Origin of the sequence: Parvibaculum indicum (genome assembly GCF_011762095.1) — a bacterium.
Taxonomy (GTDB): Bacteria; Pseudomonadota; Alphaproteobacteria; order Parvibaculales; family Parvibaculaceae; genus Parvibaculum; species Parvibaculum indicum.
The window spans coordinates 1-56,784 of record NZ_JAASQO010000018.1 but is presented as its reverse complement, the minus strand read 5'-3'; the positions used below and the strand labels follow the sequence as shown (position 1 = coordinate 56,784).

55 protein-coding genes and 1 pseudogene (1 of these 56 only partly in view) are annotated in these 56,784 nt (G+C 64.3%); 40 read left to right on the top strand and 16 right to left on the bottom strand.

Going from position 1 to position 56,784, the window contains the following annotated elements; genetic code table 11:
- From FHS78_RS17455 to FHS78_RS17335, 23 genes are all read left to right on the top strand, one after another.
- Positions 1 to 121: the 3' portion of a DUF6117 family protein gene (locus FHS78_RS17455; RefSeq protein ID WP_167095654.1), read on the top strand. 98 nt of this gene lie to the left of the window's left edge; 121 of the gene's 219 nt are visible here — the last part of the coding sequence; the start codon falls outside the window, past its left edge; its stop codon occupies positions 119 to 121.
- Positions 122 to 215: 94 nt separating this feature from the next.
- On the top strand, positions 216 to 4,541 hold the full coding sequence (locus FHS78_RS17450; RefSeq protein WP_425500311.1) for a strawberry notch-like NTP hydrolase domain-containing protein: 4,326 nt from the start codon (positions 216 to 218) through the stop codon (positions 4,539 to 4,541).
- The gene (locus FHS78_RS17445; protein ID WP_167095653.1) at positions 4,538 to 5,581 is read left to right on the top strand and encodes a DUF7146 domain-containing protein; all 1,044 of its coding nucleotides are present in this window, start codon (positions 4,538 to 4,540) and stop codon (positions 5,579 to 5,581) included. The genes FHS78_RS17450 and FHS78_RS17445 overlap by 4 nt, the downstream gene beginning before the upstream one ends.
- Before the next feature lie 322 nt (positions 5,582 to 5,903).
- Entirely contained in the window at positions 5,904 to 6,839 is a 936-nt protein-coding gene (locus FHS78_RS17440; protein WP_167095652.1) for a DUF2493 domain-containing protein, read from the top strand.
- 72 nt (positions 6,840 to 6,911) lie between these two features.
- Positions 6,912 to 8,126: a hypothetical protein gene (locus FHS78_RS17435; RefSeq protein WP_167095651.1), complete on the top strand. Its 1,215-nt coding sequence runs from the start codon at positions 6,912 to 6,914 to the stop codon at positions 8,124 to 8,126.
- 201 nt (positions 8,127 to 8,327) lie between these two features.
- Positions 8,328 to 8,495, top strand: coding sequence for a hypothetical protein (locus tag FHS78_RS17430; RefSeq protein ID WP_167095650.1), 168 nt, complete (start codon positions 8,328 to 8,330; stop codon positions 8,493 to 8,495).
- A gap of 144 nt (positions 8,496 to 8,639) precedes the next feature.
- Positions 8,640 to 9,080: a DUF4175 domain-containing protein gene (locus FHS78_RS17425; protein WP_167095649.1), complete on the top strand. Its 441-nt coding sequence runs from the start codon at positions 8,640 to 8,642 to the stop codon at positions 9,078 to 9,080.
- A gap of 596 nt (positions 9,081 to 9,676) precedes the next feature.
- Complete coding sequence (locus tag FHS78_RS17420) at positions 9,677 to 9,997, top strand: DUF736 domain-containing protein (RefSeq protein ID WP_167095648.1); 321 nt, start codon at positions 9,677 to 9,679, stop codon at positions 9,995 to 9,997.
- 191 nt (positions 9,998 to 10,188) lie between these two features.
- Positions 10,189 to 10,437: a helix-turn-helix domain-containing protein gene (locus tag FHS78_RS17415; RefSeq protein ID WP_019400666.1), complete on the top strand. Its 249-nt coding sequence runs from the start codon at positions 10,189 to 10,191 to the stop codon at positions 10,435 to 10,437.
- A 135-nt stretch (positions 10,438 to 10,572) separates the two neighbouring features.
- Positions 10,573 to 10,839, top strand: coding sequence for a DNA -binding domain-containing protein (locus tag FHS78_RS17410; RefSeq protein ID WP_167095647.1), 267 nt, complete (start codon positions 10,573 to 10,575; stop codon positions 10,837 to 10,839).
- A gap of 111 nt (positions 10,840 to 10,950) precedes the next feature.
- Positions 10,951 to 11,175 carry a transcriptional regulator domain-containing protein gene (locus FHS78_RS17405; RefSeq protein WP_167095646.1) on the top strand — a complete coding sequence of 75 codons (225 nt, stop codon included), beginning with the start codon at positions 10,951 to 10,953 and terminating at the stop codon, positions 11,173 to 11,175.
- Positions 11,176 to 11,215: 40 nt separating this feature from the next.
- Positions 11,216 to 11,725 (top strand): DNA -binding domain-containing protein, encoded by a 510-nt coding sequence (locus FHS78_RS17400; RefSeq protein WP_167095645.1) that lies wholly within the window; start codon positions 11,216 to 11,218, stop codon positions 11,723 to 11,725.
- A gap of 135 nt (positions 11,726 to 11,860) precedes the next feature.
- Positions 11,861 to 12,142 carry a helix-turn-helix transcriptional regulator gene (locus FHS78_RS17395; protein WP_167095644.1) on the top strand — a complete coding sequence of 94 codons (282 nt, stop codon included), beginning with the start codon at positions 11,861 to 11,863 and terminating at the stop codon, positions 12,140 to 12,142.
- An 11-nt stretch (positions 12,143 to 12,153) separates the two neighbouring features.
- Entirely contained in the window at positions 12,154 to 13,299 is a 1,146-nt protein-coding gene (locus FHS78_RS17390) for a replication initiator protein A (protein WP_167095643.1), read from the top strand.
- Entirely contained in the window at positions 13,296 to 13,934 is a 639-nt protein-coding gene (parA, locus tag FHS78_RS17385; RefSeq protein WP_019400672.1) for a ParA family partition ATPase, read from the top strand. The genes FHS78_RS17390 and parA overlap by 4 nt, the downstream gene beginning before the upstream one ends.
- Positions 13,935 to 14,182: 248 nt before the next feature.
- Positions 14,183 to 14,704 (top strand): DUF2840 domain-containing protein, encoded by a 522-nt coding sequence (locus tag FHS78_RS17375; protein WP_167095662.1) that lies wholly within the window; start codon positions 14,183 to 14,185, stop codon positions 14,702 to 14,704.
- Positions 14,701 to 15,246 carry a S26 family signal peptidase gene (locus tag FHS78_RS17370; RefSeq protein ID WP_167095642.1) on the top strand — a complete coding sequence of 182 codons (546 nt, stop codon included), beginning with the start codon at positions 14,701 to 14,703 and terminating at the stop codon, positions 15,244 to 15,246. The genes FHS78_RS17375 and FHS78_RS17370 overlap by 4 nt, the downstream gene beginning before the upstream one ends.
- Positions 15,247 to 15,294: 48 nt before the next feature.
- The gene (locus tag FHS78_RS17365) at positions 15,295 to 15,630 is read left to right on the top strand and encodes a DUF736 domain-containing protein (RefSeq protein WP_167095641.1); all 336 of its coding nucleotides are present in this window, start codon (positions 15,295 to 15,297) and stop codon (positions 15,628 to 15,630) included.
- Between the two features lie 3 nt (positions 15,631 to 15,633).
- Complete coding sequence (locus FHS78_RS17360; RefSeq protein ID WP_167095640.1) at positions 15,634 to 16,401, top strand: lytic transglycosylase domain-containing protein; 768 nt, start codon at positions 15,634 to 15,636, stop codon at positions 16,399 to 16,401.
- A 243-nt stretch (positions 16,402 to 16,644) separates the two neighbouring features.
- Positions 16,645 to 18,384 carry a relaxase/mobilization nuclease domain-containing protein gene (locus FHS78_RS17355; protein WP_167095639.1) on the top strand — a complete coding sequence of 580 codons (1,740 nt, stop codon included), beginning with the start codon at positions 16,645 to 16,647 and terminating at the stop codon, positions 18,382 to 18,384.
- A gap of 123 nt (positions 18,385 to 18,507) precedes the next feature.
- A complete protein-coding gene (locus FHS78_RS17350) occupies positions 18,508 to 20,493 on the top strand; it encodes a conjugal transfer protein TraG (protein WP_167095638.1) in 1,986 nt (661 codons plus the stop codon).
- A gap of 3 nt (positions 20,494 to 20,496) precedes the next feature.
- Complete coding sequence (locus FHS78_RS17345) at positions 20,497 to 20,928, top strand: hypothetical protein (protein WP_019400680.1); 432 nt, start codon at positions 20,497 to 20,499, stop codon at positions 20,926 to 20,928.
- 535 nt (positions 20,929 to 21,463) lie between these two features.
- Positions 21,464 to 21,679: a hypothetical protein gene (locus tag FHS78_RS17335; protein WP_167095637.1), complete on the top strand. Its 216-nt coding sequence runs from the start codon at positions 21,464 to 21,466 to the stop codon at positions 21,677 to 21,679.
- Positions 21,680 to 21,926: 247 nt separating this feature from the next.
- Here the strand turns inward: FHS78_RS17335 and FHS78_RS17330 are convergent, their stop codons facing one another.
- The 13 genes from FHS78_RS17330 to FHS78_RS17270 form a co-directional block, all read right to left on the bottom strand.
- On the bottom strand, positions 21,927 to 23,459 hold the full coding sequence (locus FHS78_RS17330) for a thymidine phosphorylase family protein (RefSeq protein WP_167095636.1): 1,533 nt from the start codon (positions 23,457 to 23,459) through the stop codon (positions 21,927 to 21,929).
- Positions 23,456 to 24,814, bottom strand: a complete 1,359-nt coding sequence (locus FHS78_RS17325) for an MBL fold metallo-hydrolase RNA specificity domain-containing protein (protein WP_019400684.1) — start codon at positions 24,812 to 24,814, stop codon at positions 23,456 to 23,458. The genes FHS78_RS17330 and FHS78_RS17325 overlap by 4 nt, the downstream gene beginning before the upstream one ends.
- Before the next feature lie 55 nt (positions 24,815 to 24,869).
- Positions 24,870 to 25,868 (bottom strand): ribose-phosphate pyrophosphokinase, encoded by a 999-nt coding sequence (locus FHS78_RS17320; RefSeq protein ID WP_019400685.1) that lies wholly within the window; start codon positions 25,866 to 25,868, stop codon positions 24,870 to 24,872.
- Between the two features lie 125 nt (positions 25,869 to 25,993).
- Positions 25,994 to 27,304 (bottom strand): glucoamylase family protein, encoded by a 1,311-nt coding sequence (locus FHS78_RS17315; RefSeq protein ID WP_167095661.1) that lies wholly within the window; start codon positions 27,302 to 27,304, stop codon positions 25,994 to 25,996.
- Positions 27,305 to 27,412: 108 nt separating this feature from the next.
- Positions 27,413 to 28,198 carry a hypothetical protein gene (locus tag FHS78_RS17310; protein WP_035521314.1) on the bottom strand — a complete coding sequence of 262 codons (786 nt, stop codon included), beginning with the start codon at positions 28,196 to 28,198 and terminating at the stop codon, positions 27,413 to 27,415.
- A 32-nt stretch (positions 28,199 to 28,230) separates the two neighbouring features.
- Positions 28,231 to 30,615 (bottom strand): phosphoketolase family protein, encoded by a 2,385-nt coding sequence (locus tag FHS78_RS17305; RefSeq protein WP_167095635.1) that lies wholly within the window; start codon positions 30,613 to 30,615, stop codon positions 28,231 to 28,233.
- 4 nt (positions 30,616 to 30,619) lie between these two features.
- Positions 30,620 to 31,843 carry an acetate/propionate family kinase gene (locus FHS78_RS17300; protein WP_167095634.1) on the bottom strand — a complete coding sequence of 408 codons (1,224 nt, stop codon included), beginning with the start codon at positions 31,841 to 31,843 and terminating at the stop codon, positions 30,620 to 30,622.
- A gap of 64 nt (positions 31,844 to 31,907) precedes the next feature.
- Positions 31,908 to 33,239 carry an APC family permease gene (locus tag FHS78_RS17295; protein ID WP_167095633.1) on the bottom strand — a complete coding sequence of 444 codons (1,332 nt, stop codon included), beginning with the start codon at positions 33,237 to 33,239 and terminating at the stop codon, positions 31,908 to 31,910.
- 23 nt (positions 33,240 to 33,262) lie between these two features.
- Entirely contained in the window at positions 33,263 to 35,542 is a 2,280-nt protein-coding gene (locus tag FHS78_RS17290) for a heavy metal translocating P-type ATPase (RefSeq protein WP_167095632.1), read from the bottom strand.
- A gap of 46 nt (positions 35,543 to 35,588) precedes the next feature.
- The gene (locus tag FHS78_RS17285) at positions 35,589 to 36,053 is read right to left on the bottom strand and encodes a hypothetical protein (protein WP_167095631.1); all 465 of its coding nucleotides are present in this window, start codon (positions 36,051 to 36,053) and stop codon (positions 35,589 to 35,591) included.
- Between the two features lie 234 nt (positions 36,054 to 36,287).
- Positions 36,288 to 36,944 carry a methyltransferase family protein gene (locus FHS78_RS17280; protein WP_167095630.1) on the bottom strand — a complete coding sequence of 219 codons (657 nt, stop codon included), beginning with the start codon at positions 36,942 to 36,944 and terminating at the stop codon, positions 36,288 to 36,290.
- Positions 36,934 to 37,173, bottom strand: a complete 240-nt coding sequence (locus tag FHS78_RS17275) for a DUF2933 domain-containing protein (RefSeq protein ID WP_167095629.1) — start codon at positions 37,171 to 37,173, stop codon at positions 36,934 to 36,936. Before FHS78_RS17275 ends, FHS78_RS17280 begins: the two co-directional genes overlap by 11 nt.
- Before the next feature lie 197 nt (positions 37,174 to 37,370).
- On the bottom strand, positions 37,371 to 37,796 hold the full coding sequence (locus tag FHS78_RS17270) for a hypothetical protein (RefSeq protein WP_167095628.1): 426 nt from the start codon (positions 37,794 to 37,796) through the stop codon (positions 37,371 to 37,373).
- A gap of 138 nt (positions 37,797 to 37,934) precedes the next feature.
- Between FHS78_RS17270 and FHS78_RS17265 the strand changes: the two genes are divergently transcribed.
- The 4 genes from FHS78_RS17265 to FHS78_RS17250 all read left to right on the top strand — a co-directional run bounded on the left by FHS78_RS17265 (position 37,935) and on the right by FHS78_RS17250 (position 42,526).
- Positions 37,935 to 38,813 carry a DMT family transporter gene (locus FHS78_RS17265; RefSeq protein ID WP_167095627.1) on the top strand — a complete coding sequence of 293 codons (879 nt, stop codon included), beginning with the start codon at positions 37,935 to 37,937 and terminating at the stop codon, positions 38,811 to 38,813.
- A gap of 185 nt (positions 38,814 to 38,998) precedes the next feature.
- Positions 38,999 to 40,054: a type II glyceraldehyde-3-phosphate dehydrogenase gene (locus tag FHS78_RS17260; RefSeq protein WP_167095626.1), complete on the top strand. Its 1,056-nt coding sequence runs from the start codon at positions 38,999 to 39,001 to the stop codon at positions 40,052 to 40,054.
- Positions 40,055 to 40,127: 73 nt separating this feature from the next.
- Complete coding sequence (locus FHS78_RS17255) at positions 40,128 to 41,405, top strand: ATP-grasp domain-containing protein (RefSeq protein ID WP_167095625.1); 1,278 nt, start codon at positions 40,128 to 40,130, stop codon at positions 41,403 to 41,405.
- 44 nt (positions 41,406 to 41,449) lie between these two features.
- Positions 41,450 to 42,526, top strand: coding sequence for an NAD(P)-dependent alcohol dehydrogenase (locus FHS78_RS17250; protein ID WP_167095624.1), 1,077 nt, complete (start codon positions 41,450 to 41,452; stop codon positions 42,524 to 42,526).
- Between the two features lie 218 nt (positions 42,527 to 42,744).
- On the opposite strand, the gene FHS78_RS17245 is transcribed toward FHS78_RS17250, so the two are convergent.
- Positions 42,745 to 43,131, bottom strand: a complete 387-nt coding sequence (locus FHS78_RS17245) for a DUF302 domain-containing protein (RefSeq protein ID WP_167095623.1) — start codon at positions 43,129 to 43,131, stop codon at positions 42,745 to 42,747.
- A 231-nt stretch (positions 43,132 to 43,362) separates the two neighbouring features.
- On the opposite strand from FHS78_RS17245, the gene FHS78_RS17240 reads away from it, so the two are divergent.
- From FHS78_RS17240 to FHS78_RS17180, 13 genes are all read left to right on the top strand, one after another.
- Complete coding sequence (locus FHS78_RS17240) at positions 43,363 to 43,734, top strand: SHOCT domain-containing protein (protein ID WP_205305362.1); 372 nt, start codon at positions 43,363 to 43,365, stop codon at positions 43,732 to 43,734.
- Between the two features lie 274 nt (positions 43,735 to 44,008).
- Positions 44,009 to 45,313 carry a multicopper oxidase family protein gene (locus tag FHS78_RS17235; protein ID WP_246220572.1) on the top strand — a complete coding sequence of 435 codons (1,305 nt, stop codon included), beginning with the start codon at positions 44,009 to 44,011 and terminating at the stop codon, positions 45,311 to 45,313.
- A gap of 212 nt (positions 45,314 to 45,525) precedes the next feature.
- Complete coding sequence (gene trbB, locus FHS78_RS17230; protein ID WP_167095621.1) at positions 45,526 to 46,551, top strand: P-type conjugative transfer ATPase TrbB; 1,026 nt, start codon at positions 45,526 to 45,528, stop codon at positions 46,549 to 46,551.
- Positions 46,552 to 46,591: 40 nt separating this feature from the next.
- A complete protein-coding gene (locus tag FHS78_RS17225) occupies positions 46,592 to 46,864 on the top strand; it encodes a TrbC/VirB2 family type IV secretion system protein (RefSeq protein ID WP_484555877.1) in 273 nt (90 codons plus the stop codon).
- Positions 46,864 to 47,145 (top strand): VirB3 family type IV secretion system protein, encoded by a 282-nt coding sequence (locus FHS78_RS17220; protein ID WP_167095619.1) that lies wholly within the window; start codon positions 46,864 to 46,866, stop codon positions 47,143 to 47,145. Before FHS78_RS17225 ends, FHS78_RS17220 begins: the two co-directional genes overlap by 1 nt.
- A 16-nt stretch (positions 47,146 to 47,161) precedes the next feature.
- Positions 47,162 to 49,618 carry a conjugal transfer protein TrbE gene (gene trbE / locus FHS78_RS17215; protein WP_167095618.1) on the top strand — a complete coding sequence of 819 codons (2,457 nt, stop codon included), beginning with the start codon at positions 47,162 to 47,164 and terminating at the stop codon, positions 49,616 to 49,618.
- Entirely contained in the window at positions 49,615 to 50,385 is a 771-nt protein-coding gene (gene trbJ / locus FHS78_RS17210) for a P-type conjugative transfer protein TrbJ (RefSeq protein WP_167095617.1), read from the top strand. The genes trbE and trbJ overlap by 4 nt, the downstream gene beginning before the upstream one ends.
- Positions 50,386 to 50,414: 29 nt before the next feature.
- A complete protein-coding gene (gene trbK-alt / locus FHS78_RS17205) occupies positions 50,415 to 50,699 on the top strand; it encodes a putative entry exclusion protein TrbK-alt (RefSeq protein ID WP_167095616.1) in 285 nt (94 codons plus the stop codon).
- A gap of 6 nt (positions 50,700 to 50,705) precedes the next feature.
- A complete protein-coding gene (gene trbL, locus FHS78_RS17200) occupies positions 50,706 to 52,064 on the top strand; it encodes a P-type conjugative transfer protein TrbL (protein WP_167095615.1) in 1,359 nt (452 codons plus the stop codon).
- Positions 52,061 to 52,750 carry a conjugal transfer protein TrbF gene (trbF, locus tag FHS78_RS17195; RefSeq protein ID WP_167095614.1) on the top strand — a complete coding sequence of 230 codons (690 nt, stop codon included), beginning with the start codon at positions 52,061 to 52,063 and terminating at the stop codon, positions 52,748 to 52,750. Before trbL ends, trbF begins: the two co-directional genes overlap by 4 nt.
- Positions 52,747 to 53,724, top strand: coding sequence for a P-type conjugative transfer protein TrbG (trbG, locus tag FHS78_RS17190; RefSeq protein ID WP_167095613.1), 978 nt, complete (start codon positions 52,747 to 52,749; stop codon positions 53,722 to 53,724). The genes trbF and trbG overlap by 4 nt, the downstream gene beginning before the upstream one ends.
- Entirely contained in the window at positions 53,721 to 54,890 is a 1,170-nt protein-coding gene (locus FHS78_RS17185) for a TraB/TrbI/VirB10 family type IV secretion system protein (protein WP_167095612.1), read from the top strand. Before trbG ends, FHS78_RS17185 begins: the two co-directional genes overlap by 4 nt.
- A 3-nt stretch (positions 54,891 to 54,893) precedes the next feature.
- Positions 54,894 to 55,157 carry a DUF2274 domain-containing protein gene (locus tag FHS78_RS17180; RefSeq protein WP_167095611.1) on the top strand — a complete coding sequence of 88 codons (264 nt, stop codon included), beginning with the start codon at positions 54,894 to 54,896 and terminating at the stop codon, positions 55,155 to 55,157.
- On the opposite strand, the gene FHS78_RS17175 is transcribed toward FHS78_RS17180, so the two are convergent.
- Both FHS78_RS17175 and FHS78_RS19490 read right to left on the bottom strand, forming a co-directional pair.
- Positions 55,066 to 56,040 carry a LysR family transcriptional regulator gene (locus tag FHS78_RS17175; RefSeq protein WP_343042008.1) on the bottom strand — a complete coding sequence of 325 codons (975 nt, stop codon included), beginning with the start codon at positions 56,038 to 56,040 and terminating at the stop codon, positions 55,066 to 55,068. The genes FHS78_RS17180 and FHS78_RS17175 overlap by 92 nt on opposite strands.
- 336 nt (positions 56,041 to 56,376) lie before the next feature.
- Positions 56,377 to 56,784 (bottom strand): annotated as a pseudogene (locus FHS78_RS19490) (hypothetical protein); the annotation flags it as partial.

Here is a 56,784-nt window from a genome sequence, read left to right as displayed (position 1 = left end):
GGGCACACCGCGCTACGTCATCTTCGCCGTCGGTCGCGACGGCGAAGACTTCGTCTTCACACCCTTCGGCCACCTCGCCGAGGGCAATCCCTACGAGGCCTATGTGCCGCCGGAGCCGTGAGAGGGAGAGGATGGCCGGGACGGGTTTGAGCCGGGACGTCAAAGAGAGAGCGCCGCCTGGTTCGACCCTTTCCCGCTCTCCCGAGGTCTCCTCCATGACGCAAATGTTCCCCGCCGCGGCGCACGCCGCCGCCACACATCCGCTCGCCGATATCGAACCGATCCCGCATGCCGCCGATGCGGCCAGGACGCTTCTCGTTCATCTCGAACAGGGCCGCAAAATCGATGCACCAATCCTGAGGGACGCCATGGAGATCGCCTATGGCGGCTCCGACGCCGACGGCGCCTGGGACTGGAAGCTGGCCTATGACGCCTGCGAGGCGGCGACCATCCTGTTCCTGCGCAAATACGGCAAAGTGCTTTTGCGCAAAGCCGGATCTCCAGCCGCTGCGTTGCCGCTGCTCGCGAAGATCACCGATCTTCTCCCGACCCATACCCGCCGCTCCGAAGAAAGTCAGGCCTTCCAGCAATTCTCGACGCCGATCCCGCTCGGGTTTATCGCCGCCACCGCGGCCGTGATCACGCCGCAGGACGCCGTGCTGGAACCCTCGGCAGGCTCCGGGCTACTCGCCATCCTCGCCGAGATCGCCGGCGGCAGGCTCATTCTCAACGAACTTGCCGAGGCGCGCGCGGATCTTCTCTCCTCCCTTTTTCCGGCCATCCCGGTCGCCCGCTTCGATGCGGCGCAGATCGACGACTATCTGGACGCCAACCTTGTGCCCAGCGTCGTCGTCATGAACCCGCCGTTCTCGGCGATGGCGAATGTCTCGGGGCGCATGGCCGACGCCGCCTATCGCCATGTCGCCTCGGCGCTGGCGCGCCTGGCGCCCGGCGGGCGTCTCGTCGCCATCACCGGCGCGGGCTTTGCCCCCGATGCCCCGAAATGGCGCGACGCCTTCGTCCGGCTGCAGGAGCACGGCCGCGTCGTCTTTGCCGCCGCCATCGACGGCCGTGTCTATGCGCGGCACGGGACGACCATCGACACGCGGCTCACCGTCATCGACAAGGTGCCAGCCGATGATCCGACCGCGTTTCCCGCATCACCGGGTGTCGCGCCTGATCCGGCGACGCTGCTTGGCTGGATCGAGGACAACCTTCCGCCGAGGGCGTCTGTCTCGCTTCCGACCATCGCGCCGCTTCGCCCTGCGGCCCCCGATCCGAACAATCGTTCGTCATGTCACGCGGGCGCGGTCGAACCGGCCTTCACCATCGCCACACCGGCGGGCGAAGAACTCGCCTATGAGACCATCGAATGGAGCCCACCCCAGAACGCGCGGCTCACCGATGCGCTTTATGAGGAATACGCGCTTCAGTCGATCCGTATTTCCGGCTCTAAGGTCCATCCGACCAAGCTGGTGCAGTCGGCAGCCATGGCCTCGGTGGCACCGCCGACACCGAGCTATCGCCCGCATCTGCCGGCAAATTTCGTCGGGACCGGCATCCTGTCGGACGCCCAGCTCGAAAGCGTCATCTATGCCGGCGAAGCTCATAGCCAACATCTGCCCGGCGCGTGGACCGTTGATGAGACCTTCGATGTCGTCACCGCGGCGGCGGACGACCAGGACGGCGCGGTGGGTTTCCGGTGCGGCTGGTTCCTGGGCGACGGCACCGGCGCGGGCAAGGGGCGCCAGGTCGCCGGCATCCTGCTCGACAACTGGCTCAAGGGCCGCCGCCGTGCGGTCTGGGTTTCCAAATCCGACAAGCTGATCGAGGACGCGCAGCGCGACTGGTCGGCGCTCGGACAGGAACGACTCCTCGTCACGCCGCTCTCGCGTTTTCGCCAGGGCACGCCGATCCGTCTGGAGCAGGGCATCCTTTTTACCACCTACGCCACGCTGCGCTCCGACGAGCGCGGATCGAAGGTTTCGCGGGTCCAGCAGATCGTCGATTGGTTGGGAGCAGACTTCGATGGAGTAATCATCTTCGACGAAAGCCACGCCATGCAGAACGCCGCTGGATCGAAGGGCGAACGCGGCGACCAGGCCGCTTCGCAGCAGGGCCGCGCCGGGCTTCGCCTGCAGCACGCGCTGCCCGATGCGCGCGTGGTCTATGTCTCGGCGACCGGTGCCACCACGGTGCACAATCTCGCCTATGCCCAGCGGCTCGGCCTGTGGGGCAGCGAGGACTTCCCCTTCGCCACCCGCGCCGAGTTTGTTGAGGCGATCGAGGATGGCGGGGTCGCGGCGATGGAAGTGCTGGCGCGCGACCTCAAGGCGCTCGGCCTCTATCAGGCCCGCTCGCTCTCCTATGAGGGCGTCGAATATGAGATGGTCGAGCACCAGCTCACCGACGAACAGCGGCGCATCTATGACGCCTATGCTGGCGCCTTCGCGATCATTCACAACAATCTCGACGCAGCCATGCAGGCGACCAACGTCACCGGCAGTGAAGGCACGCTGAATCGGCAGGCCAAGTCCGCTGCCCGCTCGGCCTTCGAGAGCGCCAAGCAGCGTTTCTTCAATCATCTCATCACGGCGATGAAGACGCCGTCGCTGATCCGATCGATCGAATCCGATCTCGACGCCGGGCACGCAGCCGTTATCCAGATCGTCTCGACCGGCGAAGCGCTGATGGAGCGGCGTCTGGCCGAGATTCCGATCGAGGACTGGAACGACATCCAGGTCGACATCACGCCGCGCGAATATGTGCTCGACTATCTGGCGCATTCCTTCCCGGTGCAGCTCTACGAGCCCTTCACCGACAGCGAGGGCAATCTCTGCTCACGGCCGGTATTCCGGGACGGCCAGCCCGTAGAAAGCCGCGAGGCCGTCGCCCGGCGCGACCGGCTGATCGAGAAGCTTGCCTCGCTGCCGCCGGTCCCCGGCGCGCTCGACCAGATCGTCCAGCGCTTCGGCACGGACGTGGTGGCCGAGGTGACGGGCCGTTCGCGCCGCATCGTCCGCAAGGGGGATCGCCTCGCCGTGGAAAGCCGGGCCGCCGCCGCCAATCTCGCCGAGACCGCAGCCTTCATGGACGACGCCAAGCGCATCCTGATCTTCTCGGAGGCGGGTGGCACCGGACGCTCCTATCATGCCGACCTCGCGGCGAAGAACCGGCGGCTCCGCGTCCACTACCTGCTGGAGCCGGGCTGGAAAGCCGATGCCGCGATCCAGGGCCTTGGGCGCACCAACCGCACCAACCAGGTGCAACCACCGCTCTTCCGGCCGGTGGCGACCGATGTGAAGGCGGAAAAGCGCTTCCTCTCTACCATCGCGCGGCGGCTCGACACGCTCGGCGCCATCACGCGCGGCCAGCGCCAGACCGGAGGCCAGGGCCTGTTCCGCGCGGAGGACAATCTCGAAAGCGCCTATGCGCGCGATGCGCTGCGCCGGCTCTATCTCCTGATCGTCGCCGGCAAGGTCGAGGGCTGCCCGCTCCAGACCTTCGACCAATCGACCGGCCTCAAGCTCACCGACGCCAATGGCATCAAGGACGAACTGCCGCCGATTACCACATTCCTCAACCGGCTGCTGGCGCTCACCATCGATCTGCAGAACATTCTGTTCGCGAGCTTCGAGCAAATCCTATCGGCCCGGATCGAAGGCGCGATCGCCAGCGGCACTTATGATGGCGGGCTGGAAACCTTGCGGGCCGAGCGCTTCACCGTCACGGACCGGCAGGCCATCCACACGCATCCCGCGACCAGCGCGGTGACGACGTTGCTCACCATTGCCCAGCGCGAACGCAACCGGCCGGTGATGCTCGACGCGGCGCTCGACCATCTCACCGATCCCCGCGCGGCGCTCCTCGTCAACGAGCGCTCCCGACGAGCCGCGGTGCGCATCCCGACCACCAGCGTGATCGACGATGACGGCGCGGTCGAACGCCGCGTGCGGCTGATCCGGCCGATGGAGGCGACCAATGTACCCGTAGCCATGATGGGCGACACCCATTGGGTGGAAGCCGACCGGGCGGCATTTACGAAGGCCTGGGAGGCGGAAGTCGCGTCCGTGCCGGAGTTTACCGACAGCACCATTCACATCGTCGCCGGGCTCCTGCTGCCGATCTGGAAGCGCCTGCCGAATGAGTCGACGCGGGTCTATCGGCTCCAGACCGATACGGGCGAGCGCGTCATCGGCCGCAAGGTCTCGCCGGCCTGGGCAGCAAACGCAACGGCAACCGGCACGACGGCGCTCTCGCCGGAGGAAGCGTTTGCGGCGCTGATGGACGGGCGGACGATTCTCGATCTCGCCGAAGGCCTGCGGCTTCGCCGCGCGCGCGTCATGGGCGTCAACCGGATCGAACTCACCGGCTTCACCGACACCATGCGCGACCGTCTCAAGACCTATGGGCTGTTCGGCGAGATCATCTCCTGGAAGTTCCGCCTGTTCGTTCCGACCGACACATCCGGTCCTGCGACCCTCGCCAAACTGCTGGAGCGGTTTCCGATCGAGCGCATCGCCGAGCGGGAGGCTGCATGATGACCCGCGACGCTTCAGACCTGGCACACCGTCTCGGCCGTCAGGCCGAGGCCGTCTGCCGCGAATATCTCTCCAGCGGACGGCGCGAGGGCCGCTACTGGATGGTGGGCGATGTCCGCAATACGCCGGGCCGCTCCATGTTCGTCCGCTTGATCGGACCCGAATCCGGCAAGGGCGCGGCCGGCAAGTGGGCCGACGCGGCCACCGGCGAGCATGGCGACCTGCTCGACGTCATTCGCGAGAGTTGCGGGCTGGTCGACTTCAGGGATGTCGCCGATGAGGCCCGGACCTTCCTGAGCTTGCCGCGTCCCGAACCCGAACCGGACCGCCAACGGCGGCCGACGCCGGCGCCCACCGGATCGTCGGAGGCTGCGCGACGGCTTTTCGCCATGTCGCAGCCGATTACCGGCACCGTCGCAGAAGCGTACTTACGGAAACGCGGCATCACGAATTTGCACGGAGCCGGATCGCTCCGCTTCCACCCGCGCTGCTATTATCGGCCCGACGAGCATTCGCCGACCGAGACCTGGCCGGCGATGATCGCTTCCGTCACGGACCTCGACGGCCGGATCACCGGAGCGCACCGCACCTGGCTTTCCCCCGATGGCGACGGCAAGGCGCCGATCGACACGCCGAGGCGGGCAATGGGCGACCTTCTCGGCCATGCGGTCCGGTTCGGCGTGGCGCACGACGTGATAGCGGCGGGAGAAGGCATCGAGACGATCCTGTCATTGCGTTGTGTCCTGCCCCACATGCCGATGGTCGCCGCGCTGTCGGCCGCCCACCTTGCCGCTATCCTGTTCCCGGCGGCACTGCGCAGACTCTACATCGTCCGCGATGACGATCCGGCCGGCGATGGGGCGCGCGACAGCCTGATCGAGCGGGCGAACGGCGCCGGGATCGAGGCGATCGTATTGTCGCCGGTGCTCGGGGACTTCAACGAGGATCTCCGCACCTTCGGCATCGACGCTCTGCGGGCAGCGGTCCACCAGCAGCTCGCCCTGGAGGATGTCGCCCGTTTTCTCGCCCTGGCGGCATAGCCGGAAGGGACAAGCGCGGGGGAGCGGCAGCCGTCGCCGTATCGCACGAGGCTGCTCCCTTTGCATCGGAGGGGACCGCGACCCGGCCTTCGAGAGGGCGATCGGCCGTCAAGCGGACCGGACCGGCAATGGCTGCGCCCAGCTATTTTCCGGCGCGCTCCAAGAGGAGCGCTTTCCATCGCGAAACAAAATAGCCGGCCTTCGCCATCCGGCGCGATGCTTGGCCCTGCGCTGACGCTCCGGGTGCAGGTCCGGCCCGCCCGACAGCTTTCGTCGCCAGAAGGCCGCGAGGGTCGCGGTCAAACCGACGAAGGAGCATCCCATGGCGAGCGAACACGACGACGGCTTCGAGCCTCACCACGCCTCATCCTCCACCGACCACGTTCTCACCGAACTCCAGCTCTACGGCTACCGCCCATTCCACGACGAACCCGATCCGAGACCGCTCCCGGAGGGAAACATCGTCGCCGGGGCCATCGCAGATATATTCGATGCCCTGATCGCGACCCTCGGCGACACCCGCCTCGAGCCCGACCTCGACGACCTTCTCTGGTCGGCCGTCAACCTCTTCCATCGCGCCGCCGACCGGATCGAGCGCGAGCTCGACGACAACGAGCAGGGGCAGCGCCGTAGCCAGCGGGAACAGGACGGCTCGGAGGTGAAATCGGTCGAACTGGAGCGCCTCACCGCCGAAGGGCAGACATTGATCGAGCGCCGCAACGCATTCGAGCTGATGCGCGACCAGGCCGCCGAGCATTTCGAGCGCCACACCGGATCCTCCTGGCGGCCACGCAGCGGATCGATGGTCAATCATCGCACCCTGACTTCGGCCATGATCGACAGCCGCGATTTCCTCGCCGCCAAGCGCCGGGCTGAGACCGAGGTGCTGCTGCCGACCGGACCGAAGATCGCCTTCACCGGCGGGCTCGAGTTCAACGACCACCGGCTGATCTGGGCGAAACTCGATCAGGTCCATGCCAAGCATACCGACATGGTGCTGCTGCACGGCGGATCGCCCAAGGGCGCCGAGCGCATCGCTGCCCGCTGGGCAGACCAGCGCAAGGTGCCGCAGGTCGCGTTCAAGCCCGACTGGACCCGCCATGCCAAGGCCGCGCCGTTCAAGCGCAACGACTCCATGCTGGCGGTATTGCCGATCGGCGTGATGGTGTTCCCCGGCACCGGAATCCAGGGCAATCTCGCCGACAAGGCCCGCAAGATGGGCATTCCCGTCTGGAAGTTCGGCGACGGCGGCGCGTAAGCGCCGCTACTGCTAAATCTCGCAAAGGCGGCTATTGTCTTCGCAGCAAAGTATTCTCGGAACGGACTGGCAATGCTCACAATTACTCATCCAGAAATATTCGCAGAACTTGTAGCCTTTCCTGGAGGCCTCTGGCCCCTGCGGCTACCCGAGGAAGAGGCCACAAGACTGATCATCAAATGCCCGAAAGAGTACATGCTGGCAGCGAAGATAAAGCGTGAATTTCGCTTCTATCTAGCACCGCTCATAGCCAACGGCTCATCCTCTTATGGGCTCGTAACGGCTTTCTTCGACGACCACGACGAGCCGCTGACATTCTGGTCTCCGCTGTTCGACGACCAGATGACCATCGACATCAGACAACTGCTTTCGTCCGACGACTTTAATATCCATTTTCTCGACGAGCATAATCGAGAATTGCTGGGCTATTCCGCGAAGAACGATGACGCCCCACGCTTCCGGGCATTCGCTGAAACCATGAATTTCTTGCCGTTCTCGTTTCACATAGCAAGGGAGTTTCTTGATCAGATGCCTGATTGGTTCGGACGTAGGACAACGTTGGACGACGAGCAATCATTTGCGATCCATCTCCAAGAACCTCTATTTCCGGAAGATCTTTATATCTCGGACACCCGACCCGAAGTGAACTCCTATCATGGCAAGAAAACCAACATGCACACGGTCCTAGAGCGTGATGACGCCGGTCACTTCAGTGAACTCGACATCGTTCATGCCCTGCATCGGACATTCGCGAGCGACCAGATCTATCTAAATCCGATCAGGCCTGACGACGGGAAGGAGTTTGTAGATGTTCTTGTCATCACAGCATCTGCGATCCTGCTCATTCAAGCGAAAGACAGCCCGAACACGGAGCTAGCATTGCAAAGATCGATTGAACGTAAAATATCCACCGTCGTCTCCCATCTTACGAAGGCGACTGCTCAGTTGCGCGGCTCTATTTCCTACGCGCAACAGCACCACCCGCTTACGTTTCTCACGAATGGCATCACTCACGAAATCGATATTGGAAACCGCGAGATTATTGGTTTGATTGTAGTTAAGGAACTCTTCATGACTGAATTCTCGGTTTATACACCACCAGTTATGGGAATATACGACAATACCGGCGTTCCATGCTTCGTCTTGGACTACCCGGAACTTCACGCGTATACGCTTCATCTCCGAACAGAGGACGCGTTCATTGGGGCGCTCGAGCAGGTATTCAAGGTCGCTCGCGAACGCGGTGAATTTCCTCGGCTTCGATTTGGTCTTACACCCTCCTCCTGAGAAAGCGTCGCCATCAACCGCTCTCAATGCGCTGATCCTTGGTCCAGCCGATGGCCTGACGCCATCAACCCGTGAAGGGTCCGCTACGCGAGCGTGCGGCCTTGAGGCTTCGCCTCCGCGGTGATTGCGGCCCTCGGCCGGACACATCGGGCGCCTGTCGCGCGGGGGATGGTCCCCCGCCTCCAGACAGGAGCCGGAACAATGTCCCTCAACGACGCCCACGCCTACGCCTTCAGCCTCGCCACCACACTCATGGTCGCCATCGTCATCTTCCGGGCCGGCGACGGCAGCCTTTCGGTCGTTCCTGCCAACGAATACGACGGCGACACCGCCGCCATCATCCATGAATTCGATCCCTTCCAGTCCTGACGAAGGGAGCGCCTGGTCTGGCGAGCGGAACTTCCTAGCCGATTTCCGCTCCCGTGGCCGCTCATCTTCAGCTATACTTGGCACCGCGCCGTGGTGGTGGTGGAAGGCGCGACCGTCAGACCTTTTCTCACGGAGACCACCACCATGATCTTCCTTGGCATCATCTTCAGCATCGCGGCCATCGGCGTTCTCTGCTGGCTGCTGTTCACGCTTGCTATCTACGCGCTTCCAGCCTTCGCCGGCGTCACCGCCGGTATGTGGGCCTATGACAGCGGCGCCGGCTGGCCGGGCGGCATCGCGATCGGCTTGGTCGCGGCCGCGCTGATTTTCGGCGTCGGCCAACTGCTCCTTGCCTTCGCCCGGCCGCTCTGGCTGCGCATCGTCATTGCGCTTGCCTTCGTCGCGCCTGCGGCGATCGCGGGCTATCACGCGACCCATGGCATCGTGAAGCACGCCATGCCGTCGGAGACTTGGCAGATCGCCTTTTCCGTCGTCGGTGCGATCGCGGTCGGCGTCACGGCATTCCTGCGGATCTCGGCGATGGCCGCGCCCGAGCCGGCCGGACAGGGCATGGCGCGGGGCTGACACAGACACAGCCGTCGGAGCATGGCCAGCAAGTCGGCACGCCTGCCATCCTCGACGCAGGAGATGGACGAAACTGGCCCTCGAGCAGAGATCGCAATGTCAGGCCCGAAATAGCGTAAGGCATGTTGAAGCGGCGCTGGACAGGTAGCTGGTCCGCTGCACAGCTACTCGACGACGAAGGCGCGGATGGCGTTTCACGAGCCGAGGGCTGCGGGAAGCCCATCGCGGTTCTCGCCAGGACAGGTGCAACGTCGTCACCGGCAGCGACCCGTTGCCAGGATTCCTACGGCTGCATGGGACCGCCACGTTCTCCCTTGATCTTTTTGTCGGGTCGACCGCTCCAAACGGCCTCTCCAATGGCCTGATCTGGCCGAAGACCGGCTGCGCCTCGATCGCCTATGCCGCAATGGCACCGATCAACTTTCTTCCCCTGAGCGCTGCGCGCTCATTCCTCGCGAAACAACAAAGTCGCTCGGGCGCCATCCTCCGCTGGCGCTGCGGCCCTAGCGGGTGCGGCGTCGATCGCCTCCGGCCCGTCGATCGCCATCGAGGCCGCAATGGTGCGGGCTCGGAGCTTCAAATCAAGGAGAACTGACATGGCGACCATCGGCACCTTCAAGAAGACCGGCAACGAATACACCGGCGAAATCGTCACCCTCAATGTGCAGGCCAAGAACGTCCGCATCGTCCCGGAAACCAACCAGACCAGCGAGAACGCCCCCAGCCACCGCATTCTGGTCGGCCGCGCCGAGATCGGCGCCGCCTGGTCCAAGCAGTCCAACGAGGGCCGCGACTATCTGGGCCTCAAGCTCGACGATCCGAGCTTCACCGCTCCGATCTACGCCAACCTCTTCGACGACGAGGACGGCGGTTTCAGCCTCATCTGGTCCCGTCCCACCCGCCGCAACGGCGACTGATGCGCCGCGACGCCCCGCCCGGACGATCCGGGCGGGGCCGTTCGCCGTTCGTATCCGACCGAATCAGTCACAACGCCGATCGCTCCGAAGGACACCAACACAGCGTTTTGTGTCTGGTCCTTCACCTATAGAACGACTATTATAGTCGTAGTTCTGGCATGTGCGTTCGTGTCGGTGGGAGGTGATCATGCATGATCACCGCCCGACAGACGCGGGCCGCACGCGCGTTGCTTGGTTGGACGCAGGAGACGCTCGCTGAAAAGGCCCTGGTATCCCTGACCGCGTTGAAGCGCCTCGAGTCCGAGAGCGGACTGAAGGTGTATGAGACGACGCGCGATCAGGTGCGCCGGGCGTTCGAGGCCAATGGCATCGTCTTCCTCAACTCCGACCAAGGAGAAGGGGTGATGTTCGTTCGTGCGAAAATCGACAGCCGAAAATAGCCCCGACATCCCATTCAGCGCCTCGGCGATGCCTGCCACGCATCACGCGATGCGCCAGCGGTCTTCCCTCTGCCCATCGAACGCCTGGTTAACAAATGGGGCGCGGGCGGATATGGTGTGGCTCTGGGGGCTGGGGTGACGCAAGTACAATTCCTCGATGAACCGCCGCAGAGCGCGGCGCTCACGGCCTATGACCGTGAGCATATGAAGCTCTACATGCGGCTGCTCGATGCGGCGACCGACGGCGCCGACTGGCGCGAGGCCGTCACGATCCTGTTCGGCCTCGATCCGGCTCGCGAGCCGGATCGCGCGCGCCATGTCCATGACACCCATCTCGCCCGCGCCCGCTGGATGACCGAGCATGGCTATCGCCTGCTCGTGCGCGAGGGCCGCGCTCACTGACCGCAATCGCGATGCCTCACCCGCATCGCCCGTTGCCGCCTTCGGGGCTTCCGGCGGCCTCTGCAACCGGGAATGGTGCGCCTCCCGGTAGACAGCGCGCAGAGGACTCCCATGACCCCTGACATATCCCGGTGGCGGTCGACATCGACCTACGACTATCTCGACGATCTCGTATCGCCCGATCTCGGCTGGGAATGGCTGCGGCGCAATGGCGACTATCAGCGCGACTATGCCGAGACCAGGCGTCCGGCGTGCGATCTCCGGGAATTGACGAACCGGGTGCGGAAACGCTGGGGGTTGCAATTTCGTCGCCCGTCCATCGCTCAACGCCACTGAAGCGCCGGTCTTCTGGTGTCCCGAGGACGACACCAGCACCGTGCTGCTAACGGCCGCGCCTTCCATACTTCCCGCCGATATCAATCTCTTCACCGTCGTTCAGGAAACCGCCGCCCGCTCCGACGAACGGGGCGTCCATTTCCTGCACGATCCCGGAGATGGGCAGGTTCTGCATCTCCTGCGGCTGGCAGGCGTTGCCGGCGGCGAACCCCTTGCCGCGCTGGTCCCGCTCGATCTCGACGGCCTCGACCGGCTCGAAGCCGTCGAGCGTCTGCTCAAATCCCTGCTTGGCCGTGCTGTCCCGCCCGATGCCCGCCTGACCAAGCAGCAACGCCGGCGTGCCCGCCACATGCTGCAAGCGGTCGACGGGCGCATGAACGGCGCGACCTACCGCGAGATCGCGGGCGTCATTTACGGCGTGTCCCGCGTTGCATCCGATCCCTGGAAGTCCTCGGCGCTGCGCGACGCGACCATGGACCTTGTCAAGGATGCCCTCGCCATGATCGCCGGGGGCTATCGCGTTCTCCTGCGCCATCGCCGCCGATCCTGATCCGATGTCGGCAGAGGGGGTGCGATTTTGGCATTCCCTTGTTCGCACTCCCCCCTCGCGGCTCTCCTTCGCCACCGTGGCCTGCGTCCGCCGCTCATTGCCAGCGGCCTCAACCAACCCACGGAGGCCCCGATCATGTCGCCCAATCTCGCCGGCTTGCCGCCGCGCTTTCTCAGAACTCCCGAAGCCGCGCGTTTCCTCGGTCTCTCCGGCCGGACGCTGGAAAAGCACCGCACTTATGGAACCGGCCCGGCCTATCGCAAGCTCGGGGGCCGCGTCGTCTATGCGATCGAGGACCTACAGGCCTGGGCCGATCGGGGCGCCGTCACCTCGACCTCCGACCCGCGTGGGTCTGTGCTGCCCGCCAAGCGCCATGAACCCGCACCGGCGGCCCAGGCCGGCCGCACCCGTCGCTGAGACGTCCGATCATGAAGCGGCGCCGCCTCATCACCTCGACCGAGCGGGCCAGGCTCGATCCCTTCATCGTTGCGACCGGCGACGCCAGCCCCCGCGATCAGCGCGATCTCATGGAGCGGCCGTTCTTCTCGCTCGCCAAGGCCAAGCGCATCGCGCCGATCCTTTATGAGACCGGCGGTGTTCGCGTCGAGGTCTTCGCCGTGCCCGAGCACGGCATGGCGACCATCTGGGATGCCGACATCCTCATCTGGGCCGCCTCGCAGATCGTCGAGGCCGAGAATCTCGGTCTCCAGACCTCGCGCTTCCTGCGCTTCACACCCTATCAGCTCCTGACATCGATCGGCCGCGAAACCGGCCAGCGCGACTACAAGCTGCTGAAGGGCGCGCTCACCCGCCTGCAATCGACCGTCATCCGCACCACCATCCGCCAGGGCGAGCATTGGCGCCGCCACCAATTCTCCTGGATCAACGAATGGGAGGAATGCGTCACGCGCGACGGCCGCGTCGAGGGCATGGAGTTCGTGCTGCCAGACTGGTTCTATCGCGGCGTCACCGACCGCTCGCTGGTGCTCACCATCGACCCGGCCTATTTCCGGCTGACGGGCGGCATCGAACGCTGGCTCTACCGTGTCGCGCGCAAGCACGCCGGCCGCCAGCCGCCGGGCTGGATTTTCGAGTTCGCCCATCTCCATGAAAAGTCCGGCAGCCTCATGCGCGTCTCCGACTTCGCGCTCCAGCTCCGGCGCATCGTCCCGCGCCAGCCGCTGCCCGGCTACCGCCTGCACATCGAGCGCAAAGGCCGACGCGAACTGCTGCGCATCCTGCCGGCGAAGCCATCCGCCGTACCTGTGGACGGCGCTGTGGACGCGGTCGGGACTTCGCACGCAAGCGGTATCGGGATTTCGCACGTAGGACCATCGGGACTTCGCACGCAGAGATCGCAGTTAAGTCTCTGGCCGGAAACGACGATTCCGGGCCTTAACTTAGAATCTAACAGAGAATCTAACTCTTATGTTGCGCGGAGCGATGTGGAAAACACCGTCGCTGCCGCCATCAACGGGCTCCTCCGAAAGACATCCGGGGCGCGGCCAACCGGCAGCGACACCGCTCACCCATCGCGACTCTCCCTCGGGCGTAAGCCGGGAGGGGGACGATGATCGTCGCGTTTCTCAACCAGAAGGGCGGCGTCGGCAAGACGACGCTGGCGCTGCATCTCGCGGGACAATGGGCACGGCAGGGAAGGCGCGTCACCCTGATCGACGCCGATCCGCAGGGCTCGGCGCTGGACTGGTCGCAGCAGAGGGCGCGCGAAGGCCTGCCACGCCTGTTCGGCGTCGTCGGCCTCGCGCGTGACACGCTGCATCGCGAGGCGCCGGAGCTGGCGCGGGACGCCGATCACATTGTCATCGACGGACCGCCCCGTGTCGCCTCGCTGATGCGCTCGGCGCTGCTCGCCGCCGATCTGGTGCTGATCCCGGTGCAGCCGTCGCCCTTCGATGGCTGGGCTTCGGCCGAGATGCTGTCGCTCCTGCATGAAGCGCGCATCTATCGCCCGCAGCTTGCCGCCCGTTTCGTTCTCAACCGCTGCGGCGCGCGTACCGTCATCGCCCGCGAGACGGCCGAGACGCTCGCCGATCACGATCCGCCGGTGCTGACGGCGCGGATCGGTCAGCGCGTCGCTTTCGCCGATACAGCGCAATCCGGGCGGCTCGTCTTCGAGATCGACGAGGACAGCCCGGCCGCGCGCGAGGTCGCGGCCCTTGGTGCCGAGGTGGGAAGGCTTGCGCCATGAGCGGGCGCGCTCCGAAACGCGGTTTCGCGTCGCGCCCCGCCGATCCCGAGCGCTGGATCAAGGCGTCGGATGCACCGCCGGCGCGCGACGCGGATGCCGCCGGCTTCACCGCCCGGCTGACGATCGACGTCACGCCCGAACTGCGCGGCCGGATCAAGATCGCGGCGTTCCGGCGCGGACAGACCGTCGCCGGCATGCTCCGCGACCTGCTCGCCCGCGAATTCCCCGCAGACGAAGGAGACCCCCTCATGACCGGCACCGCGGCCTCCCGCGCGCGCGGCGGCCCGATGCCGTCCGCCAACAGTCCCGATGCGCTCACCCATGTCGAGCTGACCTGGATCGAGAACCGGATCGAATACTGGATCCGCTTCGGCCGCCAGGCCGGTGACCGGATTCTCGATCGTCGTCGGCGTGTAGTGTCCTTTCGTCCCGGCGCCATCTTCGCCTTTGTCCGGTGGGCGGCAAACGACTTCGGCACCGTCATCTCGCGCATCGACATCGTGCGCGCCGTCGACGCCGGCGCCGCCTATCAGACGCTGCCTTTCGTGCGTCCTGGCGGCGAAATCCTCCTCAAGATCGAAGGCTGGCCGAAGGTCGAGAAAGTGCTCCTGCATATCGACGCGGTGGAAGCCGCCGGCGTCGATCCCTGCGACGTCGCCCCCGACCACTGGCGCCATGTGGCGCACAGGATGAACGCCGGTCACGAACCGCGCTCCTACACGTTTGCGCGCCATCAGGCATGGCTCAAGCGGCGGAAGATCGAACAATGACCCGCTTCGGCTATGTCATGCTGACCTACGTTGCCGCGATGGGCGTTGCCGTAGCAGCGGTCATTCCGACATCGACCAGGCTCGTCTGGAACGTGTCGGCCAGCGCGCCGATCGGGCTCTATCGGATCGATCCGGCCGAGCGTCTCGAAGTTCCCGACCTGGTCGCGGTGATGCCGCCCGAGCCGCTCGAAGATTTCATGGTCGAGCGCGGCTATATCGGCCGCGACGTGCCGCTCCTGAAGCGCGTCATGGGGCGTCCCGGGCAGCGGGTGTGTCGCACCGGCCACGCCATCACCGTCGATGACATCCCTCTCGGCGAAGCGCGCGACCACGACAGTCACGGCCGCCCCCTGCCGGTCTGGCACGGCTGTCGCCGCGTCCAGCCGGACGAGCTGTTCCTCATGAACATCGACATCCCCGACAGTCTCGATGGTCGCTACTTCGGCCCGCTCCCGGCCACCACCGTCATCGGCCGGGCAGTCCCCCTTTACACCGACGAAGACGGAAACGGCCGCTTCGTCTGGCGCGCGCCGACGCGGTGACGACGCACGCCTTCCCGCAAATCCACCGCAACCAAAAAGGAGATTCCCATGCCCCAGATCGGTCAGTTCACTCGCACACCCGGAGGATATTCGGGCCGTCTCCGCACCCTCTGGTTCGACTGCGAACTCACCTTTGTCACCGCCGACAACGCCGACAGCGACAACGCGCCCGCCTACCGGGTTCATCTCGGCGACGAACACGGTCCGGAGGTCGGCGCGGGCTGGAAACACTCCGGCGAACGGGCGGGCACGTTCATCTCCGTCGTCCTGGACGATCCGGCATTTCCGCTTCCGATCCGCGCCCGGCTGTTCCAGTCGGATGAGGACGGACGCGACTGGGGCCTGCACTGGACCCGCCCGAAAAAGCGCGACGACCAGGACTGAACGATGCGCTGCGTCCGCTTGTCCCCAGCACTGCGGCGGTGCGGCCCTTGCGGCCGCATTGCCCTCCTTCTCCTTTCCGGCCTGTCCCTCAGCCTGGTCGAAAGCGGCGTCGTTTTCGCTCAGCCGGCGACCGCCGGACAGCAGCAGATCGGCCATCCATTCGCCGCTTACGTTGCCGAGGCGGCGCGTCGCTTTCGCATTCCCGAACACTGGATCGTCGCCGTCATGGGCGCCGAGAGCGCCGGCGCTACGCGTGCCGTCTCATCCGCGGGCGCGATGGGGCTGATGCAGGTCATGCCCGATACCTGGGATCACCTGCGCACCCGGTATCGCCTCGGCCGCGATCCGTTCGATCCGCGCGACAACATCCTCGCGGGCGCAGCCTATTTGCGCGAGATGTACGACCGCTACGGCGCCATTCCGGCCATGCTGGCGGCCTACAATGCGGGGCCAGCCCGCTACGACGAGCACCTTGCAACCGGTCGGCCATTGCCTGCCGAAACGCGTGCCTATGTCGATTTGCTTGCGCCCGCGCTTGGCGCCGCTGTGCCGTCGCCGAACGCTCCGGCCGCACCGCCATCGCCACCGGACTGGCGCGAGGCACCGCTGTTCGTCCCGCGCTCAAACGACCATCGGACTGTCGACAACCGTGCCTCCGAGGAGCCGTCGAAGACGTCCCACTCCCCCGTCCCGGAGCAGCGCGAACCCAATCAACGGCCACAATCGGAATCGGTATTCGTCGCCCACGGCAGCATGAGGGGACCGTCGTGACTGAGGCCATGTGCATTCGTGCCCTGTCGGGCTCTGGCGTGGTATGGCGGGCGCTGGTGGGGGCGGCAGGCCCAACAACCGCACGATGGCAGGATAAAAGGGCGCACATTGTGCGCCGGTCGGTCGGTTGTTTTGCTTGGATTTTCTGGCGCGTTCCGCACATTGCCCAGCCTTGGCGCAATGTGCGCCGACCGCTCAAATGCCCGTGTCTACGCGGGTTTTCGCACCTTGCGGAGCGATCTCATGGCCGATGATCGCGAGTTCCGCATCCGTCCCGGCCGCATCCGCTCGACGCGTGCACAGGCCGCGCGCCCGTTCATCGCCCAGGCGCTCGCCGCCGCGAAGAAAGCCGGCGGAGGCGTGTCGCGGTCTGGCCGCGTCGTTTCCGGCAACCGCTCGCGCTTCGGCCATGGCCAGCGTGCCAGCATCCAAGCCAACCGGCTCATCACCGCGCGCTCACGCGGCGCGGTGATCAAGGCACGTGTGGTCCGGCATGCCGCGCGCGCCGCGCCGCTTGGCACGCATCTCGATTATCTGCGCCGCGACGGGGTGACCCGCGACGGCGAGAAGGCGCGGCTGTTCGGGCCCGGAGAGGAGGAGACGGATGGCCGCGCCTTCGCCGAGCGCTGCGAGGACGACCGCCACCATTTCCGCTTCATCGTCTCGCCGGACGACGCGCTGGAGATGTCGGACCTCAAATCCTTCACCCGCGACCTCGTCGGACAGATGGAGAAGGATCTCGGCACTGAGATCGATTGGGTGGCCGTCGATCACTGGAACACGGAACACCCGCATGTCCATCTGATCGTGCGCGGTGTGCGCGACGACGGCCAGGATCTCGTCATCTCGCGCGATTACATCAAGGAGGGCATGCGCGATCGGGCGCGCGACCTCATCACCCAGGAACTCGGTCCGCGCACCGACCTCGACATCCGACGCAGCCTCGAGAACCAGATCGCCTCCGAGCGCTGGACGCAGCTCGACCGCCAGCTCGTTCGTGACAGCCGGCGCACCGGCGTCATCGACCTCGCGCCGCATCCGGGCGAGCAGCCCGACGAGTTCCACGCGCTCAAGGTCGGGCGGCTGCGCAAGCTGGAGACGCTCGGCCTGGCCGAGCTGGTCGGCCCCGGCCAATGGATAATCGACGACACGGCCGAGGCGACGCTGCGCGAACTCGGCGAACGCGGTGACATCATCAAGCGCATGCACCGGGCGCTGACCGAGCGCGGCATCGGGCGCGGATCGGCGGATTACGTGCTGGCCGCCGAAAGTCTCGACACGCCGATCGTCGGCCGCTTGGTCGAACGTGGACTCGACGACGAACTGAAGGGCACGGCCTATGCCGTGGTCGACGGCGTCGACGGACGGACCCACCACATCAAGCTCGCCGATCTCGATGCGGCCGGCGACAGCGCGCTAGGCTCGATCGTCGAGCTGCGCGCCTATGACGATGCCCGTGGACAGCGGCGGGTCGCGCTCGCGGTGCGTTCCGATCTCGACATTGAACGGCAGGTGACCGCATCGGGCGCGACCTGGCTCGATCGGCAAAACATCGCACGCGATCCCGCAGCTCTGTCGGAAGGCGGGTTCGGCGCCGAAGTCCGCGATGCCCTGGACCGGCGTGCAGATCACCTGATCGAGCAAGGTTTCGCCGAACGGCAGGGCCGGCGGATCATCTTCAGTCGCAATCTCCTCAACACGCTCCGCCGGCGCGAAGTGGACACACTCGGCGAGAAGCTCGCGGCTCAGACCGGCCAGCCCTTCCAGCGTGCGACCAACGGCGAGTACGTCGCCGGCGCCTACCGCCAGCGTTTCACGCTCGCCTCCGGCCGCTTCGCGATGATCGACGATGGTCTCGGCTTCCAGCTTGTTCCCTGGACACCCTCGCTCGAAAAGCATCTTGGCCGCCACGTCTCAGGCGTGGCACGCGGCGACGGCGGCGTCGACTGGGGTTTCGGACGCAAGCGGGGCCTGGGCCGGTGATGCCTCCGCTAGAAACTCTCCGATTTCTTACCGGCGGCCACCGTTTCTGCGATGAGCGAAGAATAAGCTTGAGAGCGGCAGGCATGGCCCGCAGCGTGCAGATATTTGCGCGGAACATAGACCATGTCGGGTACGAAAATTCTCTGGGGCCAGATCCTCATTGTCTTCACGATTGTCCTCACCACCACCTGGACGGCGACGCAGTGGACGGCCTGGCGCCTCGGTTTCCAGCCCCAGCTCGGCGCGCCCTGGTTCGAGTTCGCGGGATGGCCGATCTACTATCCCCCGGCCTTCTTCTGGTGGTGGTATTTCTACGACGCCTATGCCCCGCCGATCTTCATCGAGGGTGCCATCATCGCCGCCTCGGGCGGCTTCATGGCGATCGCGGTGGCGATCCTGATGTCCGTCTGGCGGGCGCGCGAGGCACAGAGTGTCGATACCTATGGTTCGGCGCGATGGGCGCGGCCCGATGAGGTCAAGGCGGCCGGACTGCTCGGACCCGACGGTGTCGTTCTCGGCAAGCTCAAAGACGACTATCTGCGCCATGAGGGACCGGAGCATGTCCTGTGCTTCGCGCCGACCCGCTCCGGCAAGGGCGTCGGGCTCGTCATTCCATCGTTGCTAACCTGGCCGGGCTCCGCCATCGTCCATGACATCAAGGGCGAAAACTGGCAGCTCACAGCCGGCTTTCGCGCTCGGCACGGCCGCGTCCTGCTGTTCGATCCGACCAACCCGACTTCGTCGGCCTACAACCCGCTGCTCGAGGTGCGCCGCGGCGAGTGGGAGGTCCGCGACGTCCAGAACATCGCCGACATCCTCGTCGATCCGGAAGGGTCGCTCGAGAAGCGCAATCACTGGGAAAAGACCAGCCACGCGCTACTAGTCGGTGCCATCCTCCACGTCCTCTATGCCGAGAAGGATAAGACACTCGCCGGCGTCGCCGCTTTTCTTTCCGACCCAAGGCGTCCCATCGAGTCGACGCTCGCTGCGATGATGAAGACGGCGCATCTCGGCGAATCCGGCCCACATCCGGTCATCGCCAGCGCCGCGCGCGAACTCTTGAACAAGTCGGACAACGAACGCTCCGGTGTGCTCTCCACCGCCATGTCCTTCATCGGCCTCTACCGCGACCCTGTCGTTGCAACGGTGACGCGCCGCTGCGACTGGCGCATTGCCGATCTCGTCGGCCGTAAGCATCCGACGTCGCTCTACCTTGTCGTGCCCCCCTCCGATATCAACCGCACAAAGCCGCTGATCCGCCTGATCCTCAACCAGATAGGTCGGCGCCTAACCGAGGACCTGCAGGCCAAGGCCGGACGGCATCGGTTGCTGCTGATGCTGGACGAGTTTCCAGCGCTCGGTCGCCTCGACTTCTTCGAGAGTGCGCTCGCCTTCATGGCGGGCTACGGGCTCAAGAGCTTTCTCATCGCCCAGTCGCTCAATCAGATCGAAAGGGCCTATGGGCCGAACAATTCGATCCTCGACAACTGCCATGTGCGCGTGAGCTTCGCGACCAATGACGAGCGCACGGCCAAGCGAGTTTCCGACGCGCTCGGCACTGCGACCGAGATGCGGGCGATGAAGAACTACGCCGGGCACAGACTCTCGCCCTGGCTTGGCCACCTGATGGTGTCGCGGCAGGAAACCGCGCGACCACTGCTCACGCCGGGCGAGGTCATGCAGCTTCCGCCAGCCGATGAGATCGTTATGGTCGCCGGGACATCGCCTATTCGAGCGAAGAAGGTCCGCTACTTCGAGGACGGACGTTTCCAAGAACGCATCCTGCCGCCGCCGTCGAACACCGAATCCGTGCATACGAAGGCTGATGACTGGACGAGTCTGCCATTGCCGGCGAGCCCGTTGGAAACCGCTCACATGTCTGCCAGCGCTGCATCGGAGGAGGACACGACTGATTCAGAACGGCGCCGCCAGCCCGAGTTGAGCCGTGCCAAACCCGTCGAGAAGAAGGCCCCGTTTGAAAACGAGTTCGAGATCGATCCCGCCGATGACGATCAGGAGGAGACTGCGCGCACCAGCGGGATGAACCGAATGATGCAGCGTGTGGCGCGGCAGGTCTCACTGGACCCCAACGACGGCATGGAGCTCTAGGCCATGCCCAGCCGCAAGAAGAAAGCGCAGATCTCCGTCTATATCGACCCGGACATCATGACGATGCTGGCGGACTATGCCGCCCGTCGCGAGCAATCGCAGTCGATGATTGCGGAGGCGGCGATCGCCTCCTTCCTGTCGCCGGATGACGCTGAAAGGCGCGAGGCCGCGATCGCCAAGCGCCTCGACCAGCTCGACCGCCGAATGAACCGCTTGGAGCGCGATATCGGGATTTCCGTCGAGACCCTTGCAATCTTCGTCCGGTTCTGGCTCGCGACGACACCGACTTTGCCGGAGCCGGCTGCACAGGCCGCGCGTGCCAAAGCCGGCGAGCGCTATGAGGCGTTCATTACCGCTCTCGGCCGGCGCCTCGCCAAAGGGCCGAAGCTCAGGCAGGAGATTTCCGAGGATGTCAGCGGTTCAGGCAGTCAATAACGCCGAGCGATGACGTAGTTCGTATCCCATGTGTTCCGCCATTTTCCCGTTACGAACTTCAAGCGGCGCGCCATGAGCGCCGGATTTCTTCCAAGTTTCAAAGGGGCTTGCTGAAGCCATCCGAACCTCGGAGACTGGCGTAGCGCAGACTTTCGGTCTCTGACGGGCTTTCGTCTCTAACCGAGCGAACCTCGTCTCGTTTGGTTCGGCTTCGCGAAAGGCAATGTTTTCGGCAAGTTCTGCTCGTTCCTCTGGCGCACCTTCTGCGACCCTTCTTCCGGCTGGCGTCACAATCCAGAGAACGCGAGGTAGGCGTTTCATGGCGGACGTACGGGCGGTTGTTCTGGACGCCTTCGGCTGCCAGCGCTTTCGCCAGCGTCGTCGCGGAGCCGGTGGCGACGAACCGTTCGAAGATCATCCTGACCGTCGCGGCCTCGTCTTCATTGACTACAGCTTGCGGTCGCGCACGTCGTAGCCCAGCGGTACGTAGCCGCCCATCCACATGCCGCGCTTGCGGGACGCCGCGACCCCGTAGATGCGGGCTGTCCTGCGCTTCGGCGCCATCGCACATGCTGTGTTGCTGTTCCTGCTCGCACGGCGGCGCTCCGGCGAGCGTGCGGGACGGCTGGCGGAACGCCTCGAAACTTTGGAGAAGGCCAATGACGTCCAACGCCAGATGCTCGACGCGGCGGCTCGCCGACCTCGCGATCGCAACGATCTCGCTGACCGGCTGCGCAACGGCCGCTTCTGACCCTCGCGTCGCCACCGTCTGCCCACCGGTGGTCGAGTATGGCCGCGAGTTCCAGGCGCGCTCAGCCGACGAACTCGATCTGCTGCTGGACGGGTCTCGGCCATTGCCGAGATGCTGAGCGACTACGCGGTGATCAGGGAGCAGGCGCGGGCCTGCTCGCACAGCAGCTAAATATGTTCAGTTGCCATTCCCCAAGGCGATCAGTAGCATCGCAGAGCGTTCAGCCATCCAAGCTCGACAGCGACCATCAAGACGAAAGCTCAACTTCGATGATGTCCGGACTTCTTCGCGCATACTCCAACGCATAGGCGAGTTCGCCCGCGGATTCCGCGTGGATGTCAAGCAGTGCCTCGGCCTTGTCGATCTCCTGACCGAGACTCACATTCAAGTAGACGCCCGCTGCCTTGGCTTCCGGCGCGCCAGCGAGCTTGGCGAGCCTTGCCAGCTTGCGATTGTTGATATGAACAATGCGACCTGCACGCGGTGCGATCAGTGGATGAATGTGGGACGCCCGCGGCGGCGTGCGCATGCCTCCTTGCGCCGCGCAAATGGCCTGGAACTTCCGCCAGGCTCGCCCGTCCGCAAGGGTCGCAAGCGCAGCGGCTGCTCCTTCCCCCTTGGCGGCCTTCCCACCAATCTCCAGGGCGGCGCCAGCCAGTGCCGCCGCGCGTCTGCGCAGATCATCCGGTGCATCCGGTGCACTACGGAGAACCGCGAGGACATCGAGCGCTTCCAGAGCCGGGCCTATTCCGCGACCGACCGGTTGCGATCCGTCGGTCAAGAGGCAAGTGGCCGAGAGTCCGAAACGCGCAGCGACGGCGCTGATCCGTTCCGCGAGGTGACGCGCCGACGCCTCGCCGCGGACCTTCGCGGTAGCTCCGACCGGGATATCGATCACGACGTGCGTCGAGCCGGCCGCGATCTTCTTAGACAGGACCGAAGCGATGAGCTGTCCCTCGGTATCGACATCGAGCTCGCGCTCTATGCGGACGAAAATATCGTCGGCCGGACTGAGATGCATCGCCCCGCCCCAGGCAATGCAGCCGCCCTCGGCCTCCACGACGCGTCGGAGCGTCGCGATATCAAGGTCAACCGGTGCAAGCGTCTCCATGGTATCCGCAGTTCCTGCCGGCGATGTGATTGCGCGCGACGAGGTCTTGGGAATCACGAGTCCGCAGGCTGCAACGATCGCGACGACGATCGGGGTGGTGCGGTTGCCCGGCAGTCCGCCAATGCAATGCTTGTCGAGCACGATCGGGGAATCCCAGTGCAAGCGCTCGCCGACATCGACCATGGCTCCCGTCAGATCGATGGTCTCCTGCTCGTCCAGAGGAAGGGCGGCGCTCGCCGTCAGGAAGGCCGCCAGATGCACATCTGTGTAGCGTCGTGCGGCGACGTCCCTGACGATCGACCCTACGGCGTGCGCGTCGAGGCGATTCCCATAGATCCGACGGCGGACACTGGCGAGGGATTCGAGCGTCGGTGCATGCGTGACGGTGACCGCGGCATCCTCGTCGAGGCTCAGGATCTTCCATGTGGTTTCGGTGAGCGCAATCTGATCGATGGCGAGCAGATCGTCCCCCTCGATCTGGAACAGGGTTGCCTGCACCTCCCGGCCACCGCTCGACACCAGGACCTGCGATCGGGAAGCCAGACCCTCCGAGCGGCAGACATGGCAGTCGGTCCGCATGATGACCACCGCCTGGTGCTGTGTGTGCAGGCGAAGGCGTGTTGCGCGCAGCTTCGGTGTGGCGGGGAGTTCGGCGTCACCCTGGCTCATAGGTCGAACGCCTGATCCTGGCGGGGAACGGTGGCCTTCCACTCCAGCTCCCTGCCGATGCGGACGCGCAGGGCTTCCGAAGCTTCGGGCTCCCCATGGACGATGAAGGTGCGGGCAGGCGCATGACGAAAGCCGGAGAGCCAGCGCATCAGCTCATCGGAATCTGCGTGCGCCGAAAGTGCAGGAAGGTCGGCAATCTCTGCCTGGACCGGTATCCACTGTCCGTGGATCTTGATCTCACGGGCGCCCTGCAACATGGCTCGTCCGCGGGTTCCGGCCGCCTGAAAGCCAGAGAACAGAATGGTGTTCTTCTGATCGGGTGCAAAGGCTTTGAGATGGTGGAGAACGCGGCCACCGGTCGCCATGCCACTGGCAGAGATCACCACCTTGGGATAGGTACTGGCGGTAATCGCCTTGGATGCCTCGACGTCCCTGGTGTAGGTGGCGATGGCGCAGACTGCGTCGCAAACCTCAGGCGAGAGCCGGTGATCCGCGCGATGCGTGTGAAGCAGGTCGGTCGCGCTGATCGACATCGGACTGTCGAGGAAAATCGGGATGGATGCCAGACGACCAGCCTGCTTTAATTGCCAGAGGTGATAGAGCAGCGACTGCGCCCGGCCAACGGCGAATGCCGGAATCACCACGGTCCCGCCGCGCTGAACCGTGCGGTCGATGACGGAACCCAGCATCTCGGTCGGATCGCCCTTTTGATGGGTTCGGTTGCCGTAAGTCGATTCAACGACAATATAATCTGCCTCCGGAACCAAGACCGGATCGGGCATGACCGGATCGTCATAACGCCCCAGGTCCCCGGAAAACACGATCCGCTTGCCGCCCCATTCGATATCTGCGGTGGCGGCACCCATGATGTGGCCTGCATGCCTGAACCTCAGAGTCGCACCGCCGGGCAATTGCATGGGCTCGTCGAACCGAACTGACGAGAAGCGTTCGAGGGCGCGTTCCGCGTCGCGAACCCCGTAGAGCGGTAGGGCCGGCTTATGCTTCGAGAACCCCTTGCGGTTTGCGTATTCGGCATCCTTCTCCTGGAGAAACCCGCTGTCCCTCAGGATCAGCTTCGCAACGTCGTGCGTCGCGTCGGTTGCGAAGATCTTGCCCTGGAAGCCATCCCTTACGAGCTTGGGCAAATAGCCAGAATGATCGAGATGGGCGTGGGTGAGAACCACTGCATCGATGCTCGAAGGGGCGATCGGCAGTGACTCCCAATTCAACTCACGCAGGTTCTTAAGGCCCTGGAACAATCCGCAGTCGACGAGGATCCGCTTGCCGTCATGGTCAAGAAGATGTTTCGAACCGGTGACAGTGCCCGCACCGCCGAGTGATGTGAATTTGAGCATGACTTCCTCCTGGTCGAATTCATGTGCTTAGTCGCCACCTGAAAGGGTTCGCCGCTCAGTCGACGCCACCTGTCCAAGGCGGAGCATCGCTGGCGGGAAACGAATCCAGGCCCGCCTGTTCAACTTCGTCATAAGGTTCGGGCGGACGGCGGTGCCGCTTTATGTCGACCGGAGTCTTGTTGGCGGACGCGATCATGGCTGCGATCAGCGGCGCAAGCCCGATGGCGTTGCTCTCATGTGGAATGGAGTCGCTGGAAACTATTCTGTCGGTGAGGAGCCTCAGGCGCTCATAGGATCCTTCGGCGAATACGCCATGGACAACTGCGCAGACAGGTCGCCGGAAGCCCTGGAGCGGCAGCTTCTTTGCCGCATCGATGAGCGTTTGCCCGGACGAGGCTATGTCATCGACGATGACCGGACAGTGGGCCTTCCATTCCGAAAGGTCGGGCAATTCGACATCGACGTTGCGGTCGCCATGCCGGATCTTGCGCAGGACGGTATACGGAGCGCCGATGCGCTCGGCGATTGCCGACACCCACTGTTCGCTCTCCTCATCCGGGCCGACGATCAGCGGTTTGTCGACCTCTGCGGCGATCCAATCTGCCAGCAGAGGTGCCGCGTGCAGCGTATCGGTCGGGATCGTGTAGAGCGCGGAAAGCGCAGGATATCGGTGTAGGTGGGGGTCGACTGTCACCAGGCGGTCGAAGGTCGAAGATAGGAGCCGCGCGAATGTCTTCGAAGTTATGGCCTCGCCCGGTTGGAAGCGTCGGTCTTGTCGCATGTAGGAAAGGTAGGGCGCGATCAGCGTCACCTCGCTCGCGCCAAGCGAGCGGGCGGCGTCCGCGGCGAATGCGAGGCTGAGGAAGCCATCGGCCGGCCGTGCAAGCGTGCAGACCAAATCCACCGGCCGATCGGCGACATCCGAAAGAATGCGGACATAGCTCTCGCCATCGGGGAAACGCCGGGTTTCGATGTGCCCAAGCTCCCATCCTCCGGCTTCAGCAAGATGACGGGCAAAAGTTTCGTTGCCGGGCAAAGGCAGGATCAGCCGCATGTCAATGTACTCTTTCAGTTTCTACCGGTGGCCTCAGTGCCGCCCGTAGAAGAGCGCAGCTCACCCATTCCCACGCTCCATCGGCGGTCTATCTCGTCTTCGACAATCGCAATCCTCCACCGCCGTCACAGCCAACCGCCGGTGAATCCCGCGCGACGGAAACCTGTAACTATGTAAGGGCTGGCTCGCATCAGCCGCCACAGTAATTCCGATCGGTAATTCTCACACATCAGCACCACGGGACCGAGGTTGATCCCGAAGTGATAGGGCGACGTCCAGCCACCGTGGACATCTTCTTCGTTCTGAAAGCTCAGGTTGAAGCTACACCGAAAGCAGTACTTTCCGGTCACCTGCGGATACACGTCCTGAAAATGCGCAATCGCCGGCAACACGATTTCCGGTGCGAACGGCAACGCCGCCAGCACGGCCCACGGCGCGACCGTTCCGTCGTCAGGGCCGTACGGCGCCCCACGGGCGGCATAGTCGAAGAAAGCGCGCTCGATGCCATTGACGCGCCGCGTCGTCCGACCGGGCCCGTCACTCGCGGTCAGGCCCCAGAAATTCTCTCCGTAGCCCGCAAATCCGAGCGGATTGCGGATCGCGTATTCCCGCTGGACGTAGGTGGCGCGGCGGCTGTTCTCGAAATAGTCGATGCCTTTGTCTCGCGTGAATGCATCCTGGATTCCGCGGAAGTCTATCCAGATGTGCGAGTACTGGTGGATGAAGAGCGGTCCGCCATAAATGAATTCGTAGCCGTAGATTTCCTTCCATTGGTAGGTCGAGGTCCACGCTATGTAGCCCTCTGCAGCCAGCGGATGGGTTGGTGAGCCCAATGCGAGTACATACAGAAGAGAGGCCTCATCATAGCCTTCCCAGCGGTAAGGCAGAAATCCGCCCTCAGGCGTCCACCCGTGGGTGATCGTCTCGCCGCCGTTGCAGGCCCATTGCCAGTCCGCCCGGCGGTAAAGCGCGTCGGCGAGCGACCGTATCTCCTGCTCGTCTTCACTGTTCCGATCAAAATACGCAGCGGCGGCGAGCATGCCGGCCAGCAGGAATCCGGTATCGACGGTGGACAGCTCGCAAATGCCCGCGCGCCGCCCGGTCGTCATGTCGAGAAAGTGATAGAAGAAGCCCTTGTGCCCGGTCGTGTCAGGGTCCGTGCCCTGCGGGGCGTTGCTGAAGAACCGCAATGCCGCCAGAGTCCGGTCGATTGCACTTATGCGTGAGATCCATGCGCGCTCGACACCGACGGGGTAGGCCGCCAGGGCGAAACCCACGGCTGCGATGCTCGCGGGCGCGCCCGGCTGCGATTTGTCGGCTACGAGGCCATTGGCGAGATTGGTTTCGTTCAGGAAGTAATCGAAGGCATGCCGCTGTAACGCATCCAGCCTCGTTTCTCCGGAGTGGGGCCGTTTCACATGCGATTGCCGCTGCATCATAAGGCCCGCCTGTTCTTCTTGGGATCGCTGGTCGGCGCATCGATCGTCGCGTTTCTCATACTTTCATCTCCGCAGAGCGATTTCTGGATCTTTCACGCTCCGGCCTCATTTGCCGTCTTCATTGTTGTTTTCGCTGGTCTGGCGGGGTGCCCGCGCCGCCCAGCACATGTCGCAGACCGGATCCCCGGCCGAGAGTGTTTGCCGCCGGATATAGTGTCCCCGATGTCCGTCGGCGGCGATCAGATCGGCGCCAGGCCAGTCATATTTGCACCAGCTGTTTGCGAAGCCGGCCAGTGCTTCAGGATCGCCCGTCTCGTCGGCAATGCGCCGGGCAAAGCTTTGCGGGGGACAGTGCGTGAAGTGCGTGTGGATGTCCTCGCCTTTTCGAAAGACTTCGGCGGCGTAGCCGGGGGCACCCACGGGCCGGAAGGGGAAAACGAGCAGCCCGCGGATGCTCCAGCGCAATCGCTTTCCCGGGTCGCGGGTGACGAGGCGAGCGGGCAGGGACGAGAGGGCAAGCTGCCTGCGATAGACGGACCAACCGATGTCCGCCAAGGCGTCCCGCGCGCTTTGGGGATCAAGATCTCGGTCACGCAGCGTCCGGTCGGCCGCAACGGTATAGATCGCAAGCTCGACCATGAGGCGACTGCCGAAATTTGGCAATGCGTCAAGCTGCGCCACCGGGCGCAGGAGCGCCGTCCTCGTTGAGACCTGGCTCAGGAACAAATCGATGTCGTTCTGCAACCAGCGAATTTCACCGCCCGTCTTGTTCCTCAGGCTTCTGTCGATGAGAACGCGCTCAGCTGCGTTGCAGATAAAGCGCCACAGGATCCAGCGCATGATGCGCCAGTGAAAGCCGCTTTTCTCGATTGCATCGTCGTGCTCGCTCATGGCTTGCTCATTTCCCCGGTAGGGCGGTTTGCTCATGCTTTTCTGGAAGTATTGGAATGCCCTCCATTTGCGGCCCATTGCCAGTTTCGGATTTCTGGCATGTCCTCGCCGTGCTGTCGGATGTAGGATCCGTGAGCGGAGAGTTTGGCGCCGATGAATTGAGCGAAGGCTGCCGCTTCCGGACCCAATCGCGGCACCCGCTCAACAACGGCTTTAGCCAGATGGAACCGATCAAGCTCGTTGAGCACGACCATGTCGAATGGTGTCGTCGTCGTTCCCTCTTCCTTGAACCCGTGAACGTGCAGATTGTGATGGTTGGCTCGACGATAGGTCAGCTTGTGAATCAGCAGGGGATACCCGTGATAGGCAAAGATGATGGGTTTGTCCCTGGTGAACAGCGCATCGAAGTCCTCGTCGCTTAGGCCGTGCGGATGCTGGTTCTGTGACTGCAAAGTCATCAGGTCGACCACGTTGATGACCCGGATCCTGAGCACTGGGAAATGCTGACGCAAGATTTCGACCGCAGCCAGTGTTTCAATAGTTGGCACGTCGCCTGCGCAGGCCATCACCACGTCCGGCTCGCCACCTTCGTCGGTGCTGGCCCATTCCCAGATGCCCAGTCCGGTGGTGCAGTGCCGGATGGCGGCATCCATATCGAGCCACTGCGGCGACGGTTGCTTGCCGGCAACAATGACGTTCACGTAATTTCGGCTGCGCAGGCAATGATCGGTAACGGAGAGCAGGGTATTGGCGTCGGGCGGCAAATAGACGCGGATGACCTCCGCCTTCTTGCTCATGACGTGATCTATGAAGCCAGGATCCTGATGGCTGAAACCATTGTGATCCTGCCGCCACACGTGTGACGAAAGCAGGTAGTTCAGAGAAGCAACCGGCCGCCGCCATGGAATGCGGTTCGCAACGTCGAGCCACTTGGCATGTTGGTTGAACATCGAATCGATGATGTGGATGAAGGCTTCGTAGCAGGAGAAAAAGCCATGTCTGCCCGTGAGCAGATATCCTTCGAGCCATCCTTCGCACTGGTGCTCGCTCAAGACCTCCATCACCCGGCCGTCCGGCGCAACATGGTCGTCGCCGGGAACTATTTCCGCGGTCGAACAACGGTTGGTCACCTCGAATACCGCACCCCAGCGGTTCGACGCCGTTTCGTCCGGACTGAAAACGCGGAAGGTTTCGGGGTTCAGTTTGATCACGTCGCGGATCAGTTCGCCTTGGACGCGCGTAGCTTCCGCACTCACGCTACCGGGTTTCGGAATCTTCACCGCGTAGTCTCGGAAATCCGGAAGGTGCAAGTCGCGCAATAGCAGGCCGCCATTGGCATGCGGATTGGCGCCCATCCGCCGCGGGCCGCACGGGGCCAGTTCAGCGAGTTCGGGCCGTAGCCTGCCGGTCTCGTCGAACAGTTCTCGCGGGCGATAGCTCTCCAGCCACTCTTCCAGAACCTTTACGTGCCCGGGATGGCTCATGTCGCCCATGGGCACCTGGTGCGAGCGATAGGTTCCCTCCGTCGGTTTGCCGTCGACCTCCTTCGGGCCAGTCCAACCTTTCGGTGACCGCAAAATGATCATCGGCCAGAGCGGACGCTTCTTGAATCCGTTGGCGCGGGCATCTTGCTGGATGTGGCGGATGCTTTCGACCACGGTATCGAGCGTCTCAGCCATGAGCTGATGCATCTCCATCGGATCGTCGCCCTCGACGAAGTGAGGCGTGTAGCCGTAGCCGCGAAACAGCGATTCGAGCTCGTCACGGGGAATGCGGGCAAGCACGGTGGGGCCTGCTATCTTGTAGCCGTTCAGATGCAGGATCGGCAGGACCGCGCCGTCGTGCACCGGATTGAGAAATTTGTTCGAGTGCCAGCTGGTGGCGAGTGCGGCAGTTTCCGCCTCGCCATCGCCCACGACACAAGCCACGAGCAGATCGGGATTGTCGAAGGCGGCGCCGTAGGCATGCGACAGGCAATAGCCGAGTTCACCGCCTTCATTGATGGAGCCTGGCGTCTCCGCCGCAACGTGACTCGGTATGCCGCCGGGAAAGGAAAACTGCGTGAACAGCTTCTTCATCCCCGCTTCGTCCTGCGAGATGTCCGGGTAGAGTTCGCTATAGGTTCCCTCGAGATAGGTGTTGGCCACCAGGCCAGGGCCTCCGTGCCCGGGGCCGGTGACATACATCATGTTCAGGTCATGCTCGTTGATAATGCGGTTCAAATGGACATAGATGAAGTTCAACCCCGGGGTGGTGCCCCAATGACCGAGCAGTCGCGGCTTCACGTGCTCGATCTTCAAGGGTGTCCTGAGCAACGGGTTGTCGAACAGATAGATCTGGCCAACCGAGAGATAGTTGGCCGCTCGCCAGTAGGCGTCCATCTTCTGGATGAGGTCGGTCGAAAGCGGCTTGTTCATTGGCTTACTCCTCCGGATGAGCGTGCTGGCCAGTTTCGGCGCCGGCAAGCATTCCGAAAACCGCTTCTGCAATGATTGCATCTTCGTCGGTGCGAATGACGCGCACCTCGACGCGCCCCCGATCGGCCGAGACGACTGGCTTGCCGGCAGCGTTCCGGCTCTCGTCAATTTGGACGTCGAGAAAGCCGAGGCCCTCGCAGATGCGCGCACGGATCGCGGGGGCGTTCTCGCCGATGCCACCCGCGAAGACGAGCGTGTCCAGTCCGCCAAGCGCGGCGGCAAAGGCACCGATCCACTTCCTCACCTGGTAGCAAAACAACTCGACTGCTTCGGCAGCCCGAACATCGCTCGCCTCGCGACCCAACAGATCCCGCAGGTCGGAGCTCGTTTCCGAAACGCCCAGCAACCCCGATTCCTGGTTCACCATCTGGTGAAACTGCTGCGCGGTCATTTGCTCGGTTTGCGCAAGGTACCAGCCCAGCCCGGGATCCAGATCGCCGGAGCGAGTGCTCATCGGCAAGCCCGCCGCGGGCGTAAAGCCCATGCTGGTATCAGCGCTCTTCCCGTCGCGGACCGCTGCGAGGCTCGACCCATTTCCGAGATGACACAGGATCACCCGCCCTTTCGCAGCCTCAGCGCCGGCCAGGCGCGCGAGCTCTTCAATGAGGAACTCGTAGGACAGGCCATGAAAGCCATAGCGCTCGACCCCCTTGGCCGCAAAACGCCGGGGAATTGCCAGAGTCTTGGCGACCCGAGGCATGTCCCGATGAAATGCCGTATCGAAACATGCCACCTGTGGCAGACCCGGTATCCGCTCGTCGACCAATTCAATCATGTTGATCTCGGAAGGCAGATGCTCCGGCGCATAGGCGCTGACACGGCGCAGTTCCCGAAGAACTTCCTGCGTGATCCGATGCGGTTCACGATACCTGGCGCCACCGTTTACGACGCGGTGGCCTACTGCCGCAATCGACGAAAGACCGATCTGCTCGGCAAGCCAGTCGAGCAGGAAATCTGTCGCCGAACGATGATCGAGCTCACCGATGCCGCGATTACCCTGCTGCTTCCGGGTGGGGTCATCGAAAGTGAAATGGGTTCCCTGCAGGCCGATGCGGTCGATCTTGCCGCGCAGGCCCTTCCGGGGCTGGTCGCCGTCCATCCTGTACAACGCGAACTTGATGCTCGATGAGCCCCCGTTGATCGTCAGGATGCACACTCCAGATGACATCAATCGAATTCCTCTTGCGCATGCAGCCCTGCGTAGGTCGTCCGCGCTGCTGAATGCACCAAAGTCATGATCCACCGGCCTTGTGGTCCGCGTGGGCATCGCCAGGCGTTGCGGTCCATTGACCGAGGTAAATCCACAGAAGGCCGAACACCGCGCCGATCGCGATGGCGGCGTAGAGGACGATTGCGGGATCGCTTTGCAGCTTCATCGTAGTGAAGGCCGCGAGCACCGCCGCGTCAAAGGCGATTGCGGCCAGCAGGACAGCGCCCACGGCACCGATCTCTTGCCGCCGGTAGCGGAACACGCCCCAGTGGATGGTCATGTCCATGATCAGATAGAAAAATGCGCCCAGCGACGCGATGCGGCCCAGATCGAAGAACACCGCCAGCGCCGAAGCGATGACGACGGTGTAGATCAGCGTGTGGCGCTGGATCGGGCCCGCCATGCCGAAATGGCGGTGTGGGATCAGCTTCATGTCGGTGAGCATCGCCAGCATCCGCGACACCGCGAAGACGCTGGCCAGCAGTCCCGAAGCGGTGGCCACCGCCGCGAGAAGCACGGTCAGCAGGAACCCTGCCTGGCCAAGGGCGGGCTCGGCGGCCTCGGCGAGCGAATAGTCGCGCGCGGCGATGATCCGGTCGATGGTGAGGCTCGATCCGACGCCGAAGGCTACGAGCAGATAGACGACGACGCAGAGCGCGATCGAGATCATGATGGCCCGGCCAACGTTGCGGTTCGGTTCGGTGATCTCGGCGCCGCTGTTGGTTATCGTGGTGAAGCCCTTGAAGGCAAGTATGGCCAGCGCCACCGAAGCGACGAAGCCGGTCGCGGTGAAGTCCCGGCCTGTCTCGGACGCTGCGGCGAAGGAAAATCCGCTCGCCCACAACGCCGCAATCCCGAAGAGCGCGATGCCGCCGATCTTGAGCGTCGCCATGACCAGCGAGAACAGCCCGACCGACCGGTTGCCGGCAATGTTGACGAGGAACGCGAACAGGATCACCGCAACGGCGAGGATCGGCACGAGCGGCCCGCCCGTTATCTCGAAAGGCCGCAGCACGTAAGTCGCGAAGGTGCGCGCCACCAGGCTTTCGGCGATCACCATGCTGAGCGCCATCAGCAGCGCCGCGCCGGCGGTGACCGCTCCGCGCCCGTAACACTTCTGCAGGATCATCGCGATTCCGCCCGAGGAAGGCCAGGCGTTCGACATCTTGATGTAGCTGTAGGCGCTGAGCGCGGTCACGATGGCTCCGGCGATGAAGGACAGCGGAAACCAGGGTCCCGCCAATTCGGCGATCTGACCGGTCAGGGCAAAAATGCCGGCGCCGATCATCACGCCCGTGCCCATCGCGACCGCACCGTGCAAGGTGATGCTGTTTGCCTTGTACTGCCCTTGCATTCGTGGCTGGCCCGTCGACGGAGTCATAGTTTTGCGCGCTTCAACAGTTGCGCGTTGATGGCCACAACCACCGTGCTCGCGGACATCAGGATCGCGCCCACTGCGGGTGTCAGCAGTATGCCCCAGGGTGCCAGAACGCCGGCGGCAAGGGGTATGGCGAAGATGTTGTAACCCGCCGCCCACCAGAGATTCTGGATCATCTTGCGGTACGTGGCGCGGCTCAGGGTGATGATGCGGGGGATATCGCGGGGATCGGACCGCACCAGCACGATATGCCCGGCCTCGACGGCAACATCCGCGCCCGCGCCGATCGCGATCCCGATATCGGCAGTGGCCAGGGCCGGGGCGTCGTTCACGCCGTCGCCGATCATCGCGACCTTCTTGCCCTGCGCCTGAAGCTCGCGGACCTTCGAGGCCTTGTCCTCGGGGAGCACTTCCGCAAACACGGTATCGATGCCCAGCTCCCTCGCGACGGCATCGGCCACGGCCTGCGCGTCGCCGGTCAGCATGGCAACCTCGATCCCCCGTTCATGCAGCGCCGTAATGGCTTCGCGGCTCTCCTCGCGGATCGCGTCCGCCACGGTGTAGACGGCCAGGGCCTTGCCTTCGCGGACGAGATAGATGGCAGCCCGTCCACTGTCGGCCGCCGCCTTGGCCGCCTCCAGCAGCGCCTGCGGTACCTGCACATTCTCGGCCTTGAGCAGAGCCGGGCCACCCATGTGGTATTCGGTGCCGGCGATCGTCGCCGCCACCCCCTTGCCGGTGATTGCGCGGAAGCCTTCGGCGACGGGCACGTCTATGCCCTTGTCCTGTGCGGTCTTCACGATGCCCCGGGCGATCGGGTGCTCGGATTCGGCTTCGATGCCGGATGCGATCCGAAGCGCCTCGTCCTCGGCCAGCCCATCCGCGACAGACATCGCCACGACCCGGAACTCGCCAAGCGTCAACGTGCCGGTCTTGTCGAAGATCACGGTGTCGAGGTTCCTCGCCTCCTCGAGTCCGCGCCGGTCGCGCACCAGAAGCCCGTTGCGGGCGCCCAGCGTCGTCGAGATGGCCACCACCAGCGGCACGGCCAACCCAAGCGCGTGCGGGCAGGCGATCACCAGCACCGTCACCATCCGCACCACGGAGAAGTCGATCGCTGCGCCGACAGACTGCCACACCACGATGGTGATGGCCGCGGCGGCGATCGCGACGAAGGTCAGAAGCCGGGCTGCGCGATCTGCAAGGTGCTGCGCTCTGGACTTGGACTTCTGGGCATCGGCCACGAGTCGCATGATGCCGGAAAGCTTGGTTTCCTCTCCGGTGCCGGTGACCTCGACGCGCAGAGACCCTTCTCCGTTGATCGTGGCGGCGATCACCTCGTCGCCTTCCCGCTTTTTCACCGGCCGGGACTCGCCGGTGATCATGGCCTCGTTGACGTCGCTCTCTCCCTTTCTCACGGTCCCGTCGGCGGGAATGCTCTCCCCCGGATGGACCAGAACGAGGTCTCCGTTCCGCAGCGCGCTGACGGCGACCTTCTCCTCGCCCCCGTCGGTGATCCGCGTCGCGGTATCCGGAAGGAGCTTCGCGAGTTCCTTCAATGCGCCTTCGGCCTGGTTGATGGACCGCATCTCGATCCAGTGGCCAAGCAGCATGATCGTGACCAGCGTCGCCAGTTCCCACCACAGGGCACTCGCCTCGATCAGCCCGAGCTGAACCACCCAGGAAAACAGGAAAGCGACGGAGATCGCGAGCGAGATGAGGGTCATCATCCCCGGCAGCCGGGACCGCAGTTCCCGCCAGGCCCCCTGCAGGAACACGAGACCGCCGTAGAGGAAGACGACCGTGGAGAGCACGGGGCCGATCCACTCCGATCCCGGAAACGCGGGGGCCCGGTAGCCGAGAAGGTCCTGGATGTGGGCCGACCAGATAACCACCGGAACCGTCAGGGCAAGCGAAAGCCAGAAGCGGTCCCGAAACATCGCGGGCGAGTGGCCCGCGTGCTTGTCATGGTCCTGGTGTCCTGAATGGCCCGATGCCGGTCCTGGACTCTCTGGTGATGCTCCGGCCGTCGCGTGGCTTTCGTGCCCCCTGCCGGTCGAAGCGGCAGGCGGCGCATCGACGCCGGGACCAGGCCGCCGAACCAGGGATTTGATGTCGGCGACCTTTATGCGGGTCTCGTCGTATTCGACCGTGGCGTTTTGCGACGCGTGATCCACGGAGACGCTTTCGACGCCCGGCACCTCGCCGATCCGCCGTCCCACTTCGTCCGGGCCCAAGGCTGTCAGCAAGTCGCCGACGTCGATTGCGATTGTTTTCATCGTGTTCTCCTTAGGCGGGCGCCAGTACCGGTGTCAGGTGTCCGCGTTATTCGGCTATCTGCCGGAACAGACCGGGATAGCGGTTGAAGGCGAGCTTCTGCACCAGCGAGCCGTCCACGGTGACGATCTCTGCAGTGATGCTCCCGTCAGGCGCAGTGCCGATCTCGCCGAGCCTCAGACGGGGATTGCCAAGATTGGTCACCTGCTGCTCGAGCAAGGCGCGTACGCGATCCTCCGTCATCTCCTCCGGTGTGCCGTTCGGCGTTCCGAGGAGGATGCCCTGACCACCCATCATGCCGGGCATGCCCATTCCTGCCTGGCCGTTCATCATCATTCGCATCATCGGGCACGCCATCATGCCTGCCATGGGCATCTGACCGGCCATGCCTGGAACCGCGCCACCCTCGGCCATGCCCTGGCCTGCCATTTCGCCCATCATCATGCCGGTCATTGCACCCTGACTCATCATGCGCTGCATCATCTGCATCATCTCCGGCGTCATCATGCCCATGCCGGGCATGCTTCCGGGTGCGGCTGCTGAGGGCGCGTCACCGGGCGCCGGGCTCGCTGGCGGAGCGTCCTGGGTTTCTTCCGGGTGGTGTTCGTCCTGTGGCTGTGCGCTGGCTTGGGCTGCGACCGATGCTGCGGTCCCGATAAGTAGCAAACCCGCGAACAGGGCCGCCTGAAGGTTTCGTGTTCTCACGTTCCGTACTCCTTGGTTGATGAGAAGGAAAAATCGCCACAGTCACCCCCTGCTCGAACGAAGCAGATTGGAGGGGCGCGGCAGGAAAGCCGGAACCGCACTGGCATAGCGGCGGTATTGGTCACCGAAGGCCGCCTCTACTTCGCGCTCCTCGGTCCTTGCGAGCCGCCAATACATGACCAGAAGCACTGGCAGCATCAGACCCGTCACCAGCGTTGGCCACTGCAGGAAAAATCCGATCATGATCAGCGCGAAGCCGAGATACTGCGGATGCCGCAAGCGGGCGTAAGGGCCGGTCGTCGCGAGCAATCCCTTCTTCTGCGCATCGTGCAGCACCCGCCAGGCGGCGGCGATCAGTATGAAACCGCCGCCAATGAGGACGTAGCTCAGCAGATGGAACGGGCTGAAATGCGGATTCATGGACCAGCCGAACAGGGCTGGCCAAAGATGTCCTGCATCGTGCGAGAGCGGATCGAAAGCCGGCACGGTGCTGCCGAGCCAGCCTGCCAGCAGATAGAGCGTCAGCGGGAACCCGTACATCTCGGCGAACAGGGCAACGATGAAGGCCGAAAAGGCCCCGAGCGAGCGCCAGTCGCGCGTCGTTTCGGGCTTGAAGAAGCTGAAGGCGAACAGGATGAAGATGCCCGCGTTCAGGGCCGCCAGAAACCACAGGCCGTAGGCAGGAACATCACCGTTCATCGCTGCCACCACCGTGACCTCGATGCATGAAGAAGTGCATGCCGCCGCAGACCAGCAGGAACAGGAGCGGCCAGGCTCCCAGGAGATGAACCCTGTGCTCGAAAACAAGAAGGACGCCGCCGACGGCGAGAAACACGCAGATCGCAAGTCCCGCCGGTGTTTTCAGAAACGGCTGGCGCCGATCTTCGTCTGCCTTTGGCTCGGCGGGTGAGTGATCGTGATGGGTCATGACCCTGCGCCCTCGTGACGGGGGCACTTTGAAAACAGCAGCGAAGAAGCCGCGCCGATCATGCCTGCGGTGTCGGTGAATGCCAGAAACTGGCGATATGATGGATGGTTCATGACGAAACTCTCTCGGGAACGTTGCAGGGCCGGACCGGCGGGACCGGTCGGATCAGCCCGACACGCCGGGAGAGGCGCGCGGGCTCAGCCGTTCGCGGAGAGACTCGGAGGTCGCAAACCGGGCGACGGCGCGCGGCCGGGATGAACTTCGTCGGGAAGGCGTGCTACAACTTCAGCGACCGTCGCCATGCTCGTGCCTCCCGCCGAGACCGGCGGGACGAAATAGGAACAGACGCTGCCGGTGCAACAGGTTGGACCGTGGGCTTCATGGGCATCGCCGCCACAATCCGGTTCCGCAGTCACGGCCTGATCAATGGACGCAACATCAAGCGAAAGCGATGTTGCCGATGCGGCATGGTCGCCCATCGAAACATGGGCAAGACCTGACGTTGAAAAGGCAAGTACAAGCAGCAGCGCCAGCCAATGCTTCAGGCCCCGTGTCAAACGATACGGATCCTTTCTGCACTGCCAAGTAATTGCCTGCGACATGGTATTTCTTGCCTTGTCCACCGGACTTTCTGCGACCCTCCATGTAGGATGGCGTCGCAACGTCCGCTCTGATCTGGATCAATTTGGCAATGATAGGACGGATTACTCTCGAATGAAACTGCCAGTTCCATTCATCGGGCGAAACTTGGCGCATGAGCAATGACCATCGGCGCCGCCCTCCGCCTTCTGGTGGTCATGGTGCTTTGGGCCGCATGCTTTCCCCTCATCACCATTGGCCTGGACCTTGCGCCGCATCTTGCCTTTGCGGCCCTGCGCGCTGCGTTGGCAGGCGTTTGCCTGATTGCACTCGGAGCCCTCTGCCATCGTCCGGTTCCTGTCGGCGCGCGGCCCTGGTTTCTGATCGTCGTGGTCGGGCTGGGGGCGACAAGCATGGGTTTCTTCGGCATGTTCCATGCGGCCGAGTTCGTTTCGCCGGGACTCGCGACCGTCATCGCGAACGTGCAGCCGATCGTCGCCGCGGTTCTCGCGTATGTTTTCCTGGAGGAACGCCTCAAGGCGACTGGAAGGATCGGGCTTGCGGTCGGCTTGGCCGGCATCACGGTGGTCGCGTGGCCGGGCCTCGCCGGAGACGACGCCCGAGGCTACTCCCAAGGCATCGCCTATGTCTTGCTTGCCGCCACCGGTGTTTCCATCGGCAATGTCGCCATCAAGCGCCTCACCGGCCAGGCCGACCCCATCATGGCGATGGGTTTCCAGTTGCTCATCGGTGCGGCGCCCTTGGCTCTGCTGTCCATGCTGACGGAAGACATCTCGGTGCTGACGTGGTCGAAGGAATTCGTCCTCGTCCTCGTTTCCCTTGCGGTCCTCGGATCATCGCTCGCGTTCTGGCTCTGGTTCGTGGCGCTGGAGCGAGTCGAGCTCAGTCGGGCGAATGCCTTCACGTTTCTGGTGCCAATCTTCGGGCTCATTATCGGCGCGGCCTTTTTCGGTGAGCGGCTGGAGGCAGTCCAGATTTTCGGTGTCGTCCTGGTGCTGAGCGGCATCTTCCTGGTGCAGCGGAGCGCCGCTTCATCCTGACGGCGCCAACGGAAACGAGGATGGCATTGGACAGGCCATGATACGGTGGACACCGTTCAAAGAAATTCGCCAAGCCGGGTGGTTCGGGGGCAGTAACTGAGCCGCATTTGTGGAATACTTGGCAGTATTTCGACAGCAGCCAGCGGCACATCACGGACGTGCGCTACCAACGCGAGGAGAAGCCGATGACCCCAGCGAAAAAGATCCGCGTCGCCGTCAACGGCTACGGCGTGATCGGAAAGCGTGTCGCCGACGCCGTTGCCGTGCAAGACGATATGGAGCTGGCCGGGGTTGCGGATATCAGCGCCGACTGGCGGCCACGCATGGCGACGCAGAAGGGTTACCGCCTTTTCGCAGCCACCGGTGACCATGCAGAGGCGATGCGGAACGCCGGTCTCGATGTCGCCGGGAACCTCGATGATCTGCTTGAAGCGAGTGATCTGGTGGTCGACTGCACGCCGAAGCGGATCGCGGCGGTGAACGTCGACATCTATCGACAAAGGGGCATCAAGTTCATCGTCCAGGGTGGCGAGAAGCACGATGTGACCGGACACTCCTTCGTTGCGGAATCCACCTATGCGAGTGCGCTGAACCGGGACAGCACGCGCGTCGTCTCCTGCAACACCACCTCGATCGTGAGAACCCTTACGGCATTGAAGCAGGCAGGCCTGCTGCGTCGCGCGCGCGGGACGCTGCTGCGCCGGGCGACGGACCCTTGGGAAAGTCACCTCGGCGGGATCATGAACACGCTCGTCCCCGAGCCCGAGATTCCCAGCCATCAGGGGCCGGATGCGCAGAGCGTCGACCCCGACCTCGATGTCGTCACGATGGCGGTCAAGGTGCCGGAGACCCTGGCCCATCTGCACTACTGGTCGGTGCAGTTGACCCGGCCGGCTTCCAGGGAAGAGGTGCTCGACGCCTTTGCCGCATCGTCTCGGATTGCCCTGATCCGCATGGATGCCGGGTTGACGGCCCTCAACGCGGTCAAGGAACTCATGGCCGACCTCGGCCGGCCACATGACAACCTCTACGAAGTCGCGCTTTGGTCGGACATGCTGAAGGTCCAGGGGGACGAACTGTTCTACGCCTACATGGTGGACAACCAGGCCATCGTCATTCCAGAGACGATCGACGCGATCCGGGCACTGTGCGGAGTGATCGCGAGCGCCGAAGACTCCATCGCAAAGACGGATGCGGCACTCGGGATCGGCCTGCTGACCGAAACACTGAGGCAACGATGATTCCAAGACTTTTCGATGCCCGCATCGGGCCTGACGCGCGTCCGGCCTCGGGACAGCCAGGGCTTTGGGGGCGATGAGCGATCCAGGCCCCACGTCCACGGGTCCAGTTCAGACCCTCTCGGAGCGGCTGAACCAGAATTGCTTCTGCATCACCCTCGACCGTCGGTCGCTGTGCGAGGCGCTTGAGCGCGAGGCTGCCGACCCGGAGTTCTGCGATACCTTCATCCACCCCAAGGCGCACCTTTTCTCGAATGTGCCTGTGTTCCTCTCGGCCAGCCAGGTGGCCGAGATGCAGGAGGTGGTCGCAGCGATCGAGGCGACCGCGCGGCTCACCGCATACAAGGCCGCTGTCCTCTCCTGGGCGCCGGAAATCTCGCAAGTGGATCACGGCCCTGTTGGTGCGTTGATGGGCTACGATTTCCATCTCGGCGAAGACGGCCCCCGGCTCATCGAGATCAATACCAACGCCGGCGGGGCATTCCTCAACGCACTTCTTGCAAGGGCGCAGCGCGCTTGCTGTGCCGAAATGGACATGCCGTTGAAGCCGCACGCCTTCGAGGATGTCGCATGTCGCATGTTCCAGGACGAATGGGGGCGTCAGCGGGGAAGCGGTTCCGCAGGCCGAATTGCCATCGTCGACGACAGGCCGGAGGAACAGTATCTCTATCCCGAGTTCGTCCTGGTGCGGCAGGCGCTGGTCGCACGCGGCGTCGATGCCGTTATCGCGGACGGCAGCCATCTTCGTTATGAAACCGGTCGGCTCAGCGTCGAGGGCAAGCCAATCGACGTCGTCTACAACCGGGTCACCGACTTCGCGTTCGATCAGCCGGAACACAGGGCGCTGAGAGATGCCTACCGGGATGGCGCGGTGGTCGCGACGCCAAATCCGCACAACCATGCCCTTCTCGCCGACAAGCGGAACCTTTCGATCCTCTCGGATCCCGCGATGCTCGAAGGCTGGGGCGTGGAACCGAAAGTCTTGGCTCGGCTCAGATCCATCCCGCGAACCGTCGTTGTCACTCCCGAAACTGCCGATGACCTGTGGAGATCGCGCAAGAGCCTGTTCTTCAAGCCGACAGGCGGACATGGCGGCAAGGCGGTGTACCGCGGCGACAAGGTGACGAAAGGCGTCTGGTCGGACATCGCGCATGGCGGCTACGTCGCCCAGACCCTGGTCAAGCCGAGCGAGCGCATGATCCGGATCGACGACGCAATCGAGGCGCGCAAGATGGACGTGCGGCTCTATACATATGACGCGCAGGTGCTTCTGGTGGCCGCCCGCCTCTATCAGGGCCAGACCACCAATTTCAGGACGCCGGGGGGCGGCTTTGCCCCGGTCTTCGTGATCTGATTGCCAAGGCATGACCGGCGACCCCAAACATGTGGAGGCTATCGATGACCCGGAAGATGAAGGTGACCATTTTCGTGGAGCCCGGCCGCATCGCGCTGGATGAAAAGCCGATCCCCGATGTCGGCCCGCTCGATGCGCTCGTCCGCGTCACCACCACCACGATCTGCGGCACGGACGTACACATCATGAAGGGGGAGTATCCGGTCGCGAAGGGGCTCACGATCGGACATGAACCGGTCGGCGTGATCGAGGAGCTCGGCTCTGCGGTCGTCGGTTACACGGAGGGGCAGCGCGTCATTGCTGGAGCGATCACTCCGAGCGGCTGGAGCAACGCCTGCCTCTGCGGCTACTGCTCGCAGGATGGTGCCGGCACGAAACACGGCTGGAAGCCGATGGGGGGTTGGAAATTCGGCAACACCATCGACGGCTGCCAGGCGGAGTACATTCTCGTACCAGACGCGATGGCCAACCTTGCGCCCGTGCCGGACGGGCTCACCGACGAGCAGGTGCTGATGTGCCCGGACATCATGTCGACCGGCTTCAGTGGCGCGGAGCGCGGCAGGGTCCGCATCGGCGACGCGGTCGCGGTCTTCGCCCAGGGCCCGATAGGTCTTTGCGCGACAGTCGGTGCACGGTTGAGCGGCGCGACGACCATCATCGCCGTGGACCGGGTGGCCGAGCGGATGGCAATCTCGCAGAAGCTCGGGGCGAGCCACGTCATCGACTTCACGAAGGTCGATCCCGTGGACGAGATCATGCGCATCACCGATGGCCGGGGCGTCGATGTCGCCATCGAGGCGCTGGGCACCCAGGCGACGTTCGAAGCCGCGCTTCGCGTCCTGCGGCCAGGGGGATCGTTGTCGAGTCTCGGTGTCTATTCAAGCGACCTCAGGATACCGCTCGGTGCGTTCTCTGCCGGACTTGGTGACCACACCATCGTGACAACGCTCTGCCCGGGCGGCAAGGAGCGCATGCGGCGGCTGATGGAAGTCATCCGGTCCGAGCGTGTGGACCTGACACCGCTGGTGACGCACCGCTACAAGCTGGACGACATCGAGGCGGCCTACGACCTCTTTTCTCACCAGCGTGACGGCGTCCTGAAGGTCGCAATCACGCCGTAGTCGCACATAAAGCCAGACGTCGAACGCGTTCCGCGGTGACGCGAGCAACGGATTACCGGTCGGGTGACTTGGCCGCATTCCCCGAGACGGGTAGAGTCCTGCCACGCACTCAAGCATCGTGACGTACCGAACTCGTGGCTTCGACGCAGAGCATGGCGTGCGCTACCAGCATCCCGAGGACCGCAAGACCCGCGAGAAACCTTGCGCGCAAATTCATCTCAGATCGCCGCGACGGCCTTCGCCAGAAGGTCGCGAACCTCACCCGCGACCGCGGTCAGTTCAGGGTTCTCGATCGCTTGCATAGACACCACCGGGTCGATCGCGCTGACCTCGACGCCGCCCTCGACCTCGCGCAGGATGACGTTGCAGGGCAGCATCGCACCCACCCGAGGCTTGATCCCGATGGCCCGATGCGCCATTTTCGGGTTGCAGGCGCCGAGGATGCGATAGGGCGGCATCTCGACGTCAAGCTTCGTCTTCATCGTCGCCTTGACGTCGATCTCGGTCAGCACGCCGAAGCCGCGGTCTGCAAGCGCTTTTCGGGTCCGCGCGTCGAGGTCGTCGATATTCGCGTCGGAGATCATGCGATTGATCGTGTAGCTCATGTAAGCGTTCTCCTGGTTATGTGAATGGCGACACCGGGTAGGCCGCCGCAGGGCGGGCGAGCCGGATTCGGCGTTCGTGGCGAGCATCCGGGGCGACCCGCTCCAGCCACCTTCTGCAACATAGCACCTGAAAGCAGGATCGCGGGATTGATGTAGATCAGGGCGCGGAGGTTACTCACCCTCCATATGAGTACGTTATGGCAATTATCGCCAACCAAAAGGATGAGACGGATGAAAACCAGAAGCTTTGCGGTGGCCACAAGCCTCATCGCAGCAACAATCGCAACAGCGCATCCCGCGATTGCGCAGGTCGGAGACATTCCGGATCTTAGCGCCCCTTACTTCTACGGACATGACATGATGTGGGGTGGCAGCCAATGGGGAGGATTCGGCATGATACTCGGACCGATCTTCATGATCCTGATCGTGGTCGCGATCATCGCGGGGACGGTATTCCTCGTCCGGCACTTCGGCGGTCCGGCGATGACCGGCAGCGGCCATGCGGCGCATGATCGAGCCCTGGCACTGCTCAAGGAACGCTATGCCAAGGGCGAGATCGACAGCAAGGAATTCGAGGAACGCAAGAAGCTGCTGGCAGATTGACCGGACTTCCCTTGCTTCCATGATCCAAGAGGATGATATCCCGTAAGCGCGTGCACGATGGAATGGCATCCGTCCTCGGGCACGTGATACGGGGGAACTGCAAGCGATTTGCCCATGGGGTCCGGGTGGCCCAGCATCGGGCACCCGCCATGCCTATCGAAAGACCAGAATGAAAAGACGCCAGTTCCTGACTTCCTCGTTCTCCGCACTCCTGACCGCCGGTATCCTTTCGTCCGTGCCTGCCCGGCGTGCCTTTGCCCAGGACACCGCTCGCTTGACACGCCTGTCGATGCCGCCACTCCTCGATACGCGGGCGACGGGTCGGCTGTCCCTGACAGCGATGGCTGGCAGCAGGAGATTCAGTGACGGACCCGCCGTTGCAACCGCTGGCTTCAACCAGGGTTATCTGGGGCCGACGATCATCGTGCAGAACGGCGACCTTGCGACCGAGGTCACCAACAGGCTGGACGAGCCTGTCAGCGCGCATTGGCACGGTCTCCTGGTGCCGGGAGAGCATGATGGCGGTCCGCACCTCGCCATTGCGCCCGGTGCGACATGGCGGCCGGAGATGGTGATCGCTCAGGATCCGGCAACCGCCTGGTATCACACGCATATTCATGAACGCACGGCGGCACAGGTCTATTCCGGCCTGGCGGGCGTCATCCATGTCGCCGACGGCCGCGACGACCAGCGCGGTCTTCCAGCGGAGTACGGTGTCGATGATCTGACACTGGTGCTCCAGGATCGACGATTCGATGCCGCGGGACGGATGGTCTATGACCCTTCCATGATGGACATCATGCACGGGTTCGCCGGCAACCGGATGCTGGTGAACGGGCAGGCGGGCGCGACGGCGGTCGTGCCGGAAGGGATCGTCCGGCTGCGGCTTCTGAACGGCTCCAACGCGCGCATCTACACGCTGTTCTTCGACGACACGCGGCTGATGCACCTGGTGGCGACGGATGGCGGCTACCTGCCTGCGCCGCTGGCGCTGGACGTGCTGCGGCTTGCTCCGGGCGAACGCGCGGAGATCCTTGTCGATTTCGCCGCAGGCGGGGCGCCGGTGCTGCTCAGCGATCCCGGTCAGCCCTATGGTGTTCTGCAATTCGAGAAAGATCCCACGCAGACGGCCCGGATCATGCGCCTGCCGGACCAGCTTGACGGTGCACCCGAGGATCTGTCGGGCAACGAGATCAGGACCCGACAGGTTTCGCTCGACATGGGCATAGGCGGCATGATGATGGGCGGCGGCGGCTTTGCCATAAACGGCCGCCCCTTCGACATGAACAGGGTCGATTTCGAGGTGGCGCTCGGGTCGGTCGAGCGCTGGCATGTCCGCAGCACGATGGTGGCCCATCCATTCCACGTCCACGGCGTGCGCTTCCGGGTGGTGTCCGAGAATGGCGGGCCGCCACGACCCGAAGACACCGGGTGGAAGGATACCGTTCTGGTCCCCGGCGAGGCCGAGATCCTCACTCGCTTCGACCAGCCGGCGAGCCGCGAGACACCGCTCATGTTTCACTGCCATATCCTCGAGCATGAAGACGCTGGCATGATGGGGCAATTCACCGTTACCTGAGCGAAGCATCGTGCAGCGCGCTGGACGCCCGGAAGTGACCCCGGCGCCGACACATAACACCAGTCGGCAAAGGAGACCGCCGCCGCTCTCCTGTCTTTGCACGCCACACTACGACGACGCTAATTCCTTGTTGAATCGACCCTAAAGCAGGCCCTTTTAATCATCCCCGCATGGGGACCATCTGGTTTGTCCCCGTCGAAATCGGGGATCAGATGGCGACCTCGCATCACAATTCGGAAGGTATTGCGCGCGGCGCGCGGATGTTACGCACCGCGCTCGGTCCCGCCATCGGCCGCTTTCTCGAAGACGCAGGCGTCGTCGAGGTGATGTTGAATCCGGATGGGCGGCTGTGGATCGACCGCCTCTCCGAAGGCCTGTCCGATACGGGTGAACGCCTGGCGCCGGAGGATGGCGAGCGGATCATCCGCCTCGTCGCCCATCATGTCGGCGCGGAGGTCCATAGCGGGAGCCCGCGCGTTTCGGCAGAGCTGCCCGGGACGGGGGAGCGGTTCGAGGGACTCCTGCCGCCGGTGGTCGCAGCCCCGGCCTTCGCGATCCGCAAGCCCGCCGTCGCGGTGTTCACTCTCGACGATTACGTCGCCGCCGGCATCATCACGGCCGAACAGGCCACCGCGTTGCGCGACGGAGTCGCGGCCCGAGCCAACATCCTCGTCGCCGGCGGCACCTCCACAGGCAAAACGACGCTGACCAACGCTCTCCTGGCCGAGGTAGCGAAGTCCTCCGACCGCGTCGTCATCATCGAGGACACACGCGAACTGCAGTGTGCGGCACCCAACCTCGTCGCCATGCGGACGAAGGATGGCGTGGCCTCTCTCTCCGATCTCGTCCGCTCTTCGTTGCGCCTGCGTCCCGACCGCATTCCCATCGGCGAGGTCCGCGGCAGTGAGGCGCTTGATCTTCTGAAGGCCTGGGGCACCGGCCATCCGGGCGGCGTCGGCACGATCCACGCGGGCTCGGCCCTCGGTGCGCTGCGCCGTCTCGAACAGCTCATCCAGGAAGCTGTCGTCACCGTTCCGCGCGCGCTGATCGCCGAGACAATCGACATCGTGGCGGTGTTGTCAGGCCGTGGCACGGCCCGCCGTCTTTCCGAACTCGTTCGCGTGGAAGGCCTCGGGCCGGACGGCGATTACCGCGTCGCGACAGCCGTCTTCGCGCCCGGCGCACCTCTTCTCACACCAGACGCAAAGGAAAGTCCACATGCACCAGACCCTGCGTAACGCCTACCATCGCCTGGCCGCGGCGACATCGGTGGCGGTCATGACTTTGATGACCACGCCTGCCGCTCATGCGTCCGGTTCCTCCATGCCATGGGAGGCACCGCTCCAGTCCATCCTCGAATCGATCGAGGGGCCGGTCGCCAAGATCCTCGCCGTCATCATCATTATCATCACCGGCCTGACACTCGCCTTCGGGGACACGTCGGGCGGCTTCCGGCGCCTCATCCAGATCGTCTTCGGTCTGTCGATCGCCTTCGCGGCAAGTTCGTTCTTCCTGTCGTTCTTCTCCTTCGGCGGCGGAGCGCTCGTCTGATGGCGGGCCTTGGCGAACAGGACGGCGAGTTGCTCGGCTTTTCGGTCCCGGTCCACCGGGCATTGACCGAGCCGATCCTGCTCGGCGGTGCGCCGCGCGCCATCGCCATCATGAACGGCACGCTCGCGGGCGCCATCGGGCTTGGCTTGCGGCTTTGGCTCGCTGGCATCGCGATCTGGGCCATCGGTCATCTGGCCGCCGTCTGGGCCGCCAAGCGCGACCCGCTCTTCGTCGAGGTTGGCCGCCGGCACCTGCGCATTCCCGCGCATCTGACGGTCTGAGCGTGAGGAGCCGTCCATGATGAACCTCGCCGAATATCGCAATCGCAACGCACGCCTCGCCGATTTCCTGCCCTGGGTCGCCCTGGTCGGCCGAGGCATCGTCCTCAACAAGGACGGGAGCGTCCAGCGGACGGCGCGGTTCCGGGGCCCGGACCTCAATTCAGCGGTTCCAGCCGAACTCGTCGCCGTCGCCGGCCGGTTGAACAACGCCTTCCGGCGCCTGGGATCAGGCTGGGCCATCTTCGTGGAAGCGCAGCGGCATCCGTCGAACAGCTACCCCGACAGCCGCTTTCCTGATGCCGCGTCGGCGCTGGTCGATGCCGAGCGCAAGGCGAGCTTTGAGGAGGCTGGCGCGCATTTCGAATCCAGCTATTTCCTCACCCTCACTTATCTGCCGCCGGCTGAGGACGCCGCCCGCGCCGAGGGCTGGCTCTATGAAGGCCGCGAGTCCAAGGGGATCGACCCGCATGAAGTGCTGGCCGGCTTCGCCGACCGGACCGACCGTGTGCTGCGCCTGGTCGAAGCCTTCATGCCGGAATGCCACTGGCTCGATGACGCCGAGACCCTGACCTATCTTCACGGGTGCGTTTCCACCAAGCGCCACCGCGTCCGCGTGCCGGAAACGCCGATGTATTTGGATGTGCTGCTCGCCGATCAGCCGCTCGCCGGCGGGCTCGAACCGCGACTCGGCGACCAGCATCTGCGCGTCCTGACCGTCACCGGGTTTCCGACAGCGACCACGCCAGGACTACTCGACGACCTCAATCGGCTCGCCTTTCCGTATCGCTGGTCCACCCGCGCCATCTTGATGGACAAGACCGATGCGACGAAGCTGCTGACACGCATCCGCCGCCAATGGTTCGCCAAGCGCAAGTCGATTGCCGCGATCCTGAAGGAGGTGATGACCAACGAGGCCTCGGTGCTGGTCGACACCGACGCATCGAACAAGGCGGCGGACGCCGATCTCGCGCTGCAGGAACTCGGCGCCGACTATGCCGGCGTCGCTTATGTCACCGCGACGGTGACGGTGTGGGATACCAACCCCCGTGTGGCCGACGAGAAGCTGCGTCTCGTCGAGAAGGTCATCCAGGGCCGCGACTTCACCGCGATGCCCGAGACCATCAACGCCGTGGATGCCTGGCTCGGCTCGCTGCCCGGACATGTCTACGCCAATGTCCGCCAGCCACCGATCTCCACGCTCAATCTCGCCCACATGATCCCCCTGAGTGCCGTGTGGGCGGGGCCGGAACGGGACGAGCACTTTGCAGCGCCCCCACTGCTGTTCGGCAAGACCGAAGGCTCTACCCCGTTCCGGTTTTCCCTTCATGTCGGCGACGTCGGGCACACGCTCGTCGTCGGTCCGACCGGCGCGGGCAAGTCCGTGCTTCTGGCGCTGATGGCGCTGCAGTTCCGCCGCTATGCGAGCGCCCAGGTCTTCGCCTTCGATTTCGGCGGCTCGATCCGCGCCGCGGCGCTCGCCATGGGCGGCGACTGGCACGATCTCGGCGGCGGCCTGACCGACGGCGACGAGCACAGCGTCTCGCTGCAACCGCTTTCCCGCCTCGAGCAAACAGCGGAGCGCGCTTGGGCCGCCGACTGGGTCGTGGCGATCCTGATGCGGGAGGGCGTCGGGATCACACCCGAGGTGAAGGAACATCTCTGGACGGCGCTCACTTCGCTCGCCTCGGCGCCGGTGGCGGAACGCACGATCACCGGCCTTGCGGTGCTGCTCCAGTCCAACGATCTCAAGCAGGCGCTACGGCCCTATTGCGTGGGAGGCGCCTACGGGCGGCTGCTCGACGCGGAGGCTGAGCATCTCGGCGAAGCTTCTGTTCAGGCTTTCGAGACCGAGGGCCTGATCGGCACCGGGGCGGCGCCGGCCGCGCTCGCCTACCTCTTCCACCGCATCGAGGACCGGCTCGACGGCTCGCCCACCCTCATCATCATCGACGAGGGATGGCTGGCGCTGGACGACGAAGGCTTCGCCGGTCAGCTCCGCGAGTGGCTGAAGACGCTCAGAAAGAAGAACGCCAGCGTCGTCTTCGCCACGCAGAGCCTCAGCGACATCGACGGCTCCCCCATTGCGCCCGCGATCATCGAGAGCTGCCAGACGCGATTGCTCCTGCCCAATGAGCGGGCGATCGAGCCTCAGATCACCGCGATCTACCGGCGCTTCGGCCTCAACGACCGCCAGATCGAGATCCTCGCCCGGGCGACGCCCAAGCGCGACTACTATTGCCAGTCGCGGCGCGGAAACCGGCTGTTCGAGCTGGGGCTCAGCGAAGTGGCGCTCGCGCTCTGCGCCACCTCCGCCAAGACCGATCAGGCCGCCATCGCCCGCATTCTTACTGAACATGGTCGCGACGAATTCCTCGACGCCTGGCTGCGCCATCGCGGCGTCGACTGGGCCGCCGACCTCATTCCCGACCTCAGCAATCTCATCCCCCAAGCCGAAAAGGAAACTCTGCCATGAAGACCCGTAAACCCCGCACACGTGCAGCCCGCTTCGCCGCCGCTCTGATCGCCGCGCCGATCGCGGCGTTGCCGATGGTGCTGGCGTCGCCGGCGCAGGCACAGTGGATCGTTTATGACCCCACCAACTATGCGCAGAACGTGCTCCAGGCGGCGCGGGCGCTCGAGCAGATCAACAACCAGATCACCTCGCTGCAGAACCAAGCGCAGATGCTCATCAACCAAGCCCGCAACCTCGCGAGCCTGCCACATTCCTCGTTGCAGCAACTCCAGCAGGCCGTGGGCCGCACGCAATCTTTGCTCCAGCAGGCCCAGAACATCGCCTTCGACGTCCAGCAGATCGACCAGGCGTTCCAGCAGAATTACCGCAACATCGACCTGAGCACGTCGGAACAGCAGCTCGTCGCCGACGCGCGATCGCGCTGGGAGAACACAGTCGGCGGGCTTCAGGACGCCATGCGTGTCCAGGCCGGCGTGGTCGGCAATATCGAAACCAATCGCGCGCAAATGTCGGCGCTGGTCGGTCAGAGCCAGGGCGCGACCGGCGCCTTGCAGGCGGCACAGGCCGGCAACCAGCTCCTCGCGCTTCAGGCGCAGCAGCTCGCCGACCTTACGGCTGTCATCGCCGCAAACGGCCGGGCCCAGGCGCTGACCGACGCCGAGCGCGCGGCGGCGGCCGAACAGGGCCGTGTCCAGCGCGAGCGCTTCCTCACACCGGGCACCGGCTACCAGCCCGGCAACGCGCAGATGTTCAACAACGGCAACTGACGAGCCAGACGGCCGGAAAGGGGAAACCGATGGAGGGCAAGATGCTGGCGCGGATCGCGGCCATCATCTTCGTCGCCTTCGCCATCACGGCGACGGTGATCGAGATGACGCGCAAGGATGAGCCGGTGCGATCGGCCTCCGCGCCGGCACTGGCGCCTTCCGCCGACCCGCTGCGCGCAGCTCAGCGCCGCTGCCAGCAGATGGGCGAGGCCGCCGCGCGCGATCCCGAATGTCTGCGCATCTGGGCGGAAACCCGGGATCGCTTCCTCGGTCGCACGTCGACCTCCGTCACCCCCCAGAGCAGCGAGGACTAGCGAGCCATGGGCGGGACGGGCGTCATCGACAGTTTCCTCGGAGTCTTCACCAGCTATATCGATTCCGGCTTTGGGCTCCTCGGCGGCGAGGTGGCGTTCATCGCCACCACGCTGATCGTCATCGATGTGACGCTGGCCGCGCTGTTCTGGTCATGGGGCGCCGACGACGACATCATCGCCCGTCTGGTGAAGAAGACCCTGTTTGTCGGCGTCTTCGCCTACATCATCGGCAACTGGAACAATCTCGCCCGCATCGTCTTCGAGAGCTTTGCCGGCCTCGGCCTGATGGCGTCCGGTACTAGCTTCACCACAGCCGACCTGATGCGGCCGGGCCGTGTCGCCCAGACCGGACTCGATGCCGCCCGGCCGCTGCTCGAATCCATCTCCGACCTTATGGGCTGGGTCGCCTTCTTCGAGAACTTCATCCAGATCGCCTGCCTGCTCTTCGCCTGGGCACTGGTGCTTCTCGCCTTCTTCATCCTCGCCATCCAGCTCTTCATCACCCTGATCGAATTCAAGCTGACGACGCTGGCAGGATTCGTACTCATTCCCTTCGGTCTCTTCGGCAAGACCGCGTTCATGGCCGAACGGGTGCTCGGCAACGTGATCTCGTCCGGCATCAAGGTTCTGGTGCTCGCCGTCATCATCGGTATCGGCTCGACGCTGTTTTCGCAATTCACCGCCGGCTTTGGCGGTGTCACCCCCACTATCGACGAGGCCATGGCCGTGGTGCTGGCAGCGCTGTCGCTGCTCGGGCTCGGCATTTTCGGCCCTGGCATCGCGAACGGCATCGTCTCCGGCGGACCGCAGCTCGGCGCCGGGGCCGCAGTCGGCACCGGCCTTGCCGTCGGCGGCGCTGCCCTCGCTGGAGCGGGCGCCGCCGGTCTGGCAGCGCGTGGTGGCGGTATGGCGCTGTCTGGGACCGCGGCCGCTGCTCGCGGCGGCGTCGCCGCAGCGGGAGGCGCCGCGACCGCCTACAGCCTTGGCTCGGCCGGTCAGTCGGGCACCGGAGGCGTCGCCTCTGGGCTCGGCGCTGTAGCGAGCACAGGCGCGCGCGCCGCCGTCTCTCCACTGCGGCGCGCCAGCGCCAACGCCTCCGGCAGCCTAAGGCAGAGCTTTCAAGCCGGCGGGCGAGCCGCCTTCGAGACGACGGGCGGCACTATAGGCAATGCGAGCGGTGCAGCAACCGCTGCGGCTGCACCATCCCCCTCATCCGCCTCCGACGGTCCTCCGGATTGGGCCAAGCGCATGAAGCGCTCTCAGCGGCTCTCCCATGGCGTCCGGGCCACTGCCCATGCCGTGCGCTCCGGCGACAGCCATGGCGGCGCCAGCTCCGTCAATCTTTCCGAAGGGAACCGCTCATGAGCTTCTTCAAACGATCCTCGACCCACTACGGCAAATCTCCCGAGCCTGAAACGCCCTATCAGCGTGCGGCCCAGGTCTGGGACGAGCGCATCGGCTCGGCACGTGTGCAGGCGCGCAACTGGCGGCTGATGGCATTCGGCTGCCTGATCCTCTCCGGCGGCTTCGCTGGAGCATTGGTCTGGCAGTCTGCCACGGGTTCAATCGTGCCCTGGGTGGTGCAGGTCGACAATCTGGGCCAGGCGCAGGCTGTCGCGCCTGCCACTGCCGATTACCAGCCCCGCGACCCGCAGATCGCCTTCCATCTCGCGCACTTTATAGAGCAGGTGCGCGCGATCCCCGCCGACGCGATCATCGTGCGTCAGAACTGGCTGCGCGCCTACGAGTTCACCACCGATCGCGGCGCACTGGCGCTCAACGACTATGCCCGCGCCAACGATCCCTTCACCAAAGTCGGACGCCAGCAAATCGCGGTCGAAGTCTCCAGCGTCATCCGCGCCTCGCCGAACTCCTTCCGTGTCGCCTGGACCGAGCGGCACTACGAGAACGGCCAGCTCTCCACCACCGAGCGATGGACGGCGATCCTGACCATCGTAATCCAGCCGCCGCGCGACGCCGAGAAGCTGCGCGCCAACCCGCTTGGCATCTATGTCAACGCCATCAACTGGTCGCGGGAGATGAGCCAATGAGCACGATCTTCCGCAAACCCGCACGTCCGGTTTTCCGTAAATCCGCGTTGGCGTTTGCGCTGCTTTCCGCCACGGTGCTCGCGGGATGCGCCACGAATCGGCCTCCGCAAATCAGCTACGACGACAGCGTGCCGCCGCTGCCCACGGTGCAGAGACCAAGCACGGACGAACGGCCGCGGGCGCTCCATACGCCACCGGCCTGGACGGTTGCACGAGGCGGTACGGATGAGTCCACGCCGACCGGCCAGGTCGAGAGCGCCAATGCGGCAGCGCGCATCGAACCCCGCCGGGAAGGCTATTACAACGCGATCCAGATCTATCCCTGGAGCGAAGGCGCGCTCTATCAGGTCTATGCGTCGCCAGGCCAGATCACCAACATCGCGCTGGAGCCCGGCGAGACTCTCACCGGGGCGGGGCCGATCGCCGCCGGCGACACGGCACGATGGATCATCGGCGACACGACAAGCGGTTCCGGCGCGACACGGCGCGTCCATATCCTCGTCAAGCCGACACGTCCGGACATCACGACCAACCTCGTCGTCACCACCGATCGCCGGACGTATATGATCGAACTGCGCGCCGAAGAGCAACCTTACATGCCGGCGGTCGCCTGGGCCTATCCGCAGCCGCCGGCCACGCAGCGCGCGACGCCGGCCACTCCGACCATTCCAGCAACCTCGGCGCGACACTATCGCTACGGCATGCAAGGCGACAGCCCGCCCTGGCGGCCGGTGTCGGTCTTCGATGACGGGCGACGGGTCTACATCATCTTCCCCGCCGGAATCGTGCAGGGCGAGATGCCGCCGCTCTTCGTGCTCGGCCCCGATGGAGAGCCGGAGATCGTCAACAGCCGCATCTATCGCAACATCCTGATCGTGGACCGCATCTTCGCGGCCGCCGAGCTGCGTCTCGGCAGCGGCGACCGGCAGCAGACAGTCAGGATCGTGCGAATCGACGGGAGGCCTGCGTCATGAGCGATATCGATGATAATAAAGACGAAAGCGCTCCGCTCACCGCATCGCCCGCCGACACGGCCGAACCAATGCGGCTGCGCGGCAATCCTCCGCGCGTCACGCGTCTCTCTCGTCGGGTATTGGCCGGCATCGGCCTCGTCGCCGCGCTCGGCGTCGGTGGTGCGCTCATCTATGCGCTTCAGACCCCGGAGGACGGAGTTAGCAGCGAGGAGCTCTATTCGACCGAGAACCGCAGCACCGCGGATGGGCTCAACGAATTGCCACGCGACTATACCGGCCCGGTGCTCGGTCCCGCCTTGCCCGGCGATCTCGGCCGGCCGATCCTCGATGCCCAGGAGCGTGGGCGGCCCGTCGTCCCACCCACGATGAACACGCCGGCAGTCGATCCGGAAGAACAACGACGCCTTGCAGAAGAAGAGGCGGCGCGCACCAGCCGGGTCTTCTTCCAGACCACCCCGGCCACGGCGAATTCTACGCCTGCGCCCGAAACCGTGGGTCTCAGTCTCGGCGGTCGACCGCCCGCCGCTCAGAACAGTGATGTCGCATTCCTCAGCGGTCCCGTGGACAGGCGCACCGTTGCGCCCGATCGCGTCATGCCGCCAGCGTCGCCCTACGTGCTACAGGCCGGGTCCGTCATCCCCGCCGCGCTCATCACCGGCATTCGCTCCGATCTGCCCGGACAGATCACTGCGCAGGTCACCCAGCACATCTATGACAGTCCGACGGGCAGCATGCTCCTGATCCCCCAGGGCACCCGCATCATCGGCGAGTACAGCAATGATGTGGGCTTCGGCCAGCGTCGGGTATTGCTCGTCTGGAACCGGCTGATCTTTCCGAACGGGCGTTCCATTGTACTGGAACGTCAATCTGGAGCCGACACGCAAGGCTATGCCGGGCTTGAGGACGGCGTCGACTATCACTGGTGGGACATCGCCAAGGCGGCTGCACTCTCGACCCTGCTCGGCGTCGGGGCGGAACTGGCTGCCGACGACAACGATCGCCCCATCAGCGCCATTCGCGGCGGTGCGCAGGACACGATCAACGATGCTGGCCAGCAGATCGTTCGGCGCCAGCTCAATGTGGCGCCGACGCTGACCATCCGGCCCGGCTTTCCGGTCCGCGTGGTCGTTACGCGCGACCTTGTCCTCGAACCCTATGGCGGATGATTCATGGCGAAACTGAAACTCGGACCCATCGCCGACGACCGACCCGTCAAACTCAACATCGAGCTTCCCGCCGCGGTGCATCGCGACCTCGTCGCCTACGCGGAGGTCCTGGGCCGGGAGACGGGCCAGCCTGTGGGCGAGCCGGCCAAGCTGATCGCCCCGATGGTGGAACGCTTCATGGCGACTGATCGAGGCTTCGCGAAGGTGCGTCGGGAGGCCGGGCATGCCCGCCACGTATATCCGCCGAAGGAGCCGGCGAAGGATTAGTCGCTGCTCTAGTTGTGAGCAGGTGCGATCTGGATCGCTTCGACATAGTCCTCGCCAGACTTAGCAGGCGTCTGAGCGCCGGATTGTCGTTCTGCGGCGACCAAATCGCGCAAAAGGGGAGGACTTCGTTCGCCAACGGCCGGTAGATGACGCCCGGAAAGTGTGCGGCCGTAGTCGCCTCGCTGGTTAGGGTCAGGCCCTGACCTATAGCGACGAGCGGCATCAAATTGTCTCTGCCCACTCCGTGACGTTCGACACTCGGATGGTGACCCAGCTCGGCGAGATGCTTCACCAGATAGTCGTGGATCTCGGGTCCGGGGTCGGTCTCGCTAACGATGAAATGTCGGTCGCGCAGATCATCCCAAGAGATCTCATCCCTATGCGCCAATTCATGGTCACTCGGCAAAGTCACGAAAACGCGTTCATTCCACAGATGCGCCCGATCGCAACCGTCGGCGACCGGCGTGCCGGTTAGGAAGGCCACATCCAATTGATGCCTTTGGACTGCTGCGATGTGCCCTCGCGGGCCACCCTCAACAAGATCGGGGCGGACGCCCGGATTTGCTGAGACATAGTCGCGTAGCAAATCAGCGAGAAATCCCGATGCAAGGGAGGAGAATATTCCGATGCGTACAACTCCCGCTTCGCCGCGCCCGAAGGAACCGGCGTCTATTGCGGCATGACCAATCTGATTGATCGCTTTACGCGCGCGAACGAGGAATCGCTTGCCCGCCTGGGTGAGATGAACGCCGCCATGGTGGCGAATGAAAAGTGCCGCTCCGATTTCATCTTCCAGATCCCGGATACGCCGGCTGATGGCAGATTCCTGAATTTGCAGGGCCTTCGCCGCGCGCCGAAAACTCCCATGCTCAGCTGCGGCAATAGCATAGCGAAGATGGCGGAGTTCGATCTTCAGAGGCCTGCCTCCTTCAGCTTAGGTCCCGGCCTCTGAACCGATGTGACCGGACGCCCGACCGCAGTCCTCGAAGATCAAATAACCTGAAGACTGCCGACGACGCATCGGCGAGACCCGATCCCCTTGAGTGATGCCAAACAATGCGTCAGCGTACCTCCTGTAGCCGCTACAGAATCAAGCTGAATATCATCGAAACTGGAGCCGTGTTCTGCGCAGCGACACCGAGACTACCCACTAGCGATGTGCACGGTCAGTCAAACCTGCTTGGAGCGCAGTCGACGCCGGGAACGACCGGGGGCTTCATCAATCTTTGCGACTCGGCAAGCCCTCGCGTGGCGCCTCGCGCGCCTCCTCCAGAATGTCCCAGCCGCCCTTGATAACGATTCCACCAACCACCAGTCCGATGATCAGATCGGGAAGCGGAGATCCGAAGAGCATCACTGCAGCCCCGGATACAACGATGCCGGCATTGCCTTCGCTGCACATGTAGCTGAGGAACATGCATTCCGATGCGGCGTAGCTGTTGCCGACCTTGGCGTTGAACACGCGCGCAATCCGTCCGTATTCCTTCTGTGGCAGACCTTCGGCCGAGAGGGCCAGCAGCACCGGATGGATGTGGAGCAGCCCGGCTTCCTGTTCGTCGGCCAACAGGGCAGCCATGCTGGCGTAGGGTGTAAGCAGCGCCGCCTGGAAGCGGTTCAGTCGCTCGAC

Bases quoted from the DNA above. Each gene is read 5' to 3' on its own strand.
- FHS78_RS17390 (WP_167095643.1), top strand. From the start codon at position 12,154: ATGAAGCGGCGCCGCCTCATCACCTCGACCGAGCGGGCCAGGCTCGAT.
- FHS78_RS17220 (WP_167095619.1), top strand. From the start codon at position 46,864: ATGGCGGGCCTTGGCGAACAGGACGGCGAGTTGCTCGGCTTTTCGGTC.
- trbF (WP_167095614.1), top strand. From the start codon at position 52,061: ATGAGCTTCTTCAAACGATCCTCGACCCACTACGGCAAATCTCCCGAG.
- FHS78_RS17180 (WP_167095611.1), top strand. From the start codon at position 54,894: ATGGCGAAACTGAAACTCGGACCCATCGCCGACGACCGACCCGTCAAA.
- FHS78_RS17305 (WP_167095635.1), bottom strand. From the start codon at position 30,615: ATGAACAAGCCGCTTTCGACCGACCTCATCCAGAAGATGGACGCCTAC.
- FHS78_RS17315 (WP_167095661.1), bottom strand. From the start codon at position 27,304: ATGCAGCGGCAATCGCATGTGAAACGGCCCCACTCCGGAGAAACGAGG.
- FHS78_RS17260 (WP_167095626.1), top strand. From the start codon at position 38,999: ATGACCCCAGCGAAAAAGATCCGCGTCGCCGTCAACGGCTACGGCGTG.
- FHS78_RS17285 (WP_167095631.1), bottom strand. From the start codon at position 36,053: ATGGGCATGATGACGCCGGAGATGATGCAGATGATGCAGCGCATGATG.
- FHS78_RS17295 (WP_167095633.1), bottom strand. From the start codon at position 33,239: ATGCAAGGGCAGTACAAGGCAAACAGCATCACCTTGCACGGTGCGGTC.
- FHS78_RS17445 (WP_167095653.1), top strand. From the start codon at position 4,538: ATGATGACCCGCGACGCTTCAGACCTGGCACACCGTCTCGGCCGTCAG.
- FHS78_RS17450 (WP_425500311.1), top strand. From the start codon at position 216: ATGACGCAAATGTTCCCCGCCGCGGCGCACGCCGCCGCCACACATCCG.
- trbK-alt (WP_167095616.1), top strand. From the start codon at position 50,415: ATGGAGGGCAAGATGCTGGCGCGGATCGCGGCCATCATCTTCGTCGCC.
- parA (WP_019400672.1), top strand. From the start codon at position 13,296: ATGATCGTCGCGTTTCTCAACCAGAAGGGCGGCGTCGGCAAGACGACG.
- FHS78_RS17350 (WP_167095638.1), top strand. From the start codon at position 18,508: ATGTCGGGTACGAAAATTCTCTGGGGCCAGATCCTCATTGTCTTCACG.
- FHS78_RS17300 (WP_167095634.1), bottom strand. From the start codon at position 31,843: ATGTCATCTGGAGTGTGCATCCTGACGATCAACGGGGGCTCATCGAGC.
- FHS78_RS17225 (WP_484555877.1), top strand. From the start codon at position 46,592: ATGACTTTGATGACCACGCCTGCCGCTCATGCGTCCGGTTCCTCCATG.
- FHS78_RS17370 (WP_167095642.1), top strand. From the start codon at position 14,701: ATGACCCGCTTCGGCTATGTCATGCTGACCTACGTTGCCGCGATGGGC.
- trbE (WP_167095618.1), top strand. From the start codon at position 47,162: ATGATGAACCTCGCCGAATATCGCAATCGCAACGCACGCCTCGCCGAT.
- FHS78_RS17185 (WP_167095612.1), top strand. From the start codon at position 53,721: ATGAGCGATATCGATGATAATAAAGACGAAAGCGCTCCGCTCACCGCA.
- FHS78_RS17255 (WP_167095625.1), top strand. From the start codon at position 40,128: ATGAGCGATCCAGGCCCCACGTCCACGGGTCCAGTTCAGACCCTCTCG.
- FHS78_RS17405 (WP_167095646.1), top strand. From the start codon at position 10,951: ATGACCCCTGACATATCCCGGTGGCGGTCGACATCGACCTACGACTAT.
- FHS78_RS17365 (WP_167095641.1), top strand. From the start codon at position 15,295: ATGCCCCAGATCGGTCAGTTCACTCGCACACCCGGAGGATATTCGGGC.
- FHS78_RS17395 (WP_167095644.1), top strand. From the start codon at position 11,861: ATGTCGCCCAATCTCGCCGGCTTGCCGCCGCGCTTTCTCAGAACTCCC.
- FHS78_RS17375 (WP_167095662.1), top strand. From the start codon at position 14,183: ATGACCGGCACCGCGGCCTCCCGCGCGCGCGGCGGCCCGATGCCGTCC.
- FHS78_RS17320 (WP_019400685.1), bottom strand. From the start codon at position 25,868: ATGCGGCTGATCCTGCCTTTGCCCGGCAACGAAACTTTTGCCCGTCAT.
- FHS78_RS17425 (WP_167095649.1), top strand. From the start codon at position 8,640: ATGATCTTCCTTGGCATCATCTTCAGCATCGCGGCCATCGGCGTTCTC.
- FHS78_RS17310 (WP_035521314.1), bottom strand. From the start codon at position 28,198: ATGAGCGAGCACGACGATGCAATCGAGAAAAGCGGCTTTCACTGGCGC.
- FHS78_RS17355 (WP_167095639.1), top strand. From the start codon at position 16,645: ATGGCCGATGATCGCGAGTTCCGCATCCGTCCCGGCCGCATCCGCTCG.
- FHS78_RS17415 (WP_019400666.1), top strand. From the start codon at position 10,189: ATGATCACCGCCCGACAGACGCGGGCCGCACGCGCGTTGCTTGGTTGG.
- FHS78_RS17250 (WP_167095624.1), top strand. From the start codon at position 41,450: ATGACCCGGAAGATGAAGGTGACCATTTTCGTGGAGCCCGGCCGCATC.
- FHS78_RS17275 (WP_167095629.1), bottom strand. From the start codon at position 37,173: ATGACCCATCACGATCACTCACCCGCCGAGCCAAAGGCAGACGAAGAT.
- FHS78_RS17420 (WP_167095648.1), top strand. From the start codon at position 9,677: ATGGCGACCATCGGCACCTTCAAGAAGACCGGCAACGAATACACCGGC.
- FHS78_RS17345 (WP_019400680.1), top strand. From the start codon at position 20,497: ATGCCCAGCCGCAAGAAGAAAGCGCAGATCTCCGTCTATATCGACCCG.
- trbL (WP_167095615.1), top strand. From the start codon at position 50,706: ATGGGCGGGACGGGCGTCATCGACAGTTTCCTCGGAGTCTTCACCAGC.
- FHS78_RS17240 (WP_205305362.1), top strand. From the start codon at position 43,363: ATGAAAACCAGAAGCTTTGCGGTGGCCACAAGCCTCATCGCAGCAACA.
- FHS78_RS17360 (WP_167095640.1), top strand. From the start codon at position 15,634: ATGCGCTGCGTCCGCTTGTCCCCAGCACTGCGGCGGTGCGGCCCTTGC.
- FHS78_RS17290 (WP_167095632.1), bottom strand. From the start codon at position 35,542: ATGAAAACAATCGCAATCGACGTCGGCGACTTGCTGACAGCCTTGGGC.
- FHS78_RS17440 (WP_167095652.1), top strand. From the start codon at position 5,904: ATGGCGAGCGAACACGACGACGGCTTCGAGCCTCACCACGCCTCATCC.
- FHS78_RS17435 (WP_167095651.1), top strand. From the start codon at position 6,912: ATGCTCACAATTACTCATCCAGAAATATTCGCAGAACTTGTAGCCTTT.
- trbB (WP_167095621.1), top strand. From the start codon at position 45,526: ATGGCGACCTCGCATCACAATTCGGAAGGTATTGCGCGCGGCGCGCGG.
- FHS78_RS17430 (WP_167095650.1), top strand. From the start codon at position 8,328: ATGTCCCTCAACGACGCCCACGCCTACGCCTTCAGCCTCGCCACCACA.
- FHS78_RS17280 (WP_167095630.1), bottom strand. From the start codon at position 36,944: ATGAACGGTGATGTTCCTGCCTACGGCCTGTGGTTTCTGGCGGCCCTG.
- FHS78_RS17330 (WP_167095636.1), bottom strand. From the start codon at position 23,459: ATGAGCCAGGGTGACGCCGAACTCCCCGCCACACCGAAGCTGCGCGCA.
- FHS78_RS17265 (WP_167095627.1), top strand. From the start codon at position 37,935: ATGACCATCGGCGCCGCCCTCCGCCTTCTGGTGGTCATGGTGCTTTGG.
- FHS78_RS17325 (WP_019400684.1), bottom strand. From the start codon at position 24,814: ATGCTCAAATTCACATCACTCGGCGGTGCGGGCACTGTCACCGGTTCG.
- trbJ (WP_167095617.1), top strand. From the start codon at position 49,615: ATGAAGACCCGTAAACCCCGCACACGTGCAGCCCGCTTCGCCGCCGCT.
- FHS78_RS17335 (WP_167095637.1), top strand. From the start codon at position 21,464: ATGCGGGCTGTCCTGCGCTTCGGCGCCATCGCACATGCTGTGTTGCTG.
- FHS78_RS17245 (WP_167095623.1), bottom strand. From the start codon at position 43,131: ATGAGCTACACGATCAATCGCATGATCTCCGACGCGAATATCGACGAC.
- trbG (WP_167095613.1), top strand. From the start codon at position 52,747: ATGAGCACGATCTTCCGCAAACCCGCACGTCCGGTTTTCCGTAAATCC.